The sequence below is a fragment of the Janthinobacterium sp. OK676 genome (assembly GCF_900103595.1).
GTDB lineage: Bacteria > Pseudomonadota > Gammaproteobacteria > Burkholderiales > Burkholderiaceae_D > Janthinobacterium.
In genome coordinates, this window is the sequence record NZ_FNHA01000005.1 from 225,045 (window position 1) to 281,973 (window position 56,929).

At 62.9% G+C, this 56,929-nt stretch carries 53 protein-coding genes (2 of these 53 only partly in view); 43 read left to right on the plus strand and 10 right to left on the minus strand.

Annotated features, from left to right (window positions below; all coding sequences use genetic code 11):
- The 9 genes from BLU39_RS12470 to BLU39_RS12510 form a co-directional block, all read left to right on the plus strand.
- Positions 1-507, plus strand: partial view of an SDR family NAD(P)-dependent oxidoreductase gene (locus BLU39_RS12470; protein WP_092713374.1) — the 3' portion only. 261 nt of this gene lie to the left of the window's left edge; only the last 507 of its 768 coding nucleotides appear in the window; its start codon lies off the left edge, out of view; its stop codon occupies positions 505-507.
- 154 nt (positions 508-661) lie between these two features.
- Entirely contained in the window at positions 662-2,209 is a 1,548-nt protein-coding gene (locus tag BLU39_RS12475; RefSeq protein ID WP_092713376.1) for an alpha-N-arabinofuranosidase, read from the plus strand.
- Between the two features lie 69 nt (positions 2,210-2,278).
- On the plus strand, positions 2,279-3,313 hold the full coding sequence (locus tag BLU39_RS12480; protein ID WP_254788961.1) for an arabinan endo-1,5-alpha-L-arabinosidase: 1,035 nt from the start codon (positions 2,279-2,281) through the stop codon (positions 3,311-3,313).
- Between the two features lie 160 nt (positions 3,314-3,473).
- The gene (locus tag BLU39_RS12485; RefSeq protein WP_092713378.1) at positions 3,474-4,436 is read left to right on the plus strand and encodes an ABC transporter substrate-binding protein; all 963 of its coding nucleotides are present in this window, start codon (positions 3,474-3,476) and stop codon (positions 4,434-4,436) included.
- Between the two features lie 9 nt (positions 4,437-4,445).
- Positions 4,446-5,987: a sugar ABC transporter ATP-binding protein gene (locus BLU39_RS12490; protein ID WP_092713380.1), complete on the plus strand. Its 1,542-nt coding sequence runs from the start codon at positions 4,446-4,448 to the stop codon at positions 5,985-5,987.
- A complete protein-coding gene (locus BLU39_RS12495) occupies positions 5,984-7,066 on the plus strand; it encodes an ABC transporter permease (RefSeq protein WP_092713382.1) in 1,083 nt (360 codons plus the stop codon). The genes BLU39_RS12490 and BLU39_RS12495 overlap by 4 nt, the downstream gene beginning before the upstream one ends.
- A complete protein-coding gene (gene yjfF / locus BLU39_RS12500) occupies positions 7,063-8,037 on the plus strand; it encodes a galactofuranose ABC transporter, permease protein YjfF (RefSeq protein WP_092713384.1) in 975 nt (324 codons plus the stop codon). The genes BLU39_RS12495 and yjfF overlap by 4 nt, the downstream gene beginning before the upstream one ends.
- A gap of 4 nt (positions 8,038-8,041) precedes the next feature.
- On the plus strand, positions 8,042-9,016 hold the full coding sequence (locus tag BLU39_RS12505; protein WP_092713386.1) for a glycoside hydrolase family 43 protein: 975 nt from the start codon (positions 8,042-8,044) through the stop codon (positions 9,014-9,016).
- Between the two features lie 91 nt (positions 9,017-9,107).
- Positions 9,108-10,049, plus strand: coding sequence for a LysR family transcriptional regulator (locus BLU39_RS12510; RefSeq protein ID WP_092713388.1), 942 nt, complete (start codon positions 9,108-9,110; stop codon positions 10,047-10,049).
- Positions 10,050-10,161: 112 nt separating this feature from the next.
- Here the strand turns inward: BLU39_RS12510 and BLU39_RS12515 are convergent, their stop codons facing one another.
- The 4 genes from BLU39_RS12515 to BLU39_RS12530 all read right to left on the minus strand — a co-directional run bounded on the left by BLU39_RS12515 (position 10,162) and on the right by BLU39_RS12530 (position 14,508).
- Positions 10,162-11,427: a DUF6445 family protein gene (locus tag BLU39_RS12515; RefSeq protein WP_092713390.1), complete on the minus strand. Its 1,266-nt coding sequence runs from the start codon at positions 11,425-11,427 to the stop codon at positions 10,162-10,164.
- Between the two features lie 54 nt (positions 11,428-11,481).
- Complete coding sequence (locus tag BLU39_RS12520) at positions 11,482-12,213, minus strand: hypothetical protein (protein ID WP_092713392.1); 732 nt, start codon at positions 12,211-12,213, stop codon at positions 11,482-11,484.
- 33 nt (positions 12,214-12,246) lie between these two features.
- Positions 12,247-13,056 carry a hypothetical protein gene (locus tag BLU39_RS12525; RefSeq protein WP_092713394.1) on the minus strand — a complete coding sequence of 270 codons (810 nt, stop codon included), beginning with the start codon at positions 13,054-13,056 and terminating at the stop codon, positions 12,247-12,249.
- Positions 13,057-13,131: 75 nt separating this feature from the next.
- Positions 13,132-14,508: a caspase family protein gene (locus BLU39_RS12530; protein ID WP_092713396.1), complete on the minus strand. Its 1,377-nt coding sequence runs from the start codon at positions 14,506-14,508 to the stop codon at positions 13,132-13,134.
- A gap of 176 nt (positions 14,509-14,684) precedes the next feature.
- Here BLU39_RS12530 and BLU39_RS12535 point away from each other — a divergent pair, with 176 nt between their 5' ends.
- From BLU39_RS12535 to BLU39_RS12610, 16 genes are all read left to right on the plus strand, one after another.
- Positions 14,685-15,449, plus strand: a complete 765-nt coding sequence (locus BLU39_RS12535; RefSeq protein WP_139178243.1) for a hypothetical protein — start codon at positions 14,685-14,687, stop codon at positions 15,447-15,449.
- On the plus strand, positions 15,446-16,471 hold the full coding sequence (locus tag BLU39_RS12540; RefSeq protein ID WP_092713400.1) for a hypothetical protein: 1,026 nt from the start codon (positions 15,446-15,448) through the stop codon (positions 16,469-16,471). Before BLU39_RS12535 ends, BLU39_RS12540 begins: the two co-directional genes overlap by 4 nt.
- Positions 16,472-16,498: 27 nt before the next feature.
- Complete coding sequence (locus BLU39_RS12545; RefSeq protein ID WP_092713402.1) at positions 16,499-17,365, plus strand: hypothetical protein; 867 nt, start codon at positions 16,499-16,501, stop codon at positions 17,363-17,365.
- Between the two features lies 1 nt (position 17,366).
- A complete protein-coding gene (locus tag BLU39_RS12550) occupies positions 17,367-19,007 on the plus strand; it encodes a hypothetical protein (RefSeq protein WP_232731266.1) in 1,641 nt (546 codons plus the stop codon).
- Positions 18,982-19,896, plus strand: a complete 915-nt coding sequence (locus tag BLU39_RS12555; protein ID WP_092713404.1) for a glycerophosphodiester phosphodiesterase — start codon at positions 18,982-18,984, stop codon at positions 19,894-19,896. The genes BLU39_RS12550 and BLU39_RS12555 overlap by 26 nt, the downstream gene beginning before the upstream one ends.
- A 246-nt stretch (positions 19,897-20,142) precedes the next feature.
- Positions 20,143-21,267 carry a hypothetical protein gene (locus tag BLU39_RS12560; protein WP_139178245.1) on the plus strand — a complete coding sequence of 375 codons (1,125 nt, stop codon included), beginning with the start codon at positions 20,143-20,145 and terminating at the stop codon, positions 21,265-21,267.
- The gene (locus BLU39_RS12565) at positions 21,268-22,383 is read left to right on the plus strand and encodes a hypothetical protein (protein WP_139178247.1); all 1,116 of its coding nucleotides are present in this window, start codon (positions 21,268-21,270) and stop codon (positions 22,381-22,383) included.
- Between the two features lie 83 nt (positions 22,384-22,466).
- Positions 22,467-23,081 (plus strand): hypothetical protein, encoded by a 615-nt coding sequence (locus tag BLU39_RS12570; protein WP_092713410.1) that lies wholly within the window; start codon positions 22,467-22,469, stop codon positions 23,079-23,081.
- A 69-nt stretch (positions 23,082-23,150) separates the two neighbouring features.
- On the plus strand, positions 23,151-24,590 hold the full coding sequence (locus BLU39_RS12575) for a CsgG/HfaB family protein (protein ID WP_175539278.1): 1,440 nt from the start codon (positions 23,151-23,153) through the stop codon (positions 24,588-24,590).
- A gap of 265 nt (positions 24,591-24,855) precedes the next feature.
- Positions 24,856-25,881 carry a LacI family DNA-binding transcriptional regulator gene (locus tag BLU39_RS12580; RefSeq protein ID WP_092713414.1) on the plus strand — a complete coding sequence of 342 codons (1,026 nt, stop codon included), beginning with the start codon at positions 24,856-24,858 and terminating at the stop codon, positions 25,879-25,881.
- Positions 25,881-27,368 carry a sugar ABC transporter ATP-binding protein gene (locus BLU39_RS12585; protein ID WP_092713416.1) on the plus strand — a complete coding sequence of 496 codons (1,488 nt, stop codon included), beginning with the start codon at positions 25,881-25,883 and terminating at the stop codon, positions 27,366-27,368. Before BLU39_RS12580 ends, BLU39_RS12585 begins: the two co-directional genes overlap by 1 nt.
- Positions 27,349-28,356 (plus strand): ABC transporter permease, encoded by a 1,008-nt coding sequence (locus tag BLU39_RS12590; RefSeq protein WP_058049290.1) that lies wholly within the window; start codon positions 27,349-27,351, stop codon positions 28,354-28,356. Before BLU39_RS12585 ends, BLU39_RS12590 begins: the two co-directional genes overlap by 20 nt.
- 61 nt (positions 28,357-28,417) lie before the next feature.
- On the plus strand, positions 28,418-29,380 hold the full coding sequence (locus tag BLU39_RS12595; protein WP_092713418.1) for a substrate-binding domain-containing protein: 963 nt from the start codon (positions 28,418-28,420) through the stop codon (positions 29,378-29,380).
- Between the two features lie 79 nt (positions 29,381-29,459).
- On the plus strand, positions 29,460-30,512 hold the full coding sequence (locus tag BLU39_RS12600) for a sugar phosphate isomerase/epimerase family protein (RefSeq protein WP_092713420.1): 1,053 nt from the start codon (positions 29,460-29,462) through the stop codon (positions 30,510-30,512).
- A gap of 9 nt (positions 30,513-30,521) precedes the next feature.
- Positions 30,522-31,673, plus strand: coding sequence for a Gfo/Idh/MocA family protein (locus BLU39_RS12605; protein WP_254788962.1), 1,152 nt, complete (start codon positions 30,522-30,524; stop codon positions 31,671-31,673).
- Between the two features lie 9 nt (positions 31,674-31,682).
- On the plus strand, positions 31,683-31,985 hold the full coding sequence (locus tag BLU39_RS12610; protein ID WP_092713424.1) for a 2Fe-2S iron-sulfur cluster-binding protein: 303 nt from the start codon (positions 31,683-31,685) through the stop codon (positions 31,983-31,985).
- A 1-nt stretch (position 31,986) separates the two neighbouring features.
- Here the strand turns inward: BLU39_RS12610 and BLU39_RS12615 are convergent, their stop codons facing one another.
- Positions 31,987-32,298, minus strand: a complete 312-nt coding sequence (locus BLU39_RS12615) for a hypothetical protein (protein WP_092713426.1) — start codon at positions 32,296-32,298, stop codon at positions 31,987-31,989.
- A 104-nt stretch (positions 32,299-32,402) separates the two neighbouring features.
- Between BLU39_RS12615 and BLU39_RS12620 the strand changes: the two genes are divergently transcribed.
- On the plus strand, positions 32,403-32,672 hold the full coding sequence (locus BLU39_RS12620) for a ubiquitin family protein (RefSeq protein WP_092713648.1): 270 nt from the start codon (positions 32,403-32,405) through the stop codon (positions 32,670-32,672).
- 14 nt (positions 32,673-32,686) lie between these two features.
- Positions 32,687-33,784 carry a beta propeller repeat protein gene (locus BLU39_RS12625; protein ID WP_092713651.1) on the plus strand — a complete coding sequence of 366 codons (1,098 nt, stop codon included), beginning with the start codon at positions 32,687-32,689 and terminating at the stop codon, positions 33,782-33,784.
- On the opposite strand, the gene BLU39_RS12630 is transcribed toward BLU39_RS12625, so the two are convergent.
- On the minus strand, positions 33,757-34,380 hold the full coding sequence (locus tag BLU39_RS12630; protein WP_092713427.1) for a TetR/AcrR family transcriptional regulator: 624 nt from the start codon (positions 34,378-34,380) through the stop codon (positions 33,757-33,759). The genes BLU39_RS12625 and BLU39_RS12630 overlap by 28 nt on opposite strands.
- Positions 34,381-34,547: 167 nt before the next feature.
- Between BLU39_RS12630 and BLU39_RS12635 the strand changes: the two genes are divergently transcribed.
- Complete coding sequence (locus tag BLU39_RS12635) at positions 34,548-35,591, plus strand: MBL fold metallo-hydrolase (protein WP_092713429.1); 1,044 nt, start codon at positions 34,548-34,550, stop codon at positions 35,589-35,591.
- Positions 35,592-35,598: 7 nt separating this feature from the next.
- Here BLU39_RS12635 and BLU39_RS12640 read toward each other — a convergent pair whose 3' ends face one another.
- Entirely contained in the window at positions 35,599-35,931 is a 333-nt protein-coding gene (locus tag BLU39_RS12640) for a hypothetical protein (protein ID WP_070219120.1), read from the minus strand.
- Between the two features lie 442 nt (positions 35,932-36,373).
- On the opposite strand from BLU39_RS12640, the gene BLU39_RS12645 reads away from it, so the two are divergent.
- The gene (locus BLU39_RS12645; RefSeq protein ID WP_092713431.1) at positions 36,374-37,384 is read left to right on the plus strand and encodes a substrate-binding domain-containing protein; all 1,011 of its coding nucleotides are present in this window, start codon (positions 36,374-36,376) and stop codon (positions 37,382-37,384) included.
- Between the two features lie 33 nt (positions 37,385-37,417).
- Here the strand turns inward: BLU39_RS12645 and BLU39_RS12650 are convergent, their stop codons facing one another.
- Entirely contained in the window at positions 37,418-41,014 is a 3,597-nt protein-coding gene (locus BLU39_RS12650; RefSeq protein WP_092713433.1) for an indolepyruvate ferredoxin oxidoreductase family protein, read from the minus strand.
- Between the two features lie 194 nt (positions 41,015-41,208).
- Positions 41,209-42,150, minus strand: coding sequence for a LysR substrate-binding domain-containing protein (locus tag BLU39_RS12655; RefSeq protein ID WP_092713435.1), 942 nt, complete (start codon positions 42,148-42,150; stop codon positions 41,209-41,211).
- Positions 42,151-42,287: 137 nt separating this feature from the next.
- On the opposite strand from BLU39_RS12655, the gene BLU39_RS12660 reads away from it, so the two are divergent.
- Positions 42,288-43,514, plus strand: a complete 1,227-nt coding sequence (locus BLU39_RS12660; protein WP_092713437.1) for an HD-GYP domain-containing protein — start codon at positions 42,288-42,290, stop codon at positions 43,512-43,514.
- Here BLU39_RS12660 and BLU39_RS12665 read toward each other — a convergent pair.
- Complete coding sequence (locus BLU39_RS12665; protein WP_092713439.1) at positions 43,511-44,557, minus strand: GGDEF domain-containing protein; 1,047 nt, start codon at positions 44,555-44,557, stop codon at positions 43,511-43,513. The genes BLU39_RS12660 and BLU39_RS12665 overlap by 4 nt on opposite strands.
- A gap of 481 nt (positions 44,558-45,038) precedes the next feature.
- Between BLU39_RS12665 and BLU39_RS12670 the strand changes: the two genes are divergently transcribed.
- From BLU39_RS12670 to BLU39_RS12730, 13 genes are all read left to right on the plus strand, one after another.
- Entirely contained in the window at positions 45,039-45,221 is a 183-nt protein-coding gene (locus BLU39_RS12670; RefSeq protein ID WP_034752975.1) for a Flp family type IVb pilin, read from the plus strand.
- Positions 45,222-45,274: 53 nt separating this feature from the next.
- Positions 45,275-45,808: an A24 family peptidase gene (locus BLU39_RS12675; protein ID WP_092713441.1), complete on the plus strand. Its 534-nt coding sequence runs from the start codon at positions 45,275-45,277 to the stop codon at positions 45,806-45,808.
- Positions 45,809-45,901: 93 nt separating this feature from the next.
- On the plus strand, positions 45,902-47,275 hold the full coding sequence (locus tag BLU39_RS12680) for an ATP-binding protein (RefSeq protein WP_092713443.1): 1,374 nt from the start codon (positions 45,902-45,904) through the stop codon (positions 47,273-47,275).
- Positions 47,272-48,132, plus strand: coding sequence for a Flp pilus assembly protein CpaB (cpaB, locus tag BLU39_RS12685; protein WP_092713445.1), 861 nt, complete (start codon positions 47,272-47,274; stop codon positions 48,130-48,132). Before BLU39_RS12680 ends, cpaB begins: the two co-directional genes overlap by 4 nt.
- Before the next feature lie 19 nt (positions 48,133-48,151).
- Positions 48,152-49,591, plus strand: a complete 1,440-nt coding sequence (locus BLU39_RS12690; RefSeq protein ID WP_092713447.1) for a type II and III secretion system protein family protein — start codon at positions 48,152-48,154, stop codon at positions 49,589-49,591.
- A 16-nt stretch (positions 49,592-49,607) separates the two neighbouring features.
- Positions 49,608-49,910, plus strand: a complete 303-nt coding sequence (locus tag BLU39_RS12695) for a hypothetical protein (protein WP_092713449.1) — start codon at positions 49,608-49,610, stop codon at positions 49,908-49,910.
- A complete protein-coding gene (locus tag BLU39_RS12700; protein WP_092713451.1) occupies positions 49,900-51,333 on the plus strand; it encodes a pilus assembly protein TadG-related protein in 1,434 nt (477 codons plus the stop codon). The genes BLU39_RS12695 and BLU39_RS12700 overlap by 11 nt, the downstream gene beginning before the upstream one ends.
- The gene (locus tag BLU39_RS12705) at positions 51,330-51,812 is read left to right on the plus strand and encodes a TadE/TadG family type IV pilus assembly protein (RefSeq protein WP_092713453.1); all 483 of its coding nucleotides are present in this window, start codon (positions 51,330-51,332) and stop codon (positions 51,810-51,812) included. The genes BLU39_RS12700 and BLU39_RS12705 overlap by 4 nt, the downstream gene beginning before the upstream one ends.
- A complete protein-coding gene (locus BLU39_RS12710) occupies positions 51,802-52,407 on the plus strand; it encodes a TadE/TadG family type IV pilus assembly protein (RefSeq protein ID WP_092713455.1) in 606 nt (201 codons plus the stop codon). Before BLU39_RS12705 ends, BLU39_RS12710 begins: the two co-directional genes overlap by 11 nt.
- A 55-nt stretch (positions 52,408-52,462) precedes the next feature.
- The gene (locus BLU39_RS12715; RefSeq protein ID WP_092713457.1) at positions 52,463-53,632 is read left to right on the plus strand and encodes a CpaE/TadZ family protein; all 1,170 of its coding nucleotides are present in this window, start codon (positions 52,463-52,465) and stop codon (positions 53,630-53,632) included.
- Positions 53,633-53,689: 57 nt separating this feature from the next.
- On the plus strand, positions 53,690-55,036 hold the full coding sequence (locus BLU39_RS12720) for a TadA family conjugal transfer-associated ATPase (protein WP_092713653.1): 1,347 nt from the start codon (positions 53,690-53,692) through the stop codon (positions 55,034-55,036).
- A 16-nt stretch (positions 55,037-55,052) separates the two neighbouring features.
- Positions 55,053-56,030, plus strand: a complete 978-nt coding sequence (locus tag BLU39_RS12725) for a type II secretion system F family protein (RefSeq protein WP_092713459.1) — start codon at positions 55,053-55,055, stop codon at positions 56,028-56,030.
- A gap of 13 nt (positions 56,031-56,043) precedes the next feature.
- Positions 56,044-56,929, plus strand: partial view of a type II secretion system F family protein gene (locus tag BLU39_RS12730; RefSeq protein ID WP_092713461.1) — the 5' portion only. It continues 53 nt past the right edge of the window; the window shows 886 of its 939 coding nt (coding positions 1-886); it begins with the start codon at positions 56,044-56,046; the stop codon falls past the right edge of the window.

The following is a 56,929-nucleotide window of genomic DNA, read 5'->3' on the forward strand; positions in this document are numbered from 1 at the left end:
CTGGGCGACTTCGATATCCTCGTCAACAATGCCGCCAACGACCAGCGCCACCAGGCGCAGGACGTCACGCTGGAATACTGGAATGAGCGCATTGCGATCAATCAGCGTCCCATGTTCTTCACGTGCCAGGCCGTCTTCGAGGGCATGAAGCGCAAGGGCGGCGGTTCCATCATCAACGTCAGCTCGATTTCCTGGCACATGAAGTCGGGCGGCTACCCTGTGTACGCCACCACCAAGGCCGCCGTCGTGGGTCTCACGCGGGGCTTGGCACGCGATTATGGCGCCCACAATATCCGCGTCAATACCGTCACGCCCGGCTGGGTCATGACGCAGCGCCAGATCGACCTGTGGGTCGACGACGCGGCGGAAGTGGAAATCAAGAAAAGCCAATGCTTGCCAAGCAAGCTGATGCCACAGGACATCGCCGCCATGGTGCTGTTCCTTGCCTCCGATGACGGCGCGATGTGCTCCAGTCAGGAGTTCATCGTGGATGCCGGCTGGGTCTAAGCCTTAGCGCATCGTTCAATCCGCGCCGGTGCTGACCGGCCCTCCAATCTTGAAACACCCTCTTGCCGCCGCAACCCCGCGGCAGGAGAGGCATCGCCATTCCATCGCCGGGTTGATCCCGGCCCTTGCTTTTCACTAAAAAACAGGAGACAGCATGAAATTCATCCATACCAGCATCGTGGCCCTCAGCCTGGCCATGGCCGGCAGTGCCTTTGCCGCGCCCGTCAGTGTCACCATCGACGTGGCCAAGCCCGGTGCCGTGATCAACAAGAACGTGTACGGCCAGTTCGCCGAACATCTGGGTACGGGTATCTATGAAGGCATGTGGGTGGGACCGGAATCTGCCATTCCGAATACCAAAGGCTGGCGCAATGACGTGCTGGGCGCGCTGAAACAGTTGCACGTGCCCCTGGTGCGCTGGCCGGGCGGCTGCTTTGCCGATGAATACCACTGGAAGGACGGCATCGGCGCACGCGACAAGCGCCCGACCAAGGTCAACACCAACTGGGGCGGCGTGGAAGAATCGAACGCCGTCGGCACGCATGAATTCTTCGACCTGGCGGAACTCCTGGGCGCGCAGACCTACATCAACGGCAATCTCGGTTCCGGCACGCCGCAGGAAATGTCCGAATGGCTGGAATACATGACGTCGGACAGCAAATCGACCCTGGCCGAGCTGCGCCGCAAGAATGGCCGCGCCCAGCCGTATAAAGTCGATTACTTTGGCATCGGCAATGAAGCCTGGGGTTGCGGCGGCAATATGCGCCCGCAGTACTATGCCGACCTGTACAAGCACTATCACAGCTTCATGAAGACGCCGGAAAGCGCGCGCCCGAAATTCATCGCCAGCGGCGGCAATGACGACGACATCAGCTGGTCCGGTACCCTGAGCCGCGAAATCAAGCCGAACATGATGGACGCCATCAGTTTCCACTACTACACGGTGCCGACCGGCGTGTGGGAAAAGAAGGGCGCCGCCACGGGCTTTGGCGAAGATCAATGGATCTCGACCCTGAGCCGCACCTTGCGCATCGATAGCTTGATCAAGAACAATATCGCCGCCATCGACAAGAACGACCCCTCGAAAAAGACGGGCTTGTACGTCGATGAATGGGGCACCTGGTACGACGTGGAGCCGGGCACCAATACGGGCTTTTTGTTCCAGCAAAACAGCTTGCGCGATGCGCTCGTCGCCGCCTTGAACTTCAATATTTTCCACGCCCACGCGGACCGCGTGCGCATGACGAATATCGCGCAAATGGTCAACGTGCTGCAGGCGATGATCATCACGGACAAGGACAAATATTTCCTCACGCCTACGTATCATGCGTTTGAAATGTACGTGCCGTTCCAGGATGCCACTTCGCTGCCGGTCGCCATCCAGGGCAATGGCAAGTACAGCCTGGGCAAGGTCAGCATTCCGGAAGTGAGCGCCTCGGCCGCGCGCGGCAAGGATGGCAAGGTGTATCTGTCGCTGGTCAACACGAACCCGCACAAGGCCGTCGACGTGAACGTGGCGTTGGCCGGCAAGCAAGTGGCCAGCGTGACGGGCCGCGTGCTGACCGCCGGCAAGATGGATGCCGTCAACAGCTTTGCGCAACCGCAAGCCGTGCAGCCGGTGGCGTTCAATGCCCAGGCGCAAGGCGGCAAGCTGACCGTGTCGGTGCCAGCCAAGGCCGTCGTGGTGGTGGCCGTCGAGTAAGCTGTCGGCCGCCAGTCATTTACTCGGCCGGCCCGCATGACGGGCCGGCTGACCATTTTGGAGAAGACGATGCACATATTGACACGCGGCATGGCCGCCATCCTGAGCACCCTGGCGATCATGGCTGCCGCGCATGCGGCCCAGGTCAGCGTGCACGACCCCGTGATGGCCAAGGAAGGCGACACGTATTATTTGTACAGCACGGGTCCCGGCATTACCTTCTACAGTTCGAAAAACATGCTCGACTGGCAGCCGGAAGGACGCGTCTTCGCCGGCCAGCCCACGTGGGCCAAGACGGCTGCGCCATCATTTGACGACCATATCTGGGCGCCCGACGTGCAATTTCACGACGGAAAATACTATCTGTACTACTCGGTATCCGGCTTCGGCAAGAATACGTCCGGCATCGGCGTGACCGTCAACACGACCTTGAATCCCCGCTCGCCCGACTACCGCTGGGTCGACCAGGGCATGCTGCTGCAATCGGTGCCCGAGCGCGACGAGTGGAACGCCATCGATTCGAACATCATCACCGATGCCAAGGGCACGCCGTGGATGTCGTTCGGCTCGTTCTGGAATGGCATCAAGCTGGTGAAACTCAACAAAGACTGGACCCGCATTGCGGAACCGCAAGAGTGGCACTCGCTGGCCCGACGCGTACCCCTGCCGCCACGCGCAGGCGAATTCAAGCCCGCGCCCGAGGAAATCGAGGCGCCCTTCATCTTCCGGCGCGGCAACGACTACTTCCTCTTCGTTTCCTGGGGCCTGTGCTGCCAGAAAGAAAAAAGCACCTATCACCTGGCCGTGGGACGCTCAAAAAGCGTGACGGGTCCCTACCTGGACAAGGATGGCCGCGACATGGCGCAGGGCGGCGGCACGGTGCTGCTGAAAGGCGACAAGGATTGGCAAGGCCTCGGCCACAACAGTGCCTATACGTTTGACGGCAAGGATTACCTTGTGCTGCACGCCTATGAAACGGCGGACAATTATTTGCAGAAGCTCAAGATCCTGCCCATGACGTGGGACCAGGATGGCTGGCCGCAAGTCGACGCGCGCGACTTGAACCGCTATCACAGCCGCGAATTGCCGGCCGCCAAACGGTAAGCAGGGAAGGGGATGGGCGGCAGGTGATACGCAAATCGGTATCGCAAGCGAAAAAGAATTGATTGGATGGCTATGTTGCTTTCTCCTACCATGGGTTCATAAAAAACCGCCCATCCGGCATCCGGCTGTGATGGTATTCCAAAAAAAACTGGAGACAAGAATGACATTGACACGCCGAACCCTCCTCGCCAGCGCCATGTTGCTGGCACTGTCCGCAACCTCTTCCGCCTTCGCCGCCAAGCCCCTCGTCATGGGCTTTTCGCAGGTAGGCGCCGAAAGCGAATGGCGCACCGCCAATACCGTCTCCATCAAGGATGCGGCCAAGAAAGATGGCGTCACCCTGAAATTTGCCGACGCGCAGCAAAAGCAGGAAAACCAGGTCAAGGCTCTGCGCTCGTTCATCGCGCAAAAAGTCGACGTGATCGCCTTCTCGCCCGTCGTTGAGTCCGGCTGGGATACGGTCTTGCGCGAAGCCAAGGCCGCCAAGATTCCCGTCATCCTGACGGACCGCGCCGTCAACGTGGCCGACAAATCGCTGTACGTGACCTTCATCGGTTCCGATTTCGTGGAAGAGGGCCGCCGCGCCGGCCAATGGCTGCTGGACTATGCCAAGAAAACCCCGGACGCCACCCTGAACATCGTCGAGCTGCAAGGCACGGTCGGCTCCGCGCCGGCCATCGACCGCAAGGAAGGCTTCCAGGAAGTCATCGGCAAGAATCCGAAGCTGAAGATCATCCGTTCGCAAACGGGCGACTTTACGCGCGCCAAGGGCAAGGAAGTGATGGAAGCGTTCCTGAAGGCCGAGGGCAAGAAGATCAACGTGCTGTACGCGCACAATGACGACATGGCCATCGGCGCCATCCAGGCCATCGAAGAAGCGGGCATGAAACCGGGCAAGGACATCATCATCATCTCGATCGATGGCGTCAAAGGCGCGTTCGAGGCCATGATCGCCGGCAAGCTGAACGTCACTGTGGAATGCAGCCCGCTGCTGGGCCCGCAACTGATGTCGATCGCCCGCGACGTGGTGGCCGGCAAGCCCGTGCCAGCGCGCATCACGACGGTGGAAGGCGTGTTCCCTGCCGAGGTGGCCGCCAAGGAATTCCCGAACCGTAAGTACTAAGCTTGCCGCATGATGAATACGCAAGCGCAACACAACGCCGCGCCAGCTCCCTTGCTGGAGTTGCGCGGCATCAGCAAGTCCTTTCCCGGCGTCAAAGCCCTCAGCGACGTTGCCCTGCGCCTGTATCCGGGTGAAGTGCACACCCTGATGGGACAGAATGGCGCCGGGAAATCGACGCTGATCAAGGTGCTGACGGGCGTCTACACGCCCGACAGCGGCCAGATTCTGCTCGATGGCAAGCCCATCGCCCCCGCGTCCACGTCGGACGCCCAGGGATTGGGCATCAGCACCGTGTACCAGGAAGTTAATCTGTGCCCGAACCTGTCGGTAGCGGAAAACATCTTTATCGGCCGCTATCCGCGCCGCTTCGGCGCCATCGATTGGCGTTCCATGCAGCAACAGGCGCGTGCCTTGCTGCAGCAATTGCAGATCGATATCGATGTCACCGCGCAATTGTCCAGCTTTCCGCTGGCCATCCAGCAAATGGTGGCCATTTCGCGCGCGCTGAATATTTCGGCCCGCGTGCTGATCCTCGACGAACCCACGTCCAGCCTGGACGAAGCGGAAGTCAATCTGCTGTTTTCCGTGCTGCGCCGCCTGCGCGAGCAGGGCATGGCGATTCTGTTTGTCACTCACTTCCTCGACCAGACCTACGCCATTTCCGACCGCATCACCGTCATGCGCAATGGCGAGCGCGAGGGAGAATACGCGTGCAGCGAGCTGTCGCGCCTGGCACTGGTCAATAAAATGATCGGCGTGGCGGCCGACACCCAGCCGCAAGAACTGGAACTGGCGCAAGAAGCGGGCGCCGCCAGTTTCGGGCCGAATTTGCTCGAAGCGCAGGGACTGGGCCGCAAAGGCGCCTTGCTGCCCATGGATTTCCACATCCGCCAGGGCGAATTGCTGGGCCTGGCCGGTTTGCTCGGTTCGGGCCGCACGGAACTGGCGCGTTTGCTGTTCGGCGCCGACAAGGCCGATTCCGGCAGCATCGTCATGCAGGACAAGATACGCCAGTTCAACGTGCCGCGCGACGCGATCGCCCGGGATATCGGCTTTTGCTCGGAAGACCGCAAGCACGAGGGGGCGATCCTGTCGCTGTCCGTGCGCGAAAACATCATCCTGGCCTTGCAGGCCCGCACGGGCTTGCTGCGCGCGATTCCCTTCAAACGCCAGCAGGCGCTGGCCGACGAGTACGTCAAGGCGCTCGGCATCAAGACGGCCAGCATCGAAACACCGGTCGGCAGCCTGTCGGGCGGCAATCAACAGAAAGCCTTGCTGGCGCGCTGGCTGGTGACGTCGCCCGCCATGCTGATTCTCGATGAACCGACGCGCGGCATCGACGTGCGCGCCAAGCAGGAAATCATGAGTTATGTGAGCAAGCTGTGCCGCAAGGGCATGGCCATCCTGTTCATCTCGTCGGAGTTGCCGGAAGTGCTGCGCTGCAGCGACCGCATCCTCGTCATGCGCGACCGCAAGGCTTGCGGCGACTATGCGCGCGGCGAACTCGACGACAGTTCCGTGCTGCAAGTGATCGCCGGAGACGCCACATGAGTTTATCCACGCCATCGAGCGCGCCACTGGCGCGTCCGGCTTCCACTACGGGTACGTCCGCCTTGCATACCGTTCTGCACCATCCCCTGAGCCGGCCCCTGGCCGCGCTGTTGCTGCTGTTGCTGGTGGCTTTCTTTGCCATCCCCGGCTTTTTCCACCTGGAAGTGCGCGACGGCCATCTGTACGGCAGCGTGATCGACATCGTCAACCGCGCCGCGCCCTTGATGCTGGCGGCTCTGGGCATGACCCTGGTCATCGCCACGCGCGGCATCGACATTTCCGTGGGCGCCGTCGTCGCCCTGTCCGGCACGGTGGCCGCCATGCTGATCGGCGGCACCATGGTGATGGACAACGGCGTGCCGACCTACGTGAGCAACATCCCCATGGGCTGGGCCCTGGCGGCCGCCCTGGGCGCGGCCCTGCTGTGCGGCGCCTGGAATGGCGTGCTGGTGGCGGGACTGGGTTTGCAGCCCATCGTCGCGACCCTGATCCTGATGGTGGCGGGACGTGGCCTGGCGCAATTGCTGACGGATGGGCAGATCGTCACCGTCTATTATCAACCGTTCTTTTTCATCGGCAGCGGCTACCTGTTCGGCTTGCCGTTTTCCCTGTTCCTCGTCGCTGCCGTGTTCATCATCACGGCCGTGCTGATGCGCAAGACGGCCCTGGGCCTGTTCATCCAGGCCGTCGGCATCAATCCCGTCGCCGCGCGCCTGGCCGGCATCAAGACGGCGACCTTGATCTTTTTCGTCTACGTCTTTTGCGCCGCCTGCGCGGGCCTGTCGGGCCTGATGATCAGCTCGAACATCAAGAGCGCCGACGCCAATAACGCGGGCCTGATGCTGGAACTCGACGCCATCCTGGCCGTGACCCTGGGCGGCACTTCGCTGGCCGGCGGCAAGTTCAGCTTAGTTGGCAGCATGATAGGCGCGCTCATCATCCAGACCCTGACCTACACGATCTATTCGCTGGGCGTGCCGCCGGAAGTGAACATGGTCGTCAAGTCGGTCGTCGTCTTCCTCGTCTGCCTGTCGCAATCGTCGGAATTCAAGCAATTGCTGCATCGGAGAAAAGCATGAAGGGCTTGCTGCACACCCCGTATTTCACCTCGCTCGTCACGGTCTTGCTGCTGGTGGTGATGCTGGGCCTCGGTGGCGCCGCCTATCCGGGCCTGCTGTCGACGCAAGTGATCTTTAACCTGTTGATCGATAACGCCTTTTTGCTGGTGATCGCCGTCGGCATGACCTTCGTCATCGTCTCTGGCGGCATCGATTTGTCCGTCGGGTCCGTGCTGGCCCTGTCGACCATGATCGCCGCCTGGCTGCTGAACGTGGCGCACTGGCCGCCGCTCCTGGTGATCGTCACCGTGCTGGCGCTGGGCACCGTGTTTGGCGCCGGCATGGGCGCGCTGATCCATTACTTCAAGTTGCAGCCCTTCATCGTCACCCTGGCCGGCATGTTTCTGGCGCGCGGGCTGTGCTATCTGATCAGCATCAACTCGATTACCATCGACGATCCGCTGTTCGTCGCCATGTCGCAGACGCAATTGCAATTTCTCGGTGGCTTCGTTTCGCCAGGCGTCGTGATCGCCGTGATGACGTTGCTCTTGGCCATCTGGCTGGCGCACGCGACACCGTTCGGCCGCGCCGTGTATGCGATCGGCGGCAATGAGCAGTCGGCCCTGATGATGGGCTTGCCTGTGGGCCGCACCAAGGTCTTCATTTATGCCTTCAGCGGCTTTTGCGCCTCCCTGGGTGGCGTGCTGTTTTCGTTCTACATGCTGTCCGGCTACGGCTTGCATGCGCAAGGCACGGAACTGGACGCGATTGCCGCCGTCGTCATCGGCGGCACCCTGCTCAGCGGCGGCTACGGCTATGTTGCGGGCGCTTTGTCCGGCGTGCTGGTGCTGGGCACCATCCAGACCCTGATCGCCTTCGACGGCACGCTCAGCTCGTGGTGGACCAAGATCGTCATCGGCGGCTTGCTGTTCGTCTTTTGCGTCGTGCAAAGACTGATGGCCATGGGCCAGAAAAATACCAATCGGAGTTAATAGCATGTTTCAAAAGAATAAACTTGCCGCAGCCACCGGCATGGCGGTAGCGCTCGCCTGCGCCTCATTCGGTGCACACGCAGCCAACCCCATCGTGAAAAACATCTACACGGGCGACCCGGCCGCGCTGGTCGACAATGGCAGGGTGTACCTGTACGTGGGCCACGATGAAGCGAGCGCCTCGGATACGGATTACCGCATGCACGAGTGGCGCGTGTATTCCTCATGCGACATGGCGAACTGGACGGATCACGGCTCGCCCGTGCGCTTTTCCACCTTCGCGTGGGCCGGCAAGGATGCGTGGGCCGGCGACATCGTCAAGCGCGGCAGCAAGTATTATTTTTACTCCACAGTCGACCATAAAACCATCCCCGGCAAGGCCATCGGCGTGGCCGTGTCCGACAGCCCGACGGGCCCCTTCGTCGACGCGCGCGGCAGCGCCCTGATCACGAACGACATGACGAAACAGACGGCGATTCCCTGGGACGACATCGACCCCGCAGTCTTCATCGATACGGATGGCCAGGCCTACATTTACTGGGGCAACACGGTCTTGAAATACGCCAAGCTCAAGCCCAATATGACGGAGCTGGACGGCCCGATCCTGACCTTTGGCATGGATGCGTTCACGGAGGCGGCCTATATGCACAAGCATGGAGGCAGCTATTATTTGTCGTACTCGCGCAATTTCCCCGAGGAAACGGCGTATTCGACGGGGCCGACGCCGACGGGTCCGTGGCATTTCCGCGGCACCATCATGGACAAGAATGCCGTCGTGAAAACCATTCACCAGGCCATCATCGAGTTCAATGGCAAGTCGTATATTTTCTATCACAACGACAAGTTGCCCGGCGGCGGAGAATACCGGCGTTCCGTTGCAGTTGAGGAGCTGAAATACAAGCCGGACGGCAGCATCGAATTCATCCGGCAGACGGCTGGCCCGGCCGCCAACCCGAGCGCCGCCTGCAAGCCATTGTGAACGCTTGCCGACCACACAAAAAGGAGACACGGCGATATCTATAATATCGATATTGAGTTAAAACCGATATCGATCATGATATGATTTATTCATGGATACCCTCAACCCCAACTGGTTCTTGCGAGCCCGCCTGAAGACGCGGCAATTGCTGCTGTTGATCGCCCTTGACGAGCAGCGCAACATCCATCGCGCGGCGGAAGAATTGCACATGACGCAACCGGCCGCGTCCAAGCAAATCAAGGATCTGGAAGAGATGCTCGACGTGCGCCTGTTTGACAGGCTGCCGCGCGGCATGGAACCGACGATCTTCGGCGAGACGATGATACGCCACGCGCGCATGGCCCTGACGAGCCTGTCCTTGGCGCATGACGACATCGTCGCCTTGAAGTCGGGCTTGACGGGCCAGGTGGAAGTGGGCGTGATCATGACGCCGGCCATGGCCTTGCTGCCGCGCGCGATTGCCCGCATCAAGCAGCAGGCGCCCTTGATGCGCATCGGCGTGCACCTGGAGCACAGCAATACCCTGATGGACATGCTGCAGCACGGCACGCTGGACTTCATGATCGGGCGCATCCTGGAAAAGGAAAGCAGCGCGGGCCTCATCTACGAGGAATTGACGGAAGAGCCGGCCAGCGCCGTGGCGCGCAATGGCCATCCGCTGCTGTCGCGCAAGAATCTGCAATTGAAGGATTTGGCGGCCCAGCCGTGGATCTTGCCGCCGCAAGGCAGCATCCTGCGCCACCGCTTCGACATGATGTTCCGCCGCGCGGGCCAGGAACCGCCCGTCGACGTCGTCGACACGACCGCCTTGCTCTTGATCACATCCTTGCTGCAGCAGACGGACTCGCTGCACGTGATGCCGACGGAAGTGGCGCACTACTATGAATCGTTGAACGTGCTGAGCATCCTGCCCATCGAATTGCCGTGCAAGATGGATGCGTTCGGGATCATCCGCCAGCAGGATCATTTGCTGTCGCCGGGGGCGGATATGCTGCTCAAGGCGGTACGCGCGACGGCGGCGGATATGTATTGAGTGCTGTGCTGGTGTTGTCGGATTACGCGCTTGCGCGCTCATCCGACCTACGCCTACGCCACATGGTAGGTCGGATTAGCGGCACGCGTAATCCGACAATTGCCCCTTACACTCAATCCGGCACCTCAAAAAAGAACAGCTGCACCAGCCGCCCATTCTCCGGCGTGTCGCCAAACACATTGCTGATCGAGTGAAAGTAGTGGCCCTTGTAGACGATCAGGCGGTTGTGGCGCATCGGTACTTCCAGCAGGGCTTGCCAACTGTCGCGTTGTTCCTGCAAGTCGTTGAATTTCTGCACTTTGCTGTTCGGCAGCCAGCGTTTCTGGAAATCCTTGAAGCTGGCGTAGCCGCCCGCTTTCACGTCCGCTTCGGGCAATCGTCGGTACCAGCCGCTGGGCTGGTGGCGCCAGAAGGTGGTGCCGCCCTGACACTGCTCGGGCGGGTTCAGGTATAGCACGCCCGCATAGAAATTGAAATTGTTGCCCGTCTCGTTGTCCACGTGGATATCGGTGCGCGCCATGGCGTCCGCATAGCTGAGGCGGTAGGAGCCATTGTCGGGCGAGATAAAACGGATGGGGCGGCCCAGCGCCGTGGCGATGCGCTCCATGATGGCCTGGCTGGGCTGGCCCGCCGTCTGGCTGCCCGGATAATTCTGTCCCGCATAGCGCTGCTGCTCGAACGGCAGGGCCAGCGCTTGCGCGCGCCAGGCAACAGGGTCGGGCAGGAAATCGTCGAGGATGTGCAAATCGGTTTCGCGCAGGAAATCGTGCAAGCTTGCCGGCACGTCGGGCGCCGTCAGCCGTTCCGTATTCTCCGTGCCGGGGCTGGCAAAGCCGATGCGGCACGTGTGCGCCAGCGCCGGATGCAGTGCCAGGCCTTGCGCGTAGCGTTCCAGCGCCAGTTCCTGCTGTCCCGTGCGGTAATACAGCTCGGCCAGTCCCTGCAGGGTTTGCCAACGCTGCGGGCGCAGGGCGTGGGCACGTTCCAGCTCGGCGATGGTCTCCATCAGCCGCTGTTTTCCCATCAGCAATTCCGCATGGCTGATGGCGAAATCATGCTCGTGCGGCGCCAGCCGCGCCGCCGTGGCGTAGCTGGCCAGCGCCGCGTCGCTGTCCGTACCGCGCAGCACGTTACCGAGGTTGTAATGGAACAGGGCGTTGTCTGGCTGCTGCTTGAGCGACAGTTTCAGCAAGCCCAGGCCGATGGCGCCCTGGCCCAGCTCCAGCATGGCCAGGCCCTGGAAATGCTGCGCTTCGGCCAGGGCCGGATTCAGCTTATAAGCGGCCTGGTAGGCGTTGATCGCCTCGATCAGCTTGCCCTGCTGCTGCAGCCCTTGCCCGTTTGCCAGATGTTGTTCCGCCAGTGTCTGTTCGCCCATATGTCCCGATCCCGATCCCGATGCAATGTGGCGAACAGTGTAACCGAGCCCGTTCTACCGTGCCTGGTTGACGGGAATTTCTTCCCCGTTCAGCTTGATCGCCACCTTGACGATCTGCGCCTTGACCTGGTTGCTGGCCAAGTCCGCTTCCTGGGCGTAGGCATACACGACGATGGCGAAGTCCTTGTAGCCGCTGCGCGCCGCCTCGATCTTGCGGGCCGCCTCCTGGTCCACTTTCAGCAAGGAATAACCGTCGCCATTCGTGAAGGCCAGCTTGTAGTCGCCGTTGTCGTACATGTAGTAATACGTGCCCGCGTCGGCGAACTTGGCGGGGAAGGCGGCCTTGTCCATGGCGTACGGCGACAGCGCACCCTGGCCATTGATCTGGTAGCGCAGGTAGCGTTTGGTTTTCGCTTCGCTGACCTTGGCGTCGATCTGCGGTTTCAATGCGTCGAGCACTTCCTGCTTGCGGAAGGCATCGTTGCTGCCCGCATATTCGCGCGAGATGCGCTGCGCCACGGCCGCGTAGTCGGGCGGCACACCGGACAGGGCGAGGTAGCTGTACATCAACTGGTGGCCGCTCGTGATATCGACATAGCTGGACGCTGGCGTGGCAGCGTCCGCTTGCGGCAGGCTGGCGGCGGCCGCCTTCACTTGGGCTTTCGCGGCCAGGTCGGCGACATTCGCGGCGACGGGGGCGGAGGCGGCCGGTGTGGTGTTCTCGGTCTTGCCGCAGGCGGACAGGATCACGGCGATGGCGAGCAGGGCGGGCAGGGTACGGTTCATGATATTTCCTTTAGTAAATGTGTAAGAGTTGGCTTAGCCGATGGTTTTACGTTTGTATTCGCCGACGCCGTAAGCGGCCAGGACGATGGAAGACGCCAGCACCAGGTAAAAACCGATGCCAAACGAGAGGCCTTGCCACACTTGCCCCAGCATTTCGCTGGCCATCTGCTCGGCCATGCGGGCCGCGCGGGTGCCCATGATGCCGCCCATGGCGTTGCCCGCGTCGCTGGCGGCGCCCTTGATCTTGATGAACAGCAAGCTGCTGTGGATGACGATGAACAGCAAGGGCGCGCACTTGCCCAGCGCCGCTTTCGGGTGGCGGCTAAGCATGGTGGCGCAGCATCCGGCAATGGCCAGCAGGAAGAAAAATTGTGCGGACGTAAAACCTCCGCCGCCATCGCGGGCAAAGCTTTCCAGGCTGTCTGCGGACAAGCCCAGCAATTGCCAATAGGTGCGCGAGACGGAAGCGAACAGACGGATGCCGATGGTGTTGAAGATAAAGGCCCCGGCGATCAAAACGCCCAGGCTGGCCAGCACCTTGATGCCCAGGGCGGACACGGCCTGGCCCCACAGTTGCTGGCTTTTGTCGCGCGCCAGTTTTGCCGCGCCGGCCATTTCTTCCTGCGCCAGCTGCTGTGTCGCTACGGCGCTGACGTTGGCGAGGCCGCCGGCCTCATCGAAGCGCACGTCGACGACGGCGTTGATGGCGGGTGCCACGTCCGAGCGCCAGTGCGTGGCCACGTCGAAAGCATGTTGAATGCCGGCCACGCTGACGGAACCCTGTCCGCTCGGTTGGTAGGCGAGGATGCGGCCACGTTGGCCGGTGGTGGTGAATGGTTGCATGAGATTTCCCTGGTCACTGTCATGCTCTATTGCATGTACCCACGGATAACGGGGGCAGTTCAGGGAAATCTAAAATTATTTTGAATTATTTTTTGGCGGCTGCATCATGTCCTTGGCGGCGCCCTGGTAATCCTTCATCAAGCCCATGAAAGCGTCCTGCAAATGCCGGGCCGCATCCTGCGGAGGCGCGCCCGTGCGCCGGGCCAGGTCGAATTTATACGCATGGGCGGGGCTGTAGCCTGCCTGCGAGGCGGCATCCAGCAGTGCGCCCGCCCGTTTCAGGGACGCGGGATCGCCCTTGACCATCAGCAATTCCGCCAGATAGGTCTGAGCGATGGGAAAGTCTTTCGCGGCCGCTTTTTCCAGCCACTGCATGCCCGCCTTCGGCTGCTTGACGTCGGCGTCGCCGCCGCCGATGCCATAGCCGAGGGCCGTCAGCGCCACCAGATCGCCGCCGCGTGCGCGCTTTTCCAGCTGCTGGCGGGGAAATGGACGGGCCGCGATCTGCATGCGGATTTCATAGTTGATGTCTTGCAGCACATTGCCCGGCCATACCTTGGCGCCGGCTGCGGCTGGCTTTTCCACCGCTGGGGCAGGCGCACGCACGCCGCCCTGGCCTTGCGCCCCTGCCAGCACGCCCGGCGCGGCCTGGCTGACGCCCTTGCCGCTGCCCATGTTCAGCACCAGGCGCGCCGACGTTTCGCCGAACGACACACGGGGCTTTTGCACGTCGTGCGTCATGGCGGCAACCCTGGCCGCCACTTGCGAAAACACGTCGCTCATGGGCAAGCCCGGTGCATCAAGCGCATCGAGCAGGGCGCTCGTGTAGGGGCTGTTGCGTGAATCGGGCGACCAGAAGTCGCGTGCCAGTGCGCCAGGCCCGGCCGAATAGGCGATCACCACGCCGCGTGGCGCTTGCGTGTCGGCAAAGCCGTGGCTGGCCGCGTTGCCGCCGGGGACCACCACGGCGCCGCCCCGAGTATATTCCTGGCGGCAAGCGTCAAGGATCAGCACGGCGCCGCGCGCGCCCGTGCGCTGCAAATCGCCGGCCAGGCTGGAAACGGACACGCCCTGCGCGGCGATGGCGGCGGCGCTCAGCGCATTCATGTTCGCGCCCAGCGGCAGCACATAGTTCGCTTCGCCCGCCTGGGCGCCGTGGCCCGCGTAAAACACGAGGGCGATATCGGCGCCGCGTGCCTGCGTGGAAAACTCGGCCGACGCCTTTTGCAGCTGTTGCGCATTGATGTCTGTGCGCAACAGCACTTCAAAGCCCAGCCGGCGCAGGCGCTCGGCCATGGCGCGCGCATCGTTCACGGGATTCAATAGAGGCTGCGGATAGGCCGCGTTGCCGATCACGAGGGCGATGCGCTTGCCGGGGCCGCTGGCGGCTTGCGTGGCGTTGCTGTTCAGCAAAAACAAGGTGGTCAACAACAGGAGGAATAAGCGGCGCATCGGTGTCTGGTGGAATTGTCGTTGGAGTAACAAAAGTTAGCGATTTTTACTCTGATATGAGAAAATTGCTTAAATGCATTTTACCTTACTGACAAGTTTCTCTTGTCTGGCCAGCGCACGGCGTGCATCGTCGCCGGCCAGTGGCGCGTGCCGCCCAACACACGATCGGACCGGCTTTGCAATCGGAACAATTTGAACGGATTCATGCTTTCTGGACCCGCCGCCAGCAACTGACACAAGGCGAACTGGGCGAATTTTACCAGCGCGTCATCGCTGCGCTGACCCCATGCCGTCCGCGCGAGGCGGCGTCGCTGGGCGACTCGCTGGCCGACTTGCGCCACCAGTTCTTCATTGAAAAAGTCCTGCACGGCGACAGCGACGCGGTCCCCCACCACATCGGCGCCCTGTTTTTGTACTTCAAGCGCTTCATCATCGACCAGTTGCGCAAGCAGCGCGATGACGAAGATGCCGATGCGCAAGAAGGCTGCGACTTGCGCGCGCCCGACGCCTATGCGGAACCGCTGCGCGACTACCAGCTCACGCCGCAGCACGTGCGTGAAGCGGCCGACGTGTTCATCACCACCTTGCCGCACGATTTGATCTTGCTGCTGCGCCATTGCGGCTGCGGCGGCATGCCCGTCAAGGAATTGGCCGAGCAGATCGCTTCCGCGCATTACCACGGCGGAAAATTAGGCCTGGTGCACAGGCAGAAGGGTGATCCCGCCAGCGCGGGCCGCCAGATCGTCGAGCCGGCCCACCGCGCCACCTTACTGGGCAGCTGGGTCTTGAACCTGCTCAAGCTGCGCGTCGGGGACGCCTTGGCCGCGCGCGATATGCAGGCGGCGCAAATAGTTTTGGATATCTTGTGCGTGGCCGCGTTATCCCTGCACATGGACCCTGTGTCCACCCACCCGAACCCTGATGAAAGGCCATCGGCATGACTGCATTGACGCCCTCGCTGGCCATCGTTGCCGCGCGCCTGCCGTCGCCCCCGTCTTCCGCCGAATTGCTGGACGACGAGGTGGCGGGTACTACCCCCGACTGGCGCGGCATCGCCGTGCCGGAACACCTGCTGCAGCGTTTCGAGCGCCGCAGCGACGCGGCACCGCTGGCCGGGCGGCCCATCGCCGGTGGACAGATTCACCTGCTGGCGCGCCGTCCCGGCTTTGGCGCCGTGCTGCTCGACGCCTGGGACAGCACGCGGCAGCGCTGGCGCGGCTGGCTCGTCACGCCGGACACGGCGTATGCGGACGCCTGCGGCCTCGTCGTTGAGGAGCGCGACGCGCCCGCCGATCCGCGCGCGGGCCTGGTGCTGTGCGACATGCCCGTGACCCTGGCCGTGACGGACCTGGGCGCCTGCCTGGGCGTGTTCAGCCAGGAGCGCCTGCAGGCGGCACGCTGGCTGGAGCTGCATGGCCGCGCGAATGCCGCCACGGCCGCGCCCGGCGTGATCGCCCGGGTGGCCTTGCCCGGCGGCGACTATGCGCTGACGGGCACGCCCTTGTCGAGCGAGCTGGGCAAGGATGGCCGCGTGGCCTACCGGCAACTGCTGCGCCAGGGGCTGCAGCAGTTGCAGATCGCTTCGGCCGATGCCGCCGCGCCTCAGGTGACGGCGCCGGTGCGGGCGGCCAATGCCAATCGCTGGCTGAAGATCGTCACGGCCGTGGCCGCCAGCGTGATGGTGGTGCAATCGGCGTGGCTGTTCCTGCCGAAAGAGGGCGCCGTCGTCGGCAATGGGGAATTCCGCAGCGGCGGCAGCGGCGTCGAGACGGGCGTGCGCACGCGCGTGCTGTTCCGCGCCGAGGCAACGGAGGCGGAAATCCGCACCTGGCTGCAGCGCGAGCAGCTGGAAATCGTCGCCGGACCGGACACCCTGGGCGCCTTCACCGTGCTGTCGCGCAACCGCCAGAAAGTCTTGCCGCCACCGGGACCGGGCAATCCGCTGGCCGTCATCAATCCCTGACCCAGAAATAAGAGAAAGTTATCAAGCATGACAACGTATAAGAATTTTGCATCCGCGCACTGGCGCACATTGATCGCTGGCGTGGCTGCCGGCGTCCTGTTGACGGGCTGCGCCATGACGCCGAACGGCCGTGGCGGCGTGTTGATGGGCCTCGATACGGCCGAGCTGTTCGGTACGCCAATTTCCACCTTCCGCCTGCGCGACGGCACGGAAGGGACCTTGCGCAAGGATCCGCAGGGCAAGTATTCGATCAAGTTGTCGCAGGCGTTTCGCGTCGTGCCGCTGGCCAACGCCATCACGGCCCGCGTGGCGAGGGTGGAAAACGTGGGCGAGCGCACCGTGGTGATCGTGGAAACGCAGGAGCGCGGCTGTGCCTACCGCTATGAAGTGCTGGCTTTCCAGGGCACGGACGTGCTGCAGTGGACGGTCGGCAATTGCAAGGATCGCCCCCGCGTGGACGTGGCGGCCGATGGCAAATCGCTGAATATCGACTTCCCCAACTACAACCGCCTGTCGCGCATGATCTACACGGAAAACCGCCTGCTCAACGCCAGCGTGGCCGTGCCGCCCGGCGTCGATACGCGCGCCCAGCCGTTTGCCGACGACGCCTTGCGCGGCACGGGTCCTGCCATCGCCACTATGCCGGCTGGCAACGACAGCGGCCGCGTGATCCCGGCGCCGCCGGCCCCGACATCGGCTCCGGCGCCTGCCGCCACGTCGAAAACGGGCAGCCGCGCCAGCGCCAGGCCGCGCCGCCAGGACACTGCGGCCAAGGCGGCAACGCCCGCCGCCATCAGCCTGCCCGCGCCGCGTGCCGCAGCGGCCGCTCCGGCGGCGCCGATGATCTTCCAGGCCGAAGAGATCAAGCCCGTCGTCATCGATTTGAGGAAATAAGATGGCCGCGAGCTTGCGCAGTCTGCAGATCCGGCAGACCTTGATCCTGATCGTCCTGACGATCATTTACCTGTGCTTCGAGCTGGGCTTCAATGCCCGCCTGCTCGACGTGGTGGGCGGCGACGTCAAGCCGCAGGACGTGGAGGGCGTGGAATTCTATGGCCGCAGCCTGTCGGGCATCGCCGCCGCGCTGGTGGTGCTGCAACTGATGTGGCGCCGCCGCCTGAAGAACAATGGCAGCGGCCCCAGCTGGAAAAAGATCCTCTTTTGCTGCGTCGCCACGGCGGCGGTCGTGTTCGGCATTCTGAAAACCACGGTCACGGTGCTGGTCGAAACGCGCGATGCGCAATTTCGTCGCCTGGCCTTCAACACGACCCTGATGCAGCGCTCGCTGGTGGGCGGCAGCCTGCAATTGCAGGGCCTGGTCGATGATGCCACCCTGTTTGCCAAGCCCGAAGGCAAGGCTTTTCTTGCGCTGTTTCCTTTCCTGGCCGTCTCGGTGGGCCACCTCGATGAGCGCATGGAGCCGGCCAAGGAGCAGTTGATCAATTTCAACGTGCGCAAGATCGCCGGTGGCGCTGCCGGTTACTATAAAAAATACCAGCAGGCGATTGACGAAGTGCGCGACAAGTGGAAACTGTATTCGGGCATCATTCCCGACGACGATGCGGGCTTGCGCCAGCAGCAGGAAACGGCGTGGAACGATTACCGGCAAAGCCTGTCGCGCCATGGCTGGCAACCGCATTCCGTGCCGGCGCGGCGCAAGGCGGCCGTCGTCAACAATGTGCGCAAGAAAGTGCCCGTATCGGCCAACTGGCACCCGGCCGACCAGTTATCGTTCCGCCTGGCCGTCAAGCGCCGCTATGCGTCGGAAGCGGCCAGCAAGGGCTTGCACATCAAGGGCGACCGCATTCCGCCCGGCTTGTCCTTTGCCGCCTTTGTGGCGCGCCCCGGCATCCAGGCTGTGCTGCGCGACGGGCCGGACGGCGGCGACGGCAGCGAAGCGAGCAAGGGTTTGCGTTTGCCGAAAGGCGCCGTGGTGCAGGATGCGTATGCGAGTCCGGCCGAGTTCAGCCGTCTGTTCGACCAGTTCGCCGCGCGCCAGACGGCGGAAAAGCTCGTGGAATACCGCGCCAGCCGCAACGACTTCGAAGTGGGCGGCAAGTACTTTGAAGAGGGCAAGGAGGCGGCGCGCGCGGCCATCGTGCCGCCCGTCGCCCTGTTTTTCTCCTTGCTGGGCGCCATCGGCCACTTCTCGAAACTGCTGTACCTGATCGCCACGGTGGGCTTGCTGGTGCTGGCGGCACGGCGCGGCGAGCAGGCGGGCGCCGATGGCCAGCTGAGCCGCCGTTCCGCCTGGATTGCCACGGGCGTGCTGGCCAGCGCCTTCCTGGGAATCTGGGGCATCTTTACCCTCTCGGACAATAATGTCACGAAGAGCGAGCTGTTCCGCCAGATGCTGGACTGGAACCGCCAGGCCGCCGATGACAGCACGCGCTGGCAAATCGCCGGCAAGGGCTTGCTGGCCAATATCACGCACGTCGTGGCGGTGGGGCAGGGTTACAGCTATCCCGTCAACGAAGCGATCCGCACCAACGTTTTGCAGGGAATTGAATATGGCTATCACCCAGAAAAAAAATAAGGCGGCCGCACTGGCCTTGCTGCTCAGCTTGGCCAGCACGGCCGTGCATGCGGACTGCCTGGGCATGAAGGTGCACGCCCACCGTGGCGCCGGCAATGCGCCGGAAAACTCGCTGAGCGCGCTGCGCAACACGTATTTCGGCACCTGGGACGGCGTCGAGACGGACTTGCAGCTGCTCGGCGACGGCAACTGGGTCGTGCACCACGACCTGCTGACGGGCAGGGTCGTCGACACGGGCTCGCCCCGCACCGTGAAGCAGTTGACGGCCGACGACTGGCGCGCCGCCAGCATGAAGAACCGTGGCGTGGCCACGCCGGAAACGCCGCCTTTTGTGACCGACATCGCCGACCTGGCCACGGCCTTTCCGGCTAAAACCCTGAACGCGGAAATCAAGGATGTCGTGTCGTCGTGCGCGCCGATCGCCACCCTGGTGGGGCAGTTGCGCGCGAACATCAAGCACGGCAACTGGTTCTTGACGTCGGGCGTGCCGAACAACCTCGTTTGCGCGCGCCGCGCCGATCCGCAGGGTTATCTGGGCCTGCTCGTGTTTGACGCGCGCAATGCGCAGGCGGCCGGTGCCAACCGGATCAGCCGCTACATCGCGAAAAACGCCCGCCCGCCCAAGCTGGACAAGCCGTGGCTGCAGCGCGTGCAGCAGCAGATCGGCATGCCCACGGGCGTGCACGTCGATGCGCGCAGCCTGGACGCCAATCCGAATTTGCTCAGCGATGCGGCCAGCCTGAGCATGCCCGTCTTCGTCTACGCCGTCGATGGCGACTCGGCCCTGGCCGCGTCCTTGCTGCGTGCCCAGCAGCGCAACCACAGGTTGCCCAGCGGCGTCATTCTTGATGGTAATCCCGAGACGTTTTGTGCGATGATGAAAAATTAATGGAAGGCGGTCTTGATGTTTATTGCACCGCTTTTTAAAAAAATAGCCAGATATTCTGTGGTTTATTCTCGGCAAATCACGGAACGTCGGAATTTACAACAAACGTAATAAGTTGGAAAAAATACTTTTGATTGCTTGATGAAAAATAAGTTACAATTTATGCTATTTCCATGAGGCAATAGGGGTTGGTTTGTGTGGTCGAAATCTAAGATATCTGCAGTTCTGTCATTTCAGCTGATTTTTTTCTTGCTTGCGATCCCAGCTTATGCAGCTGATATAGCGGTAGCCGGATTTGCATTTTCCGGTGATTCCGCCACGGCCGGCGTTCGTTTCCCATATTCCCATCAAGTATATATGCGTCTGCGTGCCGAGAATTCGGGCCAGAACCTTTCGCGTATTATTCACGACCGTAGTGGCAAAGTGGTCAATCCCGCCTTCAGCCTGTTGCCGCCATCCTCTCTCGTTAATCTCAAAAAAAGTGATCAGGCATTGATTACAGTACTGGTGCTGACCGGTGAAACGGTGTTGACGGAGAATTTTGGTAGTTATTACAAAACCTTTGTCAATTTGCGTGGCGATGCTCTGATATTCGATTACAAGAGCAAGACCGTGGTGCGCAGCTATCCCGTCAATGCCGCCCTGTTTGATGCCACGCCGGACGCACCCGATGCGGCACGTATTCGCGGATTCATCGAACAGTTATTGTTGAAGGAAGAGGGCAAGGGCTTGGTGACGCAATATCTGGATCGCCTGTCGCACGCGACCTTGCCGACCCCAGGCCAGCGCACGATCCAGATCCGGCGTGCCAAGGTGGCACCTGAAGCGCTGGCGGTCATGCCAGAGGTACTTCGCACTCAGCCACAACTCATGGAAAGCATGGTGGTCGATGCTTTTGCTTCGGTGCTGTCCGCCAAGGCAGGCGTACCGCTACTGCCCACCAAGGCGGGTGATGCCTTGGGACGCATGTCTCTGCGGCTCGAGAATGGTGATGACGTCGATTTGCGCGTGGGGGAGGGTGATTATGTTTTTGATATCACTCTGAATAAGTTCGCCAAGATTAAAGCGGCGGAAACGGCTGTCGCTATATCGTATGTTTACGGTGCATATGCGCACGTTCAGTTTTCCGAACCGTTGCTCAATTCAGATTTTCTGAATACTGACTTGAAAAATGGCGAAACAGCAATTGTTCCTGCCGGCCGCATCGGTTCCGATGATTTTGCGGCCTATCAGGATGCCTTGCGTGGTCTGTTTTTAAAGTTGACCGCCGCATTTGAAGGTGGCGACATGAAATGGATACAGACCGCGGCAGGAGCCAAGGATATTGGAAAACAACTCGAGGCAACTCGGGTGATATTAAAGGCGAGTAAATAGATGAAAAAATTAATGTTGTTTTGCCTGGGCTTGTTTTTGGTCGGCCCATGCTTTTCCCAGGTTATTCAGATAAAAGGCGCGGCGACGGTGAAATATGCGGCCATGCTGACGGATGCTGACAAGGAAATGGCTTATCAGAAGGCGCAAATGGCGGCGATAGAACGTTATTTCGCTGAAAGCGGCGAAGCGGAATCGGAAAATTTTGAAGCGATCCAGGGGAAAATTGAAGCCAATCTGGATAAATTCTTGCTCAGTACTGTTGTCCTGAATGAGCAGGATCAGACCAGCCTGCGCAAATATTCCGTGGCAGTGCGTGCGGAACTCAATGTGGCGAAACTGAGAAATACCCTGAAAGGCGCCAGTGCCACTGGTCGGGTATCGAACGGGGAAAAATCGCAGATGGTGTATGTCTTTGTCGGCCGCGAAGTGGCCAGCGTCAAGGCATTTGATGAACGTGTCGTCAAGCGTGCCGAGTTGACCCTTGACGGCAGCGTGAAAACGACCGGCAGCGTGAACGGCCGCGAAGGCGAATCGCTGAGCGGCGGCGCCGTCGCCACCAGTGCCACCGTGCGCCGGAATGAAAACGTTGCCCTCAAGCAGACTATCAAGGTCGAAACGGGTGGCAGCACCGTACGCAAGGCTGATGAAACCGATTACCGCGTGTTTTCGCTGGCCAATCAGAAGACGGCCGTGACGAGCGTGTTTTCGCAAGCAGGGTATCTGGTCGCCGATCCTGACTTCGTACTCGGTGACAAGGACATTCCGTCAGTGAATAAAGATTTCTCCAAAGGTAATGATTTGGCACCCGCGACCATGCGTTCCATCGTTGCCGCCTTGCGCAAAGCGAATGTGCCTCTGCTGGCATTGGCCACTTTTGACGTCAATCCTGCCGCGACCGATGAAGCGACCGGCTTGCAGCGCGTCGTGGTATCGGTCACCGGCCGTGTACTCGATTTGCGTGGCGCATTGCCGCGTGAAGTGGCGGCCGTGCCACCGGTGCAGTATTTTGGCCTTGGTGCGGACAATGCGACAGCCCAGACCAAAGCTTTGAAGGACGCATCTGCACTGGCGGCCAAGGAAATTATCAGCCGCTTGAGCGCTGCTGGCGTGTATTGACATACCGGTGCGGGCGGCAGGTCGAACGCCCGCATCTTCCATTTCCTCGACTGTTTCCCATTCTTCTTATAAAAAGGCAAGTCATGAAGCATATCCGTATTTCCGCATTGTTGGGTGCGACCCTGTTGGCAGTTTCGAGCCTGGCATCGGCTCAATTCGGTGGCCTGTCCGGTGCGCTGGGCGGCGGCAAGGGAGTTACAGCCGAGCAGATCGTCAAGAAATATGTCGGCGGTACGCAAAGCGTCATGAAAGCCGATGCCACCATGCTGGCCGCGTTTGGTTTGAAGGAACAGTCGGACAAGGCCGCCTTGGAAGCGCAGAACCTGACCGAGGGCGCCACCAAGGATAGCCTCCAAGGTGCGAGCAAGATGCAAAGCGAAAACAGCAAACTGCTGGAAGAACAAATGAAGGGCAAGAAAGTAGCCATGGATGATGCGAGCAAGCAGCGCTTCACGGAAGGACTGATTGATCTGTCGAAAGGCGTGATCCAGTACGTCGGCATGAGCAAGGATGTCGGCAGCTTCAAGCCATCGGTCACCGCACTGGGCGCGTCGGCCAATTCGGCCCTGTTTATCGCGCAAAACCTGCCGTCGTCGATCAAGGCCGTCGGCAGCACCTTGAAAGTGGCGATTGATTTTGCCAAGAACAATAATATTCCGCTGCCAAAAGAAGCCAGCGACGCGACGGCATTGCTGTAAGTCAAGAACGGGATAGGAAAGATAGCAGGGCGACTGGTTCGCCCTTTTTTTTGGACAATGGAATTGCCTATGAAGATCACAATGAAATCCGGTATGCCGGCCATACTGCTGAGTATCGCCCTGGGCTTGGCTGGCTGCGGCGAGAAAGCTGCGCAGCCGTCTGTTGCGTCAAGCGCGCCTAAGCTGACGCAGACACCTGACGTCGGACAGGTTGAGCAAGTCATTACAACGGCAACCGGCAGCGGCATTTCGCCCGGTGCCGCGCTCAATGACGCGCTCAAGCTGGCCATCATGCAAGTCAATGGTGCCGCGGTGCAAGCCAATTCAAGCAATGCGAGTATGTTTGAGCAAGTGACGGCAACGCTCGATGTCGATTCGACGGCCGGTTCGGGGAGCGCCAGTATGAAAGCGACCATGCAGGGCCAGGCATTTGCCGAGCAGATCATCAGTCAATCGAAGGGCGTGGTGTCCTCGTTCAAGGTGGTTGACGTGGCATCGCCGTTTTCCAAGGGCGGTCTTTACAAGGTGGAGATCGAAGCGCGCATTGCCAAATTCAAGGCGCCAGCCGATAGTGGCAAGATTAAGATCGTCGTGGCGCCGCTGCGCAGCGAGCAAGTCAGCTTCAACATTGGCGGACGCGCGGTGCCGGCGCAGGAAGTACTGGCGCCGATCCGCCAGCAGATCATTGACGCCTTGTCGCAAACGGGCCGCTTTACCGTGCTAGATCGCCAGTTTGAAAGCGAGTTGCAGGATGAATTGAATATGATTACCTCGGGTAATTCCCCGAGTACCGACCTTGCCAAGCTGGGACAGGCGCTGAGCGCGGATCTGGTGTGGGTTGGCGTGGTCAATGAATTCGCTTACCAGCGTCATGCACGCAAGCTGCAGACCTCGGACCGCGAACTGGTGTCCTATGCCGGTGCCTGGTCGGTCTCGCAACGCATGATCAATCTGGCTACGCGACAGATCCTGCAATCGACCACCCTGCGTGGTGAGCCGCCAGCGATTGCCGCCACGACCCTGGGCAGTAACTTCAATGAGAGCCAGACGCTGAAGAACATGCAGGCCGCGATCGTCAAACAGGCTACCGAGGCTATCCTGCTGCGCACTTTTCCCATTTCCATCGTTGAGCGCGATGGCGACAACGTTGTGTTGAGCCAGGGTGGTAACGCCGTGGTGGAAAACGGCCGCTATCGTGTGTATCAGCAAGGCAAGGAGATCAAGGATCCGCAAACCGGCCAGTCACTGGGCAATATGGAAAAACTGTGCTGCGAGGTCCGTATCGAGCGCGTGGCGCCGAACTTGTCGTATGGCGTCCTGGAAAACGTCAAAATCAAACTCGATGGCATCGCCGCAGGCGCGCTGCAGGTGCGGGAAGCGGCACCGGTAGAGAAGGCCATCGTCAAGACTGAGCCTGTAGTGGCGCCAGTGAAAACCGAAGTGAAACGCAGTACATCCGCCGCTGCCGCCAAAAATGCCACTGCGGTTGGTGGCGACAAGGACTGGTAAGTCCCTACGGCCCAGCGGATCCAGGCAAGTTACCCCTGATCTATGTCGTTGGGTCATGGCTTGGGTACCGAGCAGATATTGTCGGTGCCCATTTCTCCCCTGATAAGCCATTTTGCCCCGCAGCACTGACGCTCCAGCCCCGAAAATATGTATTGATGGTGGCCAGCACAGGGCCTTTTTTTGCGCATCGCAGCATCGATAATGTTTGCATCGCGCGGCGCGCTGGCTTATAAATGTAATCGATTACATTTGCTTGAAAAGCGCCATGCCTGCAACCCTTCCTTCTCCTTTGCCGACAGAAACCGTCTCCATCAGCGCCGTCGCCGCGCATGCGGGCGTGTCGGTGGCTACCGTCTCGCGCGTGATGAACGAGCAGGCGGGCGTGCGGGCGCCCACGCGCGACAAGGTACTGGCGTCGGTCGCCGCGCTCGGCTACCGCATGAACCACCTGGCGCGCAGCCTGCGCACGGCCGAGAGCCGCATGCTCTTGACCATGGTGCCCGACGTGGGCAACCCCTTCTATGCGCAGATCGTGCGCGGCATCGATACGGTGGCGCGCGAACACGGTTACTTCGTGCTGCTGTGCGATACGGGCGCCGATGCCGGCCGCGAGCGCTCGTATTTCGACTTGCTGCGCATGCACCGCGCCGACGGCGCCATCTGCCTCGACCCGGACACGGTGCAACATGCCTTGTCGCATGAATCCGTCAGCCTGCCATGGGTGGCCTGCTGCGAATTCGACCCCGCCGTGGCCGTGCCCTATGTCGGCATCGACAACCACCGGGCCGCCTCGGACGCCGTCGCCCATCTGCTGTCGCGCGGCCATACGCGCATCGGGTTGATCAACTCCGATGAACGCTATCTGTACGCGCGGCAACGCCAGCAAGGCTATCTGGATACCCTGGCGGCGGCCGGCCTGCCCGTGCAGCCGCAGTGGGTGCACACGGTGCAAAGCCTCGATTACGAAGCGGGCACGGCCGCCACTTTGCGGATGATGGCGCAGCCCGACGCACCGACGGCCATCTTTGCCGTGTCCGACACCCTGGCCATTGGCGTCTTGAGCGCGCTGCGCCAGCTGAACAAACGCGTGCCCGAAGACGTGGCCGTCATCGGTTTCGACGATATCGCCATCGCCGCGCAGATCGACCCCGGCTTGACCACGATCGCCCAGCCGATGCGCGAGCTGGGCGAGACGGCGGCGCGATTATTGCTGCAACGCCTGGCGGACCCGGCGGCCCAAGTGCCGGGCGTGCTGCTGCAACACCAATTAATTCTGCGAGGGAGTGCATAGTGAGCGTTGCCGTCGGTTTCGAGGGGGTCTGCAAGGATTTCGGCCCCGTGCGCGTCTTGCATGGCGTCAGTTTTACCTTGTCGCCGGGGCGCGTGTATGGCTTGCTGGGTGAAAATGGCGCCGGCAAGTCGACCCTGATGAAAATCCTCGCCGGCTACGAAGGCGTGAGCGAAGGCCAGCTGCTGATCGATGGCCAGCCCCAGCGCTTTGCCAGTTCGCGCGCGGCGGAGTCCGCCGGCATCGTGCTGATCCACCAGGAATTCAACCTGGCCGAACACCTGACGGTGGCGCAGAACATGTTCCTCGGCCACGAAAAGACGCGCGGCTGGCTGCTGGACGAGGCCGCCATGCGCGAGGAAGCGTCGCGCTATCTGAAACAGGTGGGCCTGGACGTGTCGCCCGACACGAAGATCCGCGACCTCATCGTCGCCGAGAAGCAGCTGGTGGAAATCGCCAAGGCCCTGTCGCGCCGCGCCCGTTTCCTGATCATGGATGAGCCGACCGCCACCCTGACGTCGTCGGAGACGCAGCGTTTGTTCGCCGTGATGGCCCAGCTGAAAGCGGACGGCGTGACGATTTTGTATATCTCGCACAAGCTCGATGAAGTCGAGCGCAACACGGACGAGGTCATCGTCATGCGCGACGGGCGTTTCGTCACGCGCGAGCCGACGGCCAGCCTCACGCGCCAGCAGATGGCGAACCTGATGGTGGGGCGCGAATTGTCGGACATGTTCCCGGTCAAGGTGGCGCTGGCGAAAGACGCTCCTGTGTTGCTGAAAGTGGAGGGCTTGTGCGTGCCCGGCTGGGCGAAAGAGCTGTCGTTCGAGGTGCGCGCCGGTGAAGTGCTGGGCTTTGCGGGCCTGGTGGGCGCGGGGCGCACGGAATCGTTCGAGGCCTTGTTGGGCTTGCGTCCGCGCAGCGCGGGCACGATCGAACTCAATGGCCGGCCGGTGGATATCCGTACCCCCAAGCAAGCCATGCAGCACGGCATGACCTATCTGAGCGAAGACCGCAAGGGCAAGGGCTTGCACGTCAACCTGGGCTTGCGCGAAAACCTCACGATGATGACGATGGAGCGCTACGCGCGGCCGTGGCTCGATGTGGCCGGGGAAAAGGCGGCGCTGGCCAAGGCCGTCGGGGATTTCAATATCCGCACGGGCGACCTGGACAGCCGCGCGCGCATGCTGTCCGGCGGCAACCAGCAAAAGCTGGCGCTGGCGAAATACCTGCATTCGGACCCGCGTGTCGTCGTGCTCGATGAACCGAGCCGCGGCGTGGACGTGGGCGCCAAGCGCGACATTTACTTTTTGATCCACCGCCTGGCCGCCGAAGGGCGCGCCGTGATCGTGATTTCATCCGAACTGATCGAATTGATTGGCCTGTGCCACCGGGTCGCCGTGATGCGCGCCGGCACCTTGCAAGCCACCCTGTCTGCTGACCACCTGACCGAAGAGGAGTTGATTGCCCATGCAACCGGCACGCACTGATACGAGCGTATCCCCCCTGGCCCAATTTGGCGCGCGCATCAAGGGCTTTGGCCCCGTGCTGGGCCTGCTGGCCCTGTGCATCGCGGGCACCTTGCTCAATGGCGACTTCGCCACCCTCGACAACCTGATGAACGTGCTCACGCGCACGGCCTTCATCGGCATCATCGCCGTTGGCATGACCTTCGTGATTATCTCGGGCGGCATCGATTTATCGGTCGGCTCCATGGCGGCCCTGATCGCCGGCTGCATGATCTATTTCATGAATGCGCTGGCGCAAGGCGCGGGCGGCGACCTGGCGCCGATCACCATGCTGGTGCTGGGCATCGCCATGGCCCTCGTCCTGGGCGCCGGTTTTGGCCTGATGCATGGCTTGTTGATCAGCAAGGGCAATATCGAACCGTTCATCGTGACCCTGGGCACGCTGGGCATCTTCCGCGCCGTACTCACCTACTTGGCCGATGGCGGCGCGCTGACCCTGGACGCCACCCTGTCCGAGCTGTACAGCCCCGTCTACTACACGAGCGTGCTGGGCGCGCCGATACCGATCTGGATCTTTTTATTCGTCGCCGCGGCCGGCGCCATCATCCTCAACCGCACGACGTTTGGCCGTCACGTGCAGGCGATTGGTTCCAACGAACAAGTGGCGCGCTATGCGGCCATCAATGTAGATCGCGTAAAAATCGCCACCTACATGCTCTTGGGCGTGTGCGTGGGCATCGCCACGGTGCTGTACGTGCCGCGCCTGGGCTCGGCCACGCCGACGACGGGCTTGCTGTGGGAACTCGAAGCCATTGCCGCCGTCGTCGTGGGCGGCACGGCGCTGAAAGGAGGAGAGGGGCGCATCGTCGGCACCGTGATCGGCGCCATCCTCTTGTCCGTGATCAGCAATATCCTGAATTTGACCAGCATCATCAGTGTCTACCTGAATGCCGCAGTGCAAGGCGTGGTGATCATCGCCGTCGCCTTCCTGCAGCGAGGCCGCAAATAAAAACACAGCGGCGTTCTGAAAGGGCAGCCAACGGGCGCCCACAACCTTGGAGGAGAGTAGCATGAAGAGCTTTATACGGGTAGCAGGGATGGCAGTGCTGGTGATGCAGGCGTGGGCGATGGGGCCGGCGCAGGCCGCCGAGAAATTGGTGGTGGGCGTGGCCATCCCCACGGCCACGCACAGCTTTACTTCCGGCATCGTCTGGTGGGCGAACCAGGCCAAGGCGGAACTGGAAAAAGCCCATCCGGGCGTGAAAATCATCGTCAAGACGGCCGCCACGGCGCCCGAGCAGGCGAACCAGTTGCAGGACATGTTGACGGTCAACAAGATCAACACCCTGGTGATCTTCCCCATCGAATCGGCCTCGCTGACGCAGCCCGTGGCGCAAGTGAAAAACAAGGGCGTCTACGTCACCGTAGTCGACCGTGGCTTGACGAACACCCAGTCGCAGGATGCCTACATCGCCGGCGACAACACGGCGTTTGGCAAGCTGCCGGCCGAATACCTGGCGAAAAGCCTGAATGGCAAGGGCAATATCGTCGTGCTGCGCGGCATGCCGACCACCCTGGACAACGAGCGCTACGATGCATTCAGTGCCGTCATGAAGGGCCATCCCGAGATCAAGATCCTGGATGCCAAGTATGGCAACTGGAACCGCGACGACGCGTTCAAGGTCATGCAGGATTACCTGACGCGCTTCAAGCAGATCGACGCCGTCTGGGCCGCCGATGACGACATGGCCATCGGCGTACAGAAAGCCATCGCGCAAGCGAAGCGCACGGACATCAAGCAAGTGTTCGGCGGCGCGGGCGCGAAGGGCGCCGTGAAAAAGATCATGGACGGTTCCGACCCGCTGATCGTGGCCGACGTGTCCTACTCGCCCAAGTTCATGTACGACGCCATCAAGCTGACGACAGAAGCGCGCCTGAAAGGTGATAAATTGCCGGCCAATACGATCATCCCATCGGTGCTGATCACGCGCGAGAACGCCAAGCAATTCTACTTTCCGAACTCGCCTTTTTAACGACACCCCAAAACAAGGGCTGGGGTCGTACCCTCAGGGTACGACCCCGGGTTTCGGTTTGGGTTAACAGGACATAGACATGAAAACCATCCAGGGCCCGGCCATTTTCCTGGCCCAGTTTCTCGGCGATGAAGCGCCGTTCGACTCGCTCGAGCACCTGGCGCAATGGGCAGCCGGCCTCGGTTACAAGGGCTTGCAGCTGCCCACGGCACCGCGCCTGTTCGACCTGGAACAGGCGGCGGCCAGCCAGCAGTACTGCGACGACGTGGTCGCCCTGCTGGCGCGCCACGGTTTGCAGGTGACGGAATTGTCGACGCATCTGCAGGGCCAGCTGATCGCCGTGCATCCCGCCTACGATGCGCTGTTCGACGGCTTTGCGCCCGAGCATGTGCGTGGCGACTCGGCTGCGCGCACGGCCTGGGCCACGCAGCAACTGCTGTGGGCGGCTACCGCTTCGCAGCGCCTGGGCCTCAAGGCGCATGTGACGTTTTCCGGCGCGCTGGCCTGGCCGTATCTGTACCCGTGGCCGCAGCGGCCTGCCGGCCTGGTGGAGACGGCGTTCGCGGAACTGGCGAAACGCTGGCTGCCCATCCTCGACGCCTTCGATGCCGCCGGCGTCGACCTTTGCTATGAACTGCATCCGGGCGAGGACTTGCATGACGGCGTGACCTTCGAGCGCTTTCTGGCCGCCGTCAACGACCACCCGCGCGCGTCGATTCTGTACGACCCCAGCCACTTCGTGCTGCAGCAGCTCGATTACCTGGCATTCATCGACATCTATCACGCGCGCATCAAGGCCTTCCATGTAAAAGACGCGGAATTCAGGCCGAACGGGCGCCAGGGCGTGTATGGCGGCTATGCCGACTGGCAAGACCGCGCCGGGCGCTTCCGTTCGCTGGGCGACGGACAGATCGATTTCAAGGCGATCTTTTCGAAGATGGCGCAGTACGACTTTCCCGGTTGGGCCGTGCTGGAATGGGAATGCTGTCTGAAGCACCCGGAAGATGGGGCGGCCGAAGGGGCGCGTTTCATCCGCGAGCACATCATCCACGTGGCTGAACGCGCGTTCGACGATTTCGCCGGCAGCGCGGTGGATCAACATCAAATCAATCATTTGCTCGGCTTGAGCTAAGGAAACGACATGCAGCGACGCTTACGGCTGGGCATGGTAGGGGGCGGGCAGGGCGCATTCATCGGCGCCGTGCACCGCATCGCGGCGCGCATCGACGACCAGTATGAACTGGTGGCGGGCGCCCTGTCGTCCGACCCGCAGCGCGCGTGCGACAGCGGCGCCGCGCTGCACCTGGCGCCGGAGCGCTGCTACAGCGATTACCGCGCCATGGCGCAGGCGGAGGCCGCCAGGGTGGACGGCATCGAGGCCGTGGCCATCGTCACGCCGAATCACTTGCATGCGCCCGTCGCCACGGCGTTCATGGAAGCTGGCATCCACGTGATCTGCGACAAGCCGCTGGGCATCTCTCTGGCGGAGGGGCAGGCGCTGGCGGCGCTGGCGCAACGCAAAAATTTGCTGTTTGCGCTCACGCATACCTACAGCGGCTACCCGCTGCTGCGCCATGCGAAAGCGATGGTCGAGGCGGGCGAGATTGGCGAGCTGCGCCTCGTGCAAGTCGAGTATTCGCAGGACTGGCTGGCCGATGCCATCGCGGCTGGCGGCATGAGCGAAGGCAACTGGCATAACGATCCGCACAAGGCCGGTCCCGGCGGCACTTTGCTCGACGTGGGGCTGCACGCGTACCACCTGGCGCAGTTCGTCAGCGGATTGACGCCGCAATCCGTGCTGGCGGAACTGTCGACGTTTGTACCGAACCGTACCCTGGACGACCACGTGCAGGTGATGCTGCGCTACGCGAATGGGGCCAAGGGTACCTTGTGGGCCAGCCAGGTGGCGACCGGTTGCGAAAACACGGTGCGCCTGCGCCTGTTCGGCAGCAAGGCGCAGCTCGATTTCGACCAGGAACAGCCGAATGAACTGTGGTGTACGCCGCAGGGCGGCAACCGCCAGCTGTTGCGCCCGGGACGCGTCGACAGCGCGGCCGCGCGCCACGCCACGCGCGTGCCGGCCGGCCATCCAGAAGGCTATCTGGAAGCGTTCGCCCAGCTGTATCTGGATGCGGCCCTGGCCATCCGCGCCCTGCAAGCGGGCTTGTCCGTGCCCAGGGAAGCGAGCTGGCTGCCGACGGTCACCGATGGCGTGGCGGGCCTGGCCTTTGCCGAAGCCGTGCTGCGCAGCCATGCGGCGGGCGCGAGCTGGACGGCGCTGGCGGACTGTTAAACTGGGCGCATGAGCGCGCCCCTGACCACCTTTACCATCACCATCGTCCCGCAAGGCTGGCAATTCCCGACCGAAGCGGGTACGACCATCCTGGCCGCCGCCGAGCTGGCCGGCATCCGCCTGCTCAGTTCCTGCCGCAATGGCACTTGCCGCACGTGCCTCTGTCACATGCCAGAGGGAAAAGTGCGCTACACGGTGGACTGGCCCGGCATCAGCCCCGATGAACGGCTCGACGGCTATATCCTGCCTTGCGTGGCCGTGGCCGAAAGCGATCTCACCGTGCAGGCGCGGGCCGTGCGCACGGGCACCTGATTCACGTTGGCTTGCCGCCCTTGAGACGCTGCAGCAGCGCATCCACGCTGTCGCTCACGGGTAAACCGTGGCGGCGCAGCAGTTGCACGTGCAAGACGAGGTTTTCCAGCACCAGCTTGGCCGCCACGGCCAGCAAGGCCAGGTTGCGGTCTTCCGGCGTAAAACTTTCCATGGCGTCGGCCATCTCGCACAGGTGGTTGGCGATCAGGCCGCGCAATTCCTGCTCGTTGAAGGGCAGGTCGGCAAAATCGATGGGGTCGGCCACTTCCACTTCCTGCATCAGCACCGCTAATTCTTCCGGGGTAATCGTCATGCCTGGCCTCCTTGTGCGCTTGCCTGTATTTTAGGACATACGCCATTGTATCGTCCGCGAATCGGACTAGAATGAGCACCAGGCCGATGACGTCGAAGGGCAGCATGGCGCACTTGCATTTTACCCAACAGCTGGCACGTTTCCTCGACGTCCCCACGGTGGACGTGGCCGCGCCACGGCTGCGCGCCGCCCTTGATGCCGCGTTCGTCCAGCATCCGCGCCTGCGCGGCTACGTGCTCGACGAGCAGGGCGCGTTGCGCGCCAACGTCGTGATCTTCATCGACGGGGTGCGCTGCAGCGAGCGGCGCGCACTGGACGACGCCTTGCTGCCCGACAGTCAGGTGTATATCTTGCAGGCACTTTCTGGAGGTTAAGCATGGGACAAGGCATGGCGCAACGCGCGTATCTCGGCACCCGCAAGGGGCTGTTCCAGTTCGATGTCGATGCGGCCGGCGCCTGGCAGCTGGCGCTGGTGCAGTTTGCCGGCGATCCCGTCTCCATGCTGCTGCACGATGGCCGCGACGGCGCCTTGTACGCGGCCCTGAACCTGGGTCACTTCGGCGCCAAGCTGCACCGCCTCGACGCGGGCGCCAGCGCGTGGCAGGAAGTTGCCGTGCCCGCCTATCCCGCCAAGCCGGAAGACAGCACGGATACCGTCGACTGGACCTTGCGGCAGATATGGTCGCTGGCGGCCGCTGGCGCGGACCAGCCCGGCGTGCTGTGGGCCGGGACTTTGCCTGGCGGCCTGTTCCGTTCCAACGACCGCGGCGAGAGCTGGCAACTGGTGGAGTCCTTGTGGAACGTGCCGCAGCGGGCGCAGTGGTTTGGCGGCGGCTACGACGTGCCTGGCATCCACAGCATTTGCGTCGACCCGCGCGACAGTAACAAAGTGCTGGTCGGCGTGTCCTGCGGCGGCGTGTGGCAAACGCTCGATGGCGGCGCCAGCTGGGCCTTGAGCGCGACGGGCATGCGCGCCGACTACATGCCGCCCGAGCTCGATGAAAACGAAGCCGTGCAAGACCCGCACCGCATCGTGCGCAGCGCCGGCACGCCGGACGCGCTGTGGTGCCAGCACCATAACGGCATCTGGCGTTCGGACGATGCCGGCTGGCACTGGCAGGAAGTGACGACGGCGCCGCTGTCGCATTTCGGCTTTGCCGTGGCCGTGCATCCGCGCGATGGCGGTACGGCCTGGTTCGTGCCGGCGCAGGCGGACGTGCTGCGCATCCCGCAGGATGGCGCGCTGGCCGTCACGCGCACGCGCGATGGCGGGAAGACGTTCGAGGTGTTGCGCGCGGGCTTGCCGCAGCAGCATTGCTACGACCTCGTCTACCGCCACGGGCTGGCGCTGGCCGACGATGGGCGCAGTTTATTGATGGCGTCGACGACGGGCGGCGCCTGGTATTCCGGCGACGAGGGCGAACACTGGCAGACGCTGTCCGCCCATTTGCCGCCCGTTTATGCCGTCTGTTTTGCCACGCCGTAGTAGCACAGGAAGATATCGACGGCCAGTTCCGTCACTTCGCGCCGGCGCGCCGGACCCAGCAGAGGCTCGCCCAGGGTGATCTGCGGCCAGAAGGCAAAGGTCTTCAGCGGCGCCATCAGCAAATGCCCCACTTCCAGGGTCTCGCCCGCCTTGATGCGCCCGTCCTGCTGCGCCGCGCGGATCCAGATATTCAAGCCCGTTTCCTTCTCATTCAGGCGCGCCACCATGGCTTGCGCGCGCTCGGGCGAGTGGATGGTTTCGCCAAAGATCACGCGTGCCAGGTCGATGAAGGCCGGATCGCACAGCAATTCCATTTTCTGCTCGACCAGGGCCAGCACTTGCGGCCGCAGCGGCTGGTCGGCAACATAGGGCACGGCTGGCTGGGCCACGCTGCTTTCCCACATGCGCTGCAGGATTTCCGCGAACAACTCATCCTTGCTGGGGAAATGGTTGTACACGGTGCGCTTGGAAACGGCGGCCGTGGCAGCGATCCTGTCCATGCTGGTCGCATCAAAACCGTGGTCGCGAAACTCGGCGATGGCGGCATCGACGATGGCTACGCGCTTGCGGTCGGTGAGGCGTTGCAGAGAGACCATGGCGAAAACTCCTTTCAAAACAATATTTTACACCTCCTGGTTTACTTTGCTTGAAACAGGAACTACACTGTGTAGTGTAATTTAATCCTTGTTAATTCCTTGCCGGACCACATATGCACTTGCACCGAGCCGCACGTCGTTTCTTCTTTCTGGGAGTCCTGATCATCATGAGTTCTTGCACCTTGCGCGCCGCGCCTGCCGCGCCCGCTGAATCCCCTCAACGCCACGAAGGCAAGTTCCGCAACCCCGTGGAAATGTACAAGCTGGGCACGACAGCGACGCTCAAGCTGCTGTGGACGTTTGTTTTCGATAAACCGGACAGCACGGTGCCGGCCGCTGCCGTGCCCGTGCAAGCCTTGACCCGGGCGCAGCTGCTGGCCGCGCCCGACAACAGCCTGTTTCGCCTCGGCCATTCGACCCTGCTGCTGAAACTGAACAATGAATTCTTCCTCACCGACCCCGTGTTTTCGGAACGGGCCTCGCCGGTGCAGTGGGCGGGACCGAAGCGTTTCCACCAGCCGCCCATCAGCATTGCCGACTTGCCGCCGATCAAGGCCATCATCCTGTCGCACAACCATTACGACCACCTCGACTATGCCGCCGTGCTGCAACTGGCCGCCAAGACGGAGCACTTCGTCGCGCCGCTGGGCGTGGGCGATACCCTCGTCGAATGGGGCGTACCGAAGGAAAAGGTGCAGCAGTTCGACTGGTGGCAAGGCACGACGATTGCCGGCGTGAAACTCGTCGCCACGCCGTCGCAGCATTTCTCGGGGCGCGGCCTGTTTGACGGCAATCAAACCTTGTGGGCCTCGTGGGTCATCGATGCGCCCCAGGTGCGCGTGTTTTTCAGCGGCGACTCCGGCTATTTCGGCGGTTTCAAGCAGATCGGCGACAAGTACGGCCCCTTCGACGTGACCATGATCGAGACGGGCGCCTACGACAAGCTGTGGCCGGACGTGCACATGCAGCCTGAGGAAACCCTGCAAGCCCACCTGGACTTGCGCGGAAAGTGGCTCATGCCCGTGCACAACGGCACGTTTGACCTGGGTCTGCACGCCTGGCACGAACCGTTCGACCGCATCACGGGGCTGGCGGCCAAGCAGGGCGTGAACCTGGCTACGCCGCAAATGGGCGAAGCGGTCGACCTGGCGCAGCCGAAAAAAGGCGAAAAATGGTGGCTGGCGATGCTGGAAGAAGAGATGGCGCGGTAACGCTGGCTCAGGCCGTCACGTCGATCAGGCGTCCCAGGGTCTGGCCATAGCCGTTCAGCTGGGGCGTGCTTTTCGGTGCGGCCGGGGCCGCTTGTTGCGGCACGGCCACCTTGATCGCCTGGTCCAGCTGCGGCGCCTTGATGGCGGCCGGGGCATCGGCCTGCGCTTGCTGGCTGCTGCGTTGGGTCTGGCTCAGCGATTCCTGTTCCCGCGCCAGCAACTGGCGGCTTTGCGCCAGCTGTTCGCTGTCGCGCTGCACCTGGTTCTGGCCTTGTTCGACCCTGCGCTGCGCCGTGGCCAGCGAGGCTTGCAAGTTGTTGACGGACGTTAGCGATACCACATTGTTCACCTTTGAAAGTATGTCCAGGCGTACAGGGAAGGGGGAAGGCCCAGGCCATGTGCCGCACCAGACGCAACATGCCTGGCGGTAACCTTTACCTGAATCAAGAGTAGGACAAATTCTCGCACAGTTCCAGTCATTATGTTTTCTTGATAAGGCTATCGCGCGCGCCCTGTGTTCCCGAAGCGGCATGCCGAAGGTGAGCAAGTGATTGCCGAAGTGAGCACATGCTGTCGCCTGAGAGCATTGTTTCTCTGCCATCGGCGACGCCGTGCTGTAGAGAGGCACAAGTGCTCACATTTAAAACGTTGCTTTTTAGATAGTCAATGTATTGTTGTTTTTATACCATGTCTGTGCCCGCTAATGCGCGGCCTGTTTGGCGCTCTCGGCTATAATGGACGGTCAGAGTTGGTTTCTTTTGCCACACAGACAGGTAGTTAACATGAATCTCAAGAGCCTCGCAATTGCCCTCGGCATGTCGAAAACGACAGTCAGCAGGGCGTTGAACGGCTATCCGGAAGTCAATTCCCGCACCCGTGAAATCGTCCTGGCCGCCGCCAAGAAAGTCGGCTACCGGCCCAATCCGCTCGCGCGCAGCCTGGCCGTCGGCCGCACCAATGTGCTGGGCATGATCTATCCCCTGCTGCCGAGCGACCTGGGCGACAGCGTCTTTCTTTCCGTGGTCAATGGCATGTCCGACGCCGTCGAAGCGTCGAAGATGAGCTTGATCATCGCTCCCGTGTCGCCGCAGAACGAACAGCCTTCGTATGAAAACATGGTGCGCGGACGCCAGGTCGATGGCCTGGTGGTGGGCCGCACCAAGGTGGTCGACGAGCGCATCGCCTACCTGTCGAAAGTGGGTTTTCCCTTTGTGGCGAATGGCCGCACGCGCATCGATGCGCCGTATGCCTATTTTGACTACGACAACGACACGGGCATCGACCTGGCCGTGTCTTTCCTGGCGGCGCACGGCCACCAGCGCATCGCCTTGCTGAGCGCGCCGCTGGATCTGCATTTTGCTTATGAGCGCAAGGAAAGCTTTATCCGCTGTATGGCGCAAGCGGGCTTGCCGGTCGATCCCGCCTATCTGCTCGACAATACCTTTGATCGCCGCAGCGGCTACCAGGCGATGCAGCAATTGCTCGCCTGCTCGCCCCGTCCCACGGCCGTCATCGTCGACAACCATCTGTCCGGCGTGGGCGTGGTGCGCGCGCTGATGGATGCCGGCATCGAGATCGGCAAGGAAATCTCCGTCATCGTCTGGGGCAATGTGGAAGACACCCTGATCGGCATCAACGTCACCACCATCGACCAGCCCGACCTGCGCCGCGCCGGCGCCAAGATGGTCGAAATGCTGCAGTCCCTGCTGGCCGGCACGCCGCCGGAACGGCTGCAGGAAATCTGGCAACCGGTGCTGTTGCCGGGAGCGACGGTGGGGCGCTGCCCTGAATAAAAAAAACGCAGAGCCGAGGCTCTGCGTTGTCTTTTATGCCGCGTGCTTGCTGCCATCCGCGAGCACCGCCAGCAATCTGGCCTTATCCTTGCGATACGTGTCGACTGCCGCTTCCTTGACGTGGCCGAAGCCGCGGATTTTCTCGGGCAGCGATGCCAGTTCCACGCAGGTCGCCAGCTTGTCCGCCGTCAGGTTGACCAGCAGGCCGGCCAGCAGTTCGCGGTATTCGACGATCAGCGCGCGTTCCATCTTGCGCTCAGCCGTATAACCGAAGAGGTCGAAGGTGCCGCCCCGCAGTCCTTTGGCTTTGGCCAGCAGCTTGAAGGCGCGCCACATCCAGGAACCGAACTCCGCTTTCACGAGGTGGCCCTTGGCATCTTTCTTGGCGAACAGCGGCGGCGCCAGGTTGAATTTGACGGAGAAATTCCCTTCGAACTGCTGCTGCAATTGCTCGACGAAACGGCCATCCGTGTACAGGCGCGCCACTTCGTATTCATCCTTGTAGGCCAGCAATTTGAAGTAGCTCTTGGCGACAGCCATCGACAGTTTCTGGCCCAGTCCCAGGGTGTTTTCGCGGTCGCGCACCTGTTTCACCAAGGTCGCATAACCATCCGCATACGCGGCGTTCTGGTAGGCGGTGAGGAACTCCACGCGCTTCTTGATGACGCTGTCGAGGCTTTGCGGCATTTGCACGATGATCGCTTGCGACGGCGTGGCGATTTGTGTCACCTTGCGCACGTCGACGGCGGCGCGGCGGCCCCACAGGAAGCTTTTCTTGTTCGATTCGATGCCCACGCCATTCAATTCGATGGCGCGCAGCAGGGCCGCTTCGCTCAAGGGGATACGGCCCTTTTGCCAGGCGTAGCCGAGCATGAACAGGTTGGCGGCAATCGAGTCGCCCATCAGCGCGGTGGCCAGTTTTGTCGCGTCGATAAAGTCGGCCGCGTCGGCGCCGCCGACGGATTCCTCGATCAGCTGGCGCACTTCGGCCGCCGGATATTGCCAGTCCGCATTCTGTGCAAACGTGCCCGGCGGCTGCTCGTGCAGGTTGACGACGGCCAGGCTGCGGCCCGGACGCATTTTCGACACGGCATCCTGCGCGCCGGCCGTCAGCATGTCGCAGCCCAGGATCAGGTCCGCTTCGCCCGTGGCGATGCGCTGGGCGCGGATGTGCGCGGGCGACCTGGCGATTTTCACGTGCGAGGTGACGGAACCGTTCTTTTGCGACATGCCCGTCATGTCCAGCACGGACGCGCCCTTGCCTTCCAGGTGCGCCGCCATGCCCATCAGGGCGCCGACGGTGATGACACCGGTGCCGCCGATGCCGTTGATCAGGATGTTGTACGGCGCGTCGCAAGCAGGCAGGACGGGTTCCGGCAGGGGGCCGAAGTTGTCCGTCTCGCCTGCTTTGCTCGCGCCCGTCTTGGTCTTCTTCAGGCTGCCGCCTTCGACCGTGACGAAGCTGGGGCAGAAACCCTTGGCGCACGAGTAATCCTTGTTGCACGAGGATTGGTCGATGGTGCGCTTGCGGCCAAATTCCGTTTCTTTCGGCAAGATCGACACGCAGTTCGATTGCACGCCGCAGTCGCCGCAGCCTTCGCAGACGGCGTCGTTGATGACCATGCGTTTGGCTATGTCCGGATACTCGCCTTTCTTGCGGCGCCGGCGTTTCTCGGCCGCGCAGGTCTGGTCGTAGATCAGCACGGACACGCCCGGTACTTCGCGCAATTCGCGCTGCACGGCATCCATGTCCTTGCGGTCGTGCAAGGTCAGGTGGGCGGGCAGGTTGCTGCGGTCGCTATAGCGCGATAAATCTTCCGTGACCAGCGCGATGCGGGCGATGCCTTCGGCCGCCACCTGCTGCGCCATCATGGGCACGGTGATGAGGCCGTCCACGGGCTGGCCGCCCGTCATGGCGACGGCATCGTTGTAGAGGATTTTATAAGTGATGTTGACCTTGGCCGCCTGCGCGGCGCGGATGGCCAGATAGCCGGAATGAAAGTAGGTGCCGTCGCCGAGGTTCTGGAACACGTGCGGCAGCTCGGAAAACGCGGCTTGCCCGATCCACGGCGCGCCTTCGCCGCCCATGTGCGTGGTCAGCTTGTTCATTTCCGGGTAGATCGACGTGGCCATCACGTGGCAGCCGATGCCGGCCAGCGCCAGGCTGCCGTCCGGCACCTTGGTCGAGGTGTTGTGCGGGCAGCCGGAGCAGTAAAAGGCGGGACGGAACGGCGTGTTTACGGCTTTCTTCAAGACCGCATCCTTGGCGTCGAGGAAACTTAATCTCGCCTTGATCAGGTCGCACGTGACGGGGTCGGAAATCAGGCGCGCGATGCGGCTGGCGATGACCCGCGCCACTTGCGAGACGGAAAAATCCGCCTTCGAGGTCAGCAGCCATTCGCCGCGCGGCGCCACCCATTCGCCTTTTTCGTCGAACTTGCCGATCACGCGCGGGCGCACGTCGTCGCGCCAGTTGTACAGCTGCTCTTTTAACTGGTATTCGACGATCTGGCGTTTTTCTTCGACAACGAGGATTTCATCGAGGCCTTGCGCGAATTCGCGCACGCTGTCCGGTTCCAGCGGCCACGGCATGGCGACCTTGAACAGCCGCATGCCGACGTCGGCCGCCATTTGCTCGTCGATGCCCAGCTCTTCCAGCGCCTCGAGCACGTCCAGGTAGGACTTGCCGGACGCGATGATGCCCAGCTTGGCGTTCGGGCTGTCGATGGTGGTGTGGTTGAGCTTGTTTTCGCGCGCGTAAGCGAGGGCTGCATAGATCTTGTAATCCTGCATCAGCGCTTCCTGGTTGCGCGCCTGCTGGCCCAGCGGGATGCTCGACAGGCGCGCGTTCAGGCCGCCTTCGGGCATCTGGAAATCCTGCGGAATTTTCACTTCCACGCGGAACGGGTCGGCATCGATGGAGGCCGACGATTCGACCGTGTCGGCCAGCGCCTTGAAGGCCACCGTGCAGCCGGAAAAGCGCGACATGGCCCAGCCGTGGATGCCCAGGTCCAGGTATTCCTGCACATTGCATGGATACAGGACGGGGATCATCGAGGCGGAGAACAAATGATCGGACTGGTGCGGCAGGGTCGATGAATACGCGCCGTGATCGTCGCCGGCCACCAGCAGCACGCCGCCCAGCTTGGCCGTTCCCGCATGGTTCATGTGCTTGAAGACATCGCCGCAGCGGTCCACGCCAGGGCCCTTGCCGTACCACATGGCAAATACGCCGTCGTACTTGGCCGGGCCGATCAGGTCGACCTGCTGCGAACCCCAGACGGCGGTCGCGGCCAGGTCTTCGTTGACGCCGGGCACGAACTGCACGTGGTGCGCTTCCAGCTGTTTCTTGGCTTTCCACAGGTTTTCATCGAGGCCGCCCAGGGGCGAGCCGCGGTAGCCGGAAATGAAGCCGGCCGTGTTCAATCCTGCGGCCTGGTCGCGCAGGCGCTGCATCATGGGCAGGCGTACGAGGGCCTGGATGCCGGACAGGAAGATGGCGCCGGTGGTGGCCGTGTATTTGTCGTCGAGGCTGACGGTGGTCAAACGGGAAGGCTCAAGAGGGGTAGATGGCGCGGCACCGGCGTTTCTAGCGAACGCTGCGGAGCCGTTTTCCGTGGTCACGGACATGGCTGTCTCCAAAAGGGTGTTTCAGATGACGGCTGTACAAGGAACGCGCCCGGTAAGGCGCGCGCTGTGCAGACGGGATGGCCGCGTGTGGGCGGCACATAACTATTTTAAATTTAAAATAGTTAATGTGGTCAGTGTAGAACGAGCGGGGAAGAGGGGCAAATATGGTTTGCCGATGGGGGTATAAGAAATACTTATGTCATGGGCGAGAGCACGTGCGCGCCCACCCAGCGCCCGCTGCCGCACAGCTCGGCGGCCACTTGCAGTACCAGATTTTTCACGGCGTTGCCTGCGTTCGTCAGGGGAATGTTTTTCGAGGCGCACAGGGCCACCGTGCGCGACAGGACGGGGCTGTGGATGGCGTAGCTGCGCATGGCGCCGCTGTCGAGTTCGGCCAGCAGCGGCGCGGCGGGCAGGATGGTGGCACCCATGCCGGCCAGGATGGCCGATTTCAGGATGGCGATCGAGTTGATTTCGATCACGTTCGCCGTCTCGAGGCCCAGTTCGCGGGCACGGCTGTCGATGCGCGGGCGCACGCCATGCTGCAGGCCCGGCAGGATCAGCGTGGCGCTCAATGCTTGCGGGAACGACAGCGCCGAGCCCGTGGGCGCGAACGGCGAATCGCTGCGGCAGATGAAACGCATCTCTTCTTCCACCAGGGGACAGCAGGCAAACGGCGTCAGCTGGCCATCGTCGAACAGCACGGCCAGGTTGATGCGGCCCGATTTCAGTTGTTCATTGAGGTTGCCCGTGATTTCTTCCGTCAGCTGCAAGGTGATTTCGGGGTAGCGTTCGCGCGCGGCCAGCAGCAGGGGCAGGGCCAGGGCGCCGGAGATACTGTGCGGCAATCCCAGGGTGACATTGCCGGATGGCCGCGTGGCGCTTTGCGTGACGGCCGAGCGGGCGTCGGCCACCTGTTTCAAAATCGCTTGCGCATGTTCGTAAAACACCTTGCCCGCGTCCGTGCTGAGCACGCCCTGGGCCGAGCGGTGCAGCAGCTGCACGCCCAGTTCCTCTTCCAGCTGGCGCAACTGCTGCGTCAGGGCCGGCTGCGCCACGTGCAGGATCAGGGCCGCGCGCGACAGCGAGCCGTGGTCGACGATGGCAACAAAGTAGCGTAATTGGCGCAGTTCCATGGGTCCCAGTAGCGGTGCGGTGGTCGGAAAAGCAGCATATTGCGCCGCAGCGCCGAACGCGGCCAGCAGAATAACAATTTTGTTATACTCATTCTAGCGCCTTCGGTGCTCCAGCCGCGTATTTGTGGGATGACAGCATGCTCAAGAAAGTTGATTCGTCTCAATTAAAAGTGGGCATGTACATTCATGACCTCAGCTGCGACTGGATGACGCATCCATTCGTGCGTAACCGTTTCCTGTTGCGCAGCGACGATGAAATCCGCAAGATCATGCAGGCCGGCATCCACGACGTGGTGATCGACAGCGGCAAGGGCCTCGACGTGCAGGACGCGCCCACCGTGGCGCAGGCCCAGGCTGACACGGAACGCGAGCTGGTGCAGATCGCCGCGGCGCCGCAAGTGGTCACGCGCGTGTCGCTGGGCATGGAACTGGCGCGCGCCACGCAGGTGCGGCGTCAGGCGGCGAGCCTGGTGCGCACGGTGATGGCCGACGTGCGTCTGGGCAAGGCTGTCGAGCTCGACCGCGTGCAGCACACGGTGCAGGATATTACCGAATCGATCCTGCGCAATCCCGGCGCCCTCGTCGGCTTGTTGCGCATCAAGAGCAAGGATGACTACACCTTTTTGCATTCCGTCAGCGTGTGCGCGCTGCTGGTGGCGTTTTGCCGCTCGCGCGGCATCGATGCGGCTACCACGCACCAGGCCGGCCTCGGCGGCTTGCTGCACGATACGGGCAAGGCCCTGGTGCCCGACAGCGTGCTGAACAAGCCAGGCCCCCTGAGTTCGGAAGAATTTGCCCAGATCAAGCGCCATCCGCGCGACGGCTATGACATCCTGCGCCAGTCGCCCGAAGTGGGCGCGATTCCCCTCGACATCACCTTGCACCACCACGAACGGCGCGACGGCAGCGGCTACCCGGACCAGCTGGCCGGCGACGCCATCAGCGAACTGGCGCAGATGGCGGCCATTGTCGACGTGTATGACGCGCTGACGTCGGACCGCAGCTATCACAAGGGCATTCCCGCAGCCGAAGCCTTGCGCAAGATCTATGAATGGAGCAAATTCCACTTCAACCCCGTGTTCGCGCAGGACTTCATGCGCTGCGTGGGTATCTATCCGGTAGGCACCATGGTGATGCTGGAATCGGGCCGCCTGGCCGTCGTCATCGAGGCGCACGAAAGCAATCTGCTGGCGCCCAAAGTGAATGTGTTTTTCAGTACGAAGAGCAAGACCTACATCAAGCCGGAAACGGTCGATTTGTCGCGCGGCTTCGGTTTTGGCGGCGCCGACAAGATCGTTGGCCATGAGTCGGCCGCCAAGTGGCAGGTCGATCCCATGCGTTTTCTTTCCCTGGCGGATGCTTAGAAAAACTCTGCCGTATCGTTCGAGGTAATAGTCGTTAACAAGCCCTTGGCGACGAGTTCGTCGTAGTGGCATGCCAGGTTGCGGCCATGGCTCTTGGCGTAATACAGGGCCTGGTCGGCGCGGCCGAGAATGATGACGGGCGCCTCGTAGGCGTTGATGCTGACGAAGCCCACGCTGACGGTCACTCTGCCCACTTGCGGGAAGTCGTGCGCCTCGACGTTGGTGCGGAAGCGGTCGATGATTTTCTGCGCATTTTCCAGGGTGATCGAGCGCAGCAGCACGACGAATTCCTCGCCGCCGAAGCGGAAGATGCGGTCTTGCGAGCGGAACGACGATTGCAGCTGGTTGGCGATCAGGATCAGCACCTCATCGCCGTACAGGTGGCCAAACTTATCGTTGACCAGTTTGAAATGATCGACGTCGATCACGGCCAGCCATTGGCGTTCCGTGTCCGTGTGGTGGCGCCGTTCTTCATCGACGGGACGCGGCCTTTCCGCTTCCGGTTCGCCGCGGCTGTGCAGGATTTTCGCCAGCTGGTCGTCGAAGGTCTTGCGGTTCAACAAGCCGGTAAGCGAATCGCGTTCGCTGTAGTCGAGCAGGTTCTGGAAATTGCGGTACACGCTGACGATGCCGCCGATCACCTGGATCGTGGCGCCCGTGTAGGGCGTGGGATTGGTGATTTCCAGGCAGGTGGTGACCTGGTCGCCGATCCAGATGGGCAGCCACAGCAGGTGGCGGCCGTCCGCGCACAGGGTGTCGGCGCTCGCTTCATGGCGCTTGATGCAGGCGGCCAGTGCCGGGTAGTCGGACAGCGGTTCACCCGGCAGGGTAGGATCGCTATGCTCTTCCATGCGGGCCACGCTGCCCGCCACGATGATGGCCCGCGACCGCACGAACACCTGGCCACGCACGGTGGTCAGGGCCAGCACACGGGTCTGCGACGCGGCAGCGAGTTCCTGGACGGCCGAGATCACGGAGATGTCGAGCATCGTGTGGTCGCGATGCCCGGTCATGTCCACCATGTGTTTCAGTAGGGAATCCATTGTCGATCTCTGGAAAGTGGTCACACAAGTGTCGTCATACCAGCATTGCATCAAGCAAGAGCATGTTCGCGTCCGTCTACAAGAAGCCAAGATTTATTTGGTGGCATGACGCTCTGTACCGCCGGGCGAGAGGCCTTTCCAAAGAAGAGCTAAGCAGGATAATGTCTTTTTGCCTAATAGGCAATTAACGTATGCAATATTTCATGTAAATACATGAGATTCATGCACTACATTGCAAAAAACTTGCCCTGACGCAGGCTTTCAATCCTGATCGCAACATTTGTTTGCGTCAGCCGCCATTTCACCAAGGTTTGATAATTTCCATATGGAAACTTGTGGCGCGTCAATTTGCCAAAACGTGGACGCTTTATAGTCAATGTAATGGCGCAGAAATTTACGGCAGGAAACATATTAGCAGGAAAGGGCAATGTTTCACACCCGATTGCGCCAGGGACTTGTGATTCACTTTTGGGAGCTTGTCATGCATACCTTCCTGTCGGCAGTACAGCAGTTTGTCAAGGATGAGGATGGCATTACGGCAATCGAATACGGCCTGATTGCGGCCTTGATGGCTACCGCCATCACGGCCGGTTTCTTGCTGATCAAGACCAACTTGCTGGCCGTCCTCACCGATATTTCGTCGAACCTGGTGTTGACGCCCTAAGCGGGTGCCCGCCATCGGCCGGCCGGTGGCGGGTTTTTTTCGGGAGGTGTGCCATGCCTGCAACTGCCTTGTGCGACCTGCTGTTGCTGTGCTTCGTGACGGGGGCCGCCGTCAGTGATTTGATCCGCCGCAAGATTCCGAATGGTCTGGTCTTGTCGGGCATCCTCGCCGCCCTGGCCTTGCACCTGTGGCTGTGGCCGCAAAGCGTGCTGCCGTCGTGGCTGGGCGGCATGGCCACGGGTTTCTTCCTGTTTCTACCGTTGTACGCGCTGCGCGGCATGGCCGCCGGCGACGTCAAATTGATCGCCATGGTGGGCGCCTTTGCCGGTCCCTGGCCCGTGCTGCAGATCTGTTTCGCCACGTTTGTTCTGGGCGGCGTGATGGCCGTGCTGATGATCACCTGGCAGGGCAAGTGGCGCGCCTGCCTGGCCAATCTGCGCCAGTTGCTGTGGCCGATGATCGCGCGCATGGCCGGCATTCCCCTGGCGCCCAACGCGCTCGGCAGCGGCGCCAGCGTGGGCAATATGCCGTATGGACTGGCCATTGCCCTGGGCTGTCTGGTGGTGCAAGGGCGGCAGTATTTCTGATTGGCATTTATTGCTCTGAATCAATGGACGCCAGTGTCCGCTCGCTAGAATGAATTTTGTTGAATGCCCTCTTAACCGGCTTGGAGACGCAGCATGACCGAGGTCGACTATTCCATGAGCACCGACAGCACGCCGCGCCCCGCCGACGCGAACCTGATGCCGCCCTTGCCGCCGCAGCCGAAGAGCTTGCGTGAAACGGGGCTCGAGCGCTCGCTGGTCGTCGAATTGATCGCCAAGCTGATGTTTGTGGGCGGCAAGACGCACCTGTCCGCGCTGACGACGCGCCTGCGCCTGTCAATCAATGTCTTGCGCGAAGTGCTCGATTTCATGGTGACGGAGCAGATGGCCGAAGTGGCCTGGCGCGGCGAATCCGATATCGACGTGCAGTACCAGCTGACGAGCGCCGGCAAGCAGCGCGCCGGCGCCTTCCTCGAACGCTGCGCGTATATCGGCGCCGCGCCCGTCACGCTGGAAGCGTACCGCGCCATGGTGGCGCGCCAGTCGTGGCTGGCGCAGGAACAGCGCGTCGGCAGCGACGACCTAGCCGCCGTGCTCGGTGGCGCCCACGCGGGTCCCGGCATGCTCGACGTGGTCGGCGCGGCCCTGCATTCGGGACGCTCGCTGCTGCTGTACGGTCCGTCCGGCAGCGGCAAGTCGACCCTGGCGTTGCAACTGGGGCAATTGCTGCACGGTCTCGTCGCCGTGCCGCACGCCATCGTCGTCGGCCACGACATCATCCAGCTGTACGATCCGGCCCAGCACCTGCCGCCCGCGTCGCAGCACGTCAGCCATGCGCGCCAGGCGCTGGAACGGCGCAGCACGGATATCCGCTGGGTGCTGTGCCAGCGTCCCGTGATCCACGTGGGCGCCGAGCTCGATGCCGGCATGCTGGAGCTGCGCCATGACGCCAGCGGCGGCTGCTACCAGGCGCCGCCCCATGTGCGGGCGAATAACGGCATGCTGATCATCGACGACCTGGGCCGCCAGCGCCTGGGCGCGCAAGAACTGCTGACGCGGCTGATGCAGCCGCTGGCGCGCGGCAGCGACCAGCTGGCCTTGCCCGGCGGCGTGCAGATCAGTGTGCCGTTCGATAATGCCCTCGTGCTGGCCACGAACGTGCCGCCGGGCGAGCTGTTTGACGCCGCCTTGCTGCGTCGCATCGGCTACAAGGTGCAGGTGGGGCCGCTGGCCGAGAACGCCTATCGCGCGCTGTTCCGCCAGCAATGCCGGCTGGCCGGCATGAGCATCGATGAGCTGGCCATGAATCATTTGCTGCAGCTGCATGGCGCGCAGGGACGGCCCTTGCTGGCCAGCTATCCGCAGGAATTGCTGGCGCGCATAGGCGACTTCGCCGGCTTTGCCGGCTGCGAAGCGCGCCTGACGGTGGCCGCCCTGGAGCAGGCCTGGAGCAGCCTGTTTGCCAGCTGCGACGTACCGTCCGCCAGCCTGTGCGAGCGTATCGCATGAAGAACCGGCGCGCCCTCATGATGATGGCCCTGGCTGTGGTGCTGGGTCTGCTGGCCGTGCTGCTGGCCTCGCACTGGCTGCTGCGCCAGACGCCGGCCGGCAAGGGCAAGATCGTCGTTGCCTCCACCGATGTCAACCTGGGCCAGCGCCTGACGCCCGAGATGCTGCGCCTGGCCGAGTGGCCGGCGGAAAGCTTGCCGCAAGGCGCGCTGCAAGACCCGGCAAAACTGGCGGGACGGGTGCTGAAAACCAGCGTGCTGCGCGGCGAGCCGCTGAGCGAAGCGAAGCTGGCGCCGGCCGGCACCCTGGGCGGCTTGTCGGCCCTGATCACGGAAGGGCGGCGCGCCATCACCGTGCGCGTCAACGACGTGATCGGCGTGGCCGGCTTCGCCTTGCCGGGCAACTATGTCGACATCATCGTCAGTACCCAGCACGATGCCGGCGACCGTGCGTTTCCGCAAAGCCGCAATATTTCCAAGATCGTGCTCGAACGCATCCTCGTGCTGGCCGTGGCGCAGGAAGTGGGACGCGACGAGACCAAGCCGCGCGTGGTCAATGCCGTGACCCTGGAAGTGACGCCGGAACAGGCGGAAAACCTGGACCTGGCGCGCAGCGTGGGCAGCCTGTCGCTGGTGCTGCGCAACCAGGTCGACCCGCAGCCGGGGGTGACGGCGGGCGCCACCAAGCTGACCCTGCTGGGCGGGCCGCACGAAGCCGAGCCCGCTACCGCGCCTGCCGCCGCACCCGTGCTGGCCGCCGCGCCGCGTCCGGTGCGCGTGGCGAAGGCGCCGCCGGAGCCTCAGCGCCAGTGCAGCGCCGTCATCGATGGGGCGCGCCAGTCGCGCGAATGTTTTTAGCTCAACCATGGACACGCTCATGAACCGCGCTCTGCTGACACTGTGCTGCCTGCTGTTGCCGCTTGCCGGCGCGGCAGCCGATCCTGGCCCCCGCTGCGGCGGCGAAGCGGCGACACCGGGCAACTTGCAGCTGCAAGTGGGTAAGTCGAGCATGCTGCGCCTGCCCGAGGCCGTGCTGGCCCGCAGCGTCGGCAATCCGGCCGTGCTGCAAGCCATGCTGGTGGCGCCCGACACCTTATATGTGGTCGGCGTCGACGTGGGCAGCACGAACATGATCATCCAGGGACGCAGCGGCGTGTGCAGCGCGGTGAACGTCAGCGTCAGCATGGATCCGTCCGGCCTGCAAACGACCCTGGCGGCCCTGATGCCGGAAGAAAAAGCCATCCGCGTGACGGCCGTGGCCGATACCCTGGTGCTGTCGGGCACGGTACAGGATGCGGGCGCCGTGCTGCGCGCCGTCGAACTGGCCCACGCCTATGTGCGCCGCGCAACTGTACCGCTGGCGCTGCCCAAGCCTGCCGATGGCGCCGCCATGCCGCTTGTTGCCGCGGCGCCCGCTGGCGGTGCTGGCAGCGCGAACAGCCGCATCATCAATATGCTCGACGTCAGCGCGCCGCAGCAGGTGATGCTGGCCGTGCAGATCGCCGAAGTATCGAAGTCGCTGCTGGAGCGGCTGGAAGTGGGCGCCACCCTGCGTTTTGCTTCCGGCAGCTGGGCCACCACCTTGCTGTCGAATTTCCTGAGCGGCACGGCCAATGGCTTGCTCGACGTGCGCAAGTCGAATGGCCAGCAGCTGACCATCGAGGCGCAGAAGCAGGATGGCCTGGTGCGCATCCTGGCCGAGCCGACGGTGATGGCGATCAGCGGGCAGGAGGGCAGTTTTCTGGCCGGCGGCAAGATTTTCATTCCCGTCGGCCAGGACAACAACAAGATCACCCTGGAAGAGCGCGAGTATGGCGTCGGCCTGCGTTTTACGCCCACCGTGCTGTCGGGCGGGCGCATCAATCTGAAGGTGGCGCCGGAAGTGTCGGAACTGTCGCGCGAAGGGGTGGGCATTTCCGCCGCCGGCGTCAGCGGACGCTCGATTTTGCCCGTGATCACCACGCGGCGCGCTTCGACCACGGTGCAGCTGTACGACGGCCAGAGCTATGCCATCGGCGGCCTGATCAAGAACAACCAGGTGAGCAACATCACGGGCGTGCCCTGGCTCAGCGAACTGCCGATTCTCGGCGCGCTGTTTCGCAGCACGGACTTCCAGCATGACCGCACGGAATTGTTGTTCGTCATTACCGCGCACCTCGTGAAACCCTTGCCGGCCGATGCCGCGCTGCCGACGGCGCAACTGGCGCCGCCCTCGCGCACGGACTTGATGTTGCGCGGCAAGATGGAAGGCAGTTTGCCGCTGGCGCCGCCGTCCGTGCCGCCACCGCGCGCGGCCAACGGCTTCGAGTTGAAATGAGACGGGGAGATACGCCATGCCGAACTCGTTCCTGACATCGCTGCGGCGCCTGGCCGCCCTGGTCCTTGCCCTGCAAATGGCCGCCTGCGCGCACAGCAGCACGCCGCAGCTGGACCCGCGCTTCGGCGACGCCGTGCGCCTGGCCATGGCGCAACAGGTCCGTTACCCGGCCAGCGCGGGCAATCGCCAGCCTGCCGACGGGCTCGACGGCCCCAGCGCGCACGCCGTCATGCAGCGCTACCGTGCCTCGTTCGTCGAACCGAACGGCCAGGCGCCGCAGCCGGTGCAATTCATGCTGGGAGGCGGCAATGGCAAATAGACGCCAGGGCCAGCGTCAGCGCGGGGCGATGCTGATCGCCTTTTCCATCCTGCTCATCCTGGTGCTGGGTTTTATCGGCCTGGCGCTCGACGTGGGCCAGGTCATCGGCCGCAAGACGGAATTGCAGAACCTGGCCGACAACGCGGCGCTGGCGGCGGCCGCGGAACTGGTGGGCACGCCCGAAGGGCTGGACAGCGCCGTGACGAAGGCCAAGAGCAGCGCGGCCGACAAGAGCGCGTGGCGCCGCCGCATGCAAGGCGCCATCCTGTCGGACGCCAGCATCCGTTTCGCCAGCGCGCCAGATGCGCCCGCCAGTGCCTGGCATGCGGCGGGCGCCGTGCCCGATCCCGCCACGGCCCTGTTCGTGCGCGTCGATACGCAGGCCAATACACCGTCGCTGGGGCGGGTGACGACGGCGTTCCTGGGCGCCTGGTCGCCGGCGCTGCGCACCCTGGACACGGGCGCGCGCGCCGTGGCGGGGCGTACCAGCCTGAACCTGACACCGCTGGCCATCTGCGCGCTGTCTGCCAGCGCGGCCAGCCCGCGCACGAATGCGGCGCTGCTGCCGGCCGTCGAGTTGCTGGAATATGGCTTTCGCCGTGGCGTGGCGTATAACCTATTGAAACTCAACCCGAACGGCCCTGCGGCCGAACATTTCGTGCTCAATCCACTGGGCCCGCCGGGCGTGCTGGGACCGTCGCAGCAGGTCGGCGAATCGAGCGTGCTGCCGTTTGTGTGCAGCGGCACGGTGCTGTATCCGCGCATCGGTGGCGCCCAGGTGCACGTGCACCGGCCCTTTCCCGCCACCTTGTGGCCGGCCTTCAACGCGCGCTTCAACCAGCATGCGGGCAGCGGCTGCCATACGATCACGGCGCCGCCCGACACGAATATCCGCGCCTATCCGAATACGGCCACGAACTGGTGGATGACGAACACGCCCGACGCGCCGAGCGCCCTGAGCACAGGCAATCCGCTGCTGTCCGTGGCCGATCCGGAAGCGAACGCGACGCCGCCCGCGGTCGGCGGTTATGGCCCATTGTGGTCGTTTGCCAAGGCGGCCAAATACAGCAGCGTGAAGCCGGCCGGCGGCTATTTGCCGTTCGCCACCAGCGACTGGCCCAAGCTGTATCCGGCCAGCCCTGCCGCGCCGGCCGCCAAGTCTGGCTATCCGGCCACGCCGCCATACCAGACGCTGGCGTACCAGACGGCGCCGACCGGCAACACGGGCGTGGCGCAGCGGCGCCTGCTGCATATTCCCCTGCTGGCTTGTCCGCTGCCGGCCGGCAGCGACGTGCTGGCGCAGGTGCGCGGTATCGGCCGCTTCTTCATGACGGCGCCGGCCAGCAATGGCGTGCTGAGCGCCGAATTTGACGGCCTGGTGGCCGAGGGCGCGCTGGTGGGCCCCGCGGAGCTGCTGCAATGAGGCCGGCCTGCCGCGCGCCACGCCGCCAGGAGGGTGTCGCCGCCATCGAGCTGGCGCTCATCATGCTGTTTTTCATGGGCCTGTTGCCTTTCGTGCTGCTGTTCGGCCGCGCGCTGCTGGCGTACACGGCCCTGCAGAAAAGCGCGCACGATGCGGCGCGCTACCTGGCGACCATGCCGCTGCCGCAGATGGTCAATGCCGATGCGGCGGAGCAGGGCGCCGTGTTTGCCCGGCAGATGGTGCGCCAGGCGATGCTGGAATCCTGGCCAGGCATGAGCAGCAGCAAGGTCGTCGTGGAATGCGTGTATGCCGACGATGCCTATAACTGCGGCAATTCTGCGACGGCGCCGCTGCAGGTGCGCATCAAGTTGTCCGTGGAGATGCCTGTCGATATCTTGCCCGAGCTGACGCGCAAGTGGCTGCCGCAACTGGCGCCGATCTCGCTGCGTGCCAATGCGACATTGCGCTATGTTCATTAATCCGCACCCCCGGCGGCAGCGGCAGGACGGCGTATTCGCTGTCGAGTTCGCCATGCTGGCGCTGCTGTTCTTTCTGTTCCTGTTTGCCCTGCTGGAAGTGGCGCGCGCCGTGTATTTATGGAATATGGTGCATGAAATCACGCGGCGTGCCGCGCGCGGTGCGGCCGTTGCCGATTTCAGCAACGCAAGTGCGCTGCAGGACGTGCGCACGCACGCCGTGCTGCGGGCCGCGCCGGGCGTGCTGCCGCTCGGCGGCGGCATCAGCGACGCGTATGTGCGCATCGATTATCTGTCGCAGGCCGGCGGCGCCGCACTGGCGGCCGTTCCGGTGACGGTGATGCCCGGTTGCCCGCAGCGTAACCGCATCAATTGTCTGGACGATCCGCACGGCGCCAGTTGCATCCGTTTCGTGCGCGCACGCCTGTGCGTGCCCGGCGATGGCGGGCGCTGCGAGAGCGTGCCGTACAGGCCCATCCTGCCGCTGCTGGGGATGATGTTCCCGTCCGGCGCAAGCGCCGTGCGCCTGCCCAGCGGCGCCACCATGGCGGTGGCCGAGTCGCTGGGGTATCCGGACAATCCCGGCTTTTGTCCTTGAGCGCCACTTGGCGGCGCAGCCGAATGTGTAGACCTGAAAGAAGCGAGGAAGTGCGATGAAAGCCTTGATGATTAGCCGTGACGCCAACTTGCACGATGAAATTGCCGCACAGGGGGCGGCCCGCATGCCCGTGCTGCGCCTGCTGGAACGGCGCAGCGGCCTGCGCGACGCCGTCGAGCGCATGCTGCCGGAAGCGCCGGAACTGGTGATCGTCGACGCCAGCGGCATCGATGCCGATGAAGCCGACCTGCTCGAGCGACTGGCGCGCCAGTATCCGCTGGCGGTCCTGATGCTGCTCACGCGCGGCCAGCAGCAGGATGTCCTGATACGCGCCATGCGCGCCGGCATGCGCGAAGTGCTGCAGCTGCCGCTGGTGCACAAGGCCTTTCACGAGGCGATGGACAGGGTCGATATCCAGGCGGGCGTGACGCAGATGCGCGATGGCAAAGTGCTCGCCTTCATCTCGTGCAAGGGCGGCAGCGGCGCCACTTTTTTGTCGACGAATTTTTCCTACGCGCTGGCCAGCCTGGCCGGCTGCAAGGTGCTGCTGATCGACCTGCACGGCCAGTTCGGCGACGCCACCTTATATGTCTCGGACCAGAAGCCGGCCATGACCCTGTCCGACATCTGCGCCCAGATCGCGCGCATGGATGGCGCCTTCCTCGCTTCGTGCCTGGTGCACGTGACGCCGAACTTCGGCGTGCTGGCGGCGGCCGACGACCCGTCGCACAAGGTCGACATGCAGCCCGAGCACATGGACCGCATCCTGGCCGTGGCGCGCCAGCATTACGACTACATCGTGCTCGACGTGGGACGCCAGATCGATGCGCTGTCGCTGCGCGCGCTCGACAACGCCGACGCCATCTATCCGGTGCTGCAGCTGGCCTTGCCCGACATCCGCGACGGGCGCCGCCTGCTCGATATTTTCCGCTCGCTCGGCTATCCGGGCGAACGCCTGCGCCTGATCGTCAACCGCTATGAGAAGGGCGGGCGGTTGCGCCTGGCGGACCTGGAGCAGGCGCTGGGCGCGGAAGTGGTGCATACGGTGCCCAACGATTACATCGCCGCCACCGATTCCGTCAACCAGGGCATTCCGCTGCTGCAGCTGTCGCGCACCAGCGCCGTGGCGCGCAGCCTGGCCGAACTGGTGGAACTGGTGACGGCGCGCCGCGTGACGGAAAGCCGCGGCCTGTTCGACCGCTTGTTCAGCCGCAGCGAGGCTTGACGCGGTCGCCGATGAACGATGTCAAGGCTCCCGTCGGGAGCCATCATGGGAGCCGAGATGACTTTACGCGAACGCCTGGCGGCAAATGAAACGGCGCGTCCCGCCAGCAATGGACAAGGCGCGCTGGCGCTGCACGCCTACCAGGAACTGAAAAAGACCATGCACCAGACGATACTCGACCGTATCGACCTGGAACGCTTGAAACGCCTGACGGCCGAGCAGTTCAAGCACGAGCTGGCGCTGCTGGTGCAGCGCGTGATCGAGGAAGAACGCATCGTGCTGAACCAGCACGAGCGCCACAGCCTGGTGCTCGACATCCAGCACGAGATGCTGGGCTTTGGCCCGCTCGAACCCTTGCTGGCCGACGCCAGCGTGTCCGACATCCTCGTCAATACCTGCGACAAGGTGTACGTGGAGCGGGGCGGGCGGCTGCAGCTGACGGACGTGACCTTCCACGACAATGCGCACCTGATGAAGATCATCGAAAAGATCGTCTCGCGCGTGGGGCGGCGCGTCGATGAATCGAGCCCGATGGTCGACGCGCGCCTGCCCGATGGTTCGCGCGTGAACGCCATCATTCCGCCGCTGGCCGTCGATGGGCCGATTTTATCGATCCGGCGCTTCGCCGTGCAGCCTTTGACGATCGCCAATCTGCTCGACTACAAGAGCCTGACGCCGCCCATGGTGCAGGTGCTGCAGGCGCTGGGCCAGGCCAAGGTCAACATCCTGATCTCGGGCGGCACGGGCAGCGGCAAGACGACCCTGCTCAACGTGCTGTCCGGCTTCATTCCCGGCAGCGAGCGCATCGTCACCATCGAGGATGCGGCCGAACTGGCGCTGCGCCAGCCGCACGTGGTACGCCTGGAAACGCGCCCGCCCAACATCGAGGGCAAGGGCGAAGTGAGCCAGCGCGCGCTGGTGCGCAATGCGCTGCGCATGCGGCCCGACCGCATCATCCTGGGCGAGGTGCGCGGCGCCGAGGCGCTCGACATGCTGCAGGCGATGAACACGGGCCATGAAGGTTCGCTGGCGACCATTCACTCGAACACGGCGCGCGACGCGCTGGCGCGGCTGGAAAACATGGTCGGCATGGCCAACGTGAACCTGACGCCGCGCGCCACGCGCCAGCAGATCTGTTCGGCCGTGACGGTGGTGATGCAAGTGTCGCGCCTGACGGACGGCGCGCGCAAGCTGGTCAGCCTGCAGGAAGTGACGGGAATGGAAGGCGACATCATCGCCATGCATGAAATCTTCCGCTTCGAGCAGACGGGCGTCGATGCCGATGGCAAGGTGCAGGGCCACTTCTGCGCCACGGGCGTGCGGCCCCGTTTCACGGAGCGCTTGCGCATGTTCGGCGCGCCCGTGCCCGATACGGTCTTCGATCCCGACCGCATCTACGAGTAAAAACGAGGGAGGAATCATGGACCTGGTCTTCTATGGCTTTGCCGTGCTGCTGTTCGCCGCCTGCATCCTGATGGTGGAAGGCGTCTGGCTGTGGTGGTCGGGCACGCATGGCAGCGCGGCGCGGCGCATCAACCGGCGCCTGCGGCTGATGGCGGCGCGCGGCGAAGGGGGCGGCGAACGGGTCTCCATCCTCAAGCAGCGTCGCTATGCGCGTTCGCCCGGCCTGGAACGCTGGCTGCGGCGCTTGCCGCAGGCCGCAAAGCTCGACCAGCTGCTGCTGCAATCGGGCTTGTCCTGGTCGGTGGCGCAATTCCTGGGCGGCACGGGCGCCTTGCTGCTGGCGGCCTTGCTGCTGTTGGCTGTCTGGTCCATGCCCTTGCCCGGCGCCTTGCTGCTGCTGTCCTGCGCCGCGAGCGCGCCGTGTTTGTGCGTGCTGCGCGCGCGCGCGGCGCGGCTGAAAAAGATCGAGGCGCAACTGCCGGAAGCGGCCGATTTCCTGGCCCGCGCGCTGCGCGCCGGGCACTCGTTTTCGAACGTGCTGCAGATGGTGGGCGATGAACTCAATGAGCCGATCAGCGGCGAATTCAAGATGGCGCACGAAGAGATCAATTACGGCGTGCCGATGAACGAGGCGCTGCAAAACCTGGCCGCGCGCATACCGCTGACGGACTTGCGCTACCTCGTCATCGCCGTGCTGGTGCAGCGCGAATCGGGCGGCAACCTGGCCGAGGTGCTGGTCAGCATCGCGCGCATCATCCGCGCCCGGCTAAAACTGCTGGGGCAAGTGCGCGTGCTGTCGGCCGAGGGTCGCATGTCGGCCTGGGTGCTGGGGCTGATGCCGGTGGTGATGATCGGCGTCATGGCGCTGGTCAACCCGCAATACATCAGCCTGCTGTGGACCGATCCCAGCGGCATCAAACTGCTGTGGTACGCGGCCGGCATGGTGGCGCTGGGCGTGGTGTGGATGCGCAACGTCATCCGTATCCGGATATAAAACAGGAGGTGGCATGAGCGGCGCACAACTGCTGTTTCTGTTGATCGTCTTTGCCGTGGTGGTGGCGCTGGCCCTGCTGGCGTGGCTGATCTTCTTTCCCGGCGCCTTGCGCCAGCGCCTGTTCGGTTCCATGACGCCGGCCGCCAGCGATGTGGTGGTGGAAAACGGCTGGGTGGAGCGCGTGGCGCGCGTGGCGCAGCCGTTCAGCAAGCTGTCGCTGCCGGAAGAGGGCTGGGAACGCTCGCCGCTGCGCACGCGCTTCATGAACGCGGGCTGGCGCCAAGCCAGCGCGCCGGCCCTGTACTTCGCGGCGAAAACCGTGCTGGCCCTGCTGTTTCCCACCGTGCTGGGCCTGTATGCGGCCAGCGCCATGGCGGCGCAGTTGCGCAGCGTGCTGCTGTTGCTGCTGTGCGTCAGCGCCACCGTCGGCTATTACCTGCCCAATCTGGTGCTGGCCAGCACGGCCAAGCGGCGCCAGCGCGACATCTTTGAAAACATTCCCGACGCGCTCGATTTGCTGACCGTGTGCGTGGAAGCGGGCCTGAGCCTGGAGCGGGCGCTGGTGAAGGTGTCGGGCGAAATCCATATCAAGAGCGTGGTGCTGGCGCAGGAATTGCAGCTGGTGCTGATGGAAATGCGCGCCGGCTTTTCCAAGGAAAAGGCGCTGCGCAACCTGGCCCTGCGCAGCGGCGTGGAAGACGTCGACACCTTGGTCGCCATGCTGATTCAATCGGAGCGCTTCGGTACCAGCATGGGCGATTCGCTGCGCGTGCATTCGGAAAACCTGCGCGGCAAGCGCAGCCTGCTTGCAGAAGAGGCAGCAGCGAAGATCGCCCTGAAACTGCTGTTCCCGCTGATCTTTTGCGTCTTTCCCACCCTGATGCTGGTGCTCATGGGGC

Bases quoted from the DNA above. Each gene is read 5' to 3' on its own strand.
- BLU39_RS12615 (WP_092713426.1), bottom strand. From the start codon at position 32,298: ATGACGATTACCCCGGAAGAATTAGCGGTGCTGATGCAGGAAGTGGAA.
- BLU39_RS12485 (WP_092713378.1), top strand. From the start codon at position 3,474: ATGACATTGACACGCCGAACCCTCCTCGCCAGCGCCATGTTGCTGGCA.
- BLU39_RS12510 (WP_092713388.1), top strand. From the start codon at position 9,108: ATGGATACCCTCAACCCCAACTGGTTCTTGCGAGCCCGCCTGAAGACG.
- BLU39_RS12520 (WP_092713392.1), bottom strand. From the start codon at position 12,213: ATGAACCGTACCCTGCCCGCCCTGCTCGCCATCGCCGTGATCCTGTCC.
- BLU39_RS12620 (WP_092713648.1), top strand. From the start codon at position 32,403: ATGGCGCACTTGCATTTTACCCAACAGCTGGCACGTTTCCTCGACGTC.
- BLU39_RS12655 (WP_092713435.1), bottom strand. From the start codon at position 42,150: ATGGAACTGCGCCAATTACGCTACTTTGTTGCCATCGTCGACCACGGC.
- BLU39_RS12675 (WP_092713441.1), top strand. From the start codon at position 45,275: ATGCCTGCAACTGCCTTGTGCGACCTGCTGTTGCTGTGCTTCGTGACG.
- BLU39_RS12625 (WP_092713651.1), top strand. From the start codon at position 32,687: ATGGCGCAACGCGCGTATCTCGGCACCCGCAAGGGGCTGTTCCAGTTC.
- BLU39_RS12665 (WP_092713439.1), bottom strand. From the start codon at position 44,557: ATGGATTCCCTACTGAAACACATGGTGGACATGACCGGGCATCGCGAC.
- BLU39_RS12495 (WP_092713382.1), top strand. From the start codon at position 5,984: ATGAGTTTATCCACGCCATCGAGCGCGCCACTGGCGCGTCCGGCTTCC.
- BLU39_RS12480 (WP_254788961.1), top strand. From the start codon at position 2,279: ATGCACATATTGACACGCGGCATGGCCGCCATCCTGAGCACCCTGGCG.
- BLU39_RS12680 (WP_092713443.1), top strand. From the start codon at position 45,902: ATGACCGAGGTCGACTATTCCATGAGCACCGACAGCACGCCGCGCCCC.
- BLU39_RS12565 (WP_139178247.1), top strand. From the start codon at position 21,268: ATGAAAAAATTAATGTTGTTTTGCCTGGGCTTGTTTTTGGTCGGCCCA.
- BLU39_RS12645 (WP_092713431.1), top strand. From the start codon at position 36,374: ATGAATCTCAAGAGCCTCGCAATTGCCCTCGGCATGTCGAAAACGACA.
- BLU39_RS12590 (WP_058049290.1), top strand. From the start codon at position 27,349: ATGCAACCGGCACGCACTGATACGAGCGTATCCCCCCTGGCCCAATTT.
- BLU39_RS12555 (WP_092713404.1), top strand. From the start codon at position 18,982: ATGGCTATCACCCAGAAAAAAAATAAGGCGGCCGCACTGGCCTTGCTG.
- BLU39_RS12660 (WP_092713437.1), top strand. From the start codon at position 42,288: ATGCTCAAGAAAGTTGATTCGTCTCAATTAAAAGTGGGCATGTACATT.
- BLU39_RS12545 (WP_092713402.1), top strand. From the start codon at position 16,499: ATGACAACGTATAAGAATTTTGCATCCGCGCACTGGCGCACATTGATC.
- BLU39_RS12710 (WP_092713455.1), top strand. From the start codon at position 51,802: ATGTTCATTAATCCGCACCCCCGGCGGCAGCGGCAGGACGGCGTATTC.
- BLU39_RS12575 (WP_175539278.1), top strand. From the start codon at position 23,151: ATGAAGATCACAATGAAATCCGGTATGCCGGCCATACTGCTGAGTATC.
- BLU39_RS12705 (WP_092713453.1), top strand. From the start codon at position 51,330: ATGAGGCCGGCCTGCCGCGCGCCACGCCGCCAGGAGGGTGTCGCCGCC.
- BLU39_RS12540 (WP_092713400.1), top strand. From the start codon at position 15,446: ATGACTGCATTGACGCCCTCGCTGGCCATCGTTGCCGCGCGCCTGCCG.
- BLU39_RS12530 (WP_092713396.1), bottom strand. From the start codon at position 14,508: ATGCGCCGCTTATTCCTCCTGTTGTTGACCACCTTGTTTTTGCTGAAC.
- BLU39_RS12700 (WP_092713451.1), top strand. From the start codon at position 49,900: ATGGCAAATAGACGCCAGGGCCAGCGTCAGCGCGGGGCGATGCTGATC.
- BLU39_RS12570 (WP_092713410.1), top strand. From the start codon at position 22,467: ATGAAGCATATCCGTATTTCCGCATTGTTGGGTGCGACCCTGTTGGCA.
- yjfF (WP_092713384.1), top strand. From the start codon at position 7,063: ATGAAGGGCTTGCTGCACACCCCGTATTTCACCTCGCTCGTCACGGTC.
- BLU39_RS12605 (WP_254788962.1), top strand. From the start codon at position 30,522: ATGCAGCGACGCTTACGGCTGGGCATGGTAGGGGGCGGGCAGGGCGCA.
- BLU39_RS12490 (WP_092713380.1), top strand. From the start codon at position 4,446: ATGATGAATACGCAAGCGCAACACAACGCCGCGCCAGCTCCCTTGCTG.
- BLU39_RS12600 (WP_092713420.1), top strand. From the start codon at position 29,460: ATGAAAACCATCCAGGGCCCGGCCATTTTCCTGGCCCAGTTTCTCGGC.
- BLU39_RS12630 (WP_092713427.1), bottom strand. From the start codon at position 34,380: ATGGTCTCTCTGCAACGCCTCACCGACCGCAAGCGCGTAGCCATCGTC.
- BLU39_RS12610 (WP_092713424.1), top strand. From the start codon at position 31,683: ATGAGCGCGCCCCTGACCACCTTTACCATCACCATCGTCCCGCAAGGC.
- BLU39_RS12650 (WP_092713433.1), bottom strand. From the start codon at position 41,014: ATGTCCGTGACCACGGAAAACGGCTCCGCAGCGTTCGCTAGAAACGCC.
- BLU39_RS12505 (WP_092713386.1), top strand. From the start codon at position 8,042: ATGTTTCAAAAGAATAAACTTGCCGCAGCCACCGGCATGGCGGTAGCG.
- BLU39_RS12550 (WP_232731266.1), top strand. From the start codon at position 17,367: ATGGCCGCGAGCTTGCGCAGTCTGCAGATCCGGCAGACCTTGATCCTG.
- BLU39_RS12725 (WP_092713459.1), top strand. From the start codon at position 55,053: ATGGACCTGGTCTTCTATGGCTTTGCCGTGCTGCTGTTCGCCGCCTGC.
- BLU39_RS12720 (WP_092713653.1), top strand. From the start codon at position 53,690: ATGACTTTACGCGAACGCCTGGCGGCAAATGAAACGGCGCGTCCCGCC.
- BLU39_RS12475 (WP_092713376.1), top strand. From the start codon at position 662: ATGAAATTCATCCATACCAGCATCGTGGCCCTCAGCCTGGCCATGGCC.
- BLU39_RS12580 (WP_092713414.1), top strand. From the start codon at position 24,856: ATGCCTGCAACCCTTCCTTCTCCTTTGCCGACAGAAACCGTCTCCATC.
- BLU39_RS12690 (WP_092713447.1), top strand. From the start codon at position 48,152: ATGAACCGCGCTCTGCTGACACTGTGCTGCCTGCTGTTGCCGCTTGCC.
- cpaB (WP_092713445.1), top strand. From the start codon at position 47,272: ATGAAGAACCGGCGCGCCCTCATGATGATGGCCCTGGCTGTGGTGCTG.
- BLU39_RS12715 (WP_092713457.1), top strand. From the start codon at position 52,463: ATGAAAGCCTTGATGATTAGCCGTGACGCCAACTTGCACGATGAAATT.
- BLU39_RS12595 (WP_092713418.1), top strand. From the start codon at position 28,418: ATGAAGAGCTTTATACGGGTAGCAGGGATGGCAGTGCTGGTGATGCAG.
- BLU39_RS12515 (WP_092713390.1), bottom strand. From the start codon at position 11,427: ATGGGCGAACAGACACTGGCGGAACAACATCTGGCAAACGGGCAAGGG.
- BLU39_RS12635 (WP_092713429.1), top strand. From the start codon at position 34,548: ATGAGTTCTTGCACCTTGCGCGCCGCGCCTGCCGCGCCCGCTGAATCC.
- BLU39_RS12525 (WP_092713394.1), bottom strand. From the start codon at position 13,056: ATGCAACCATTCACCACCACCGGCCAACGTGGCCGCATCCTCGCCTAC.
- BLU39_RS12695 (WP_092713449.1), top strand. From the start codon at position 49,608: ATGCCGAACTCGTTCCTGACATCGCTGCGGCGCCTGGCCGCCCTGGTC.
- BLU39_RS12670 (WP_034752975.1), top strand. From the start codon at position 45,039: ATGCATACCTTCCTGTCGGCAGTACAGCAGTTTGTCAAGGATGAGGAT.